The organism is Deinococcus metallilatus, assembly GCF_004758605.1.
GTDB classification, from domain to species: Bacteria; Deinococcota; Deinococci; order Deinococcales; family Deinococcaceae; genus Deinococcus; species Deinococcus metallilatus.
On record NZ_CP038512.1, the window covers coordinates 164,039 to 220,000 of the forward strand.

General features: G+C 68.1%; 48 protein-coding genes and 1 tRNA gene (2 of these 49 only partly in view). 21 read left to right on the forward strand and 28 right to left on the reverse strand.

The window, feature by feature from the left end; genetic code table 11:
* A protein-coding gene (locus tag E5F05_RS06695) for a 2-oxoglutarate dehydrogenase E1 component (RefSeq protein ID WP_129117853.1) crosses the window boundary here: on the reverse strand, positions 1-1,648 show its 5' portion. It extends 1,196 nt beyond the left edge of the window; the window shows 1,648 of its 2,844 coding nt (coding positions 1-1,648); its start codon is at positions 1,646-1,648; its stop codon lies off the left edge, out of view.
* 352 nt (positions 1,649-2,000) lie between these two features.
* Here E5F05_RS06695 and E5F05_RS06700 point away from each other — a divergent pair, with 352 nt between their 5' ends.
* Both E5F05_RS06700 and E5F05_RS06705 read left to right on the forward strand, forming a co-directional pair.
* Entirely contained in the window at positions 2,001-3,215 is a 1,215-nt protein-coding gene (locus E5F05_RS06700; RefSeq protein WP_129117854.1) for a BON domain-containing protein, read from the forward strand.
* Between the two features lie 164 nt (positions 3,216-3,379).
* Positions 3,380-3,655: a hypothetical protein gene (locus E5F05_RS06705; RefSeq protein ID WP_129117855.1), complete on the forward strand. Its 276-nt coding sequence runs from the start codon at positions 3,380-3,382 to the stop codon at positions 3,653-3,655.
* Between the two features lie 272 nt (positions 3,656-3,927).
* Here E5F05_RS06705 and E5F05_RS06710 read toward each other — a convergent pair whose 3' ends face one another.
* From E5F05_RS06710 to E5F05_RS06730, 5 genes are all read right to left on the reverse strand, one after another.
* Positions 3,928-5,160 carry a hypothetical protein gene (locus E5F05_RS06710; RefSeq protein WP_129117961.1) on the reverse strand — a complete coding sequence of 411 codons (1,233 nt, stop codon included), beginning with the start codon at positions 5,158-5,160 and terminating at the stop codon, positions 3,928-3,930.
* Positions 5,161-5,390: 230 nt separating this feature from the next.
* Complete coding sequence (locus tag E5F05_RS06715; RefSeq protein WP_129117856.1) at positions 5,391-5,579, reverse strand: hypothetical protein; 189 nt, start codon at positions 5,577-5,579, stop codon at positions 5,391-5,393.
* A 44-nt stretch (positions 5,580-5,623) separates the two neighbouring features.
* Positions 5,624-6,100, reverse strand: a complete 477-nt coding sequence (locus E5F05_RS06720) for a hypothetical protein (RefSeq protein ID WP_129117857.1) — start codon at positions 6,098-6,100, stop codon at positions 5,624-5,626.
* Positions 6,097-6,633 (reverse strand): hypothetical protein, encoded by a 537-nt coding sequence (locus tag E5F05_RS06725; RefSeq protein WP_129117858.1) that lies wholly within the window; start codon positions 6,631-6,633, stop codon positions 6,097-6,099. The genes E5F05_RS06720 and E5F05_RS06725 overlap by 4 nt, the downstream gene beginning before the upstream one ends.
* On the reverse strand, positions 6,630-6,902 hold the full coding sequence (locus E5F05_RS06730; protein WP_129117859.1) for a helix-turn-helix transcriptional regulator: 273 nt from the start codon (positions 6,900-6,902) through the stop codon (positions 6,630-6,632). Before E5F05_RS06730 ends, E5F05_RS06725 begins: the two co-directional genes overlap by 4 nt.
* A gap of 113 nt (positions 6,903-7,015) precedes the next feature.
* Here E5F05_RS06730 and E5F05_RS06735 point away from each other — a divergent pair, with 113 nt between their 5' ends.
* From E5F05_RS06735 to E5F05_RS06780, 10 genes are all read left to right on the forward strand, one after another.
* The gene (locus E5F05_RS06735; protein WP_129117860.1) at positions 7,016-8,551 is read left to right on the forward strand and encodes a phytoene desaturase family protein; all 1,536 of its coding nucleotides are present in this window, start codon (positions 7,016-7,018) and stop codon (positions 8,549-8,551) included.
* Between the two features lie 55 nt (positions 8,552-8,606).
* Positions 8,607-9,614, forward strand: coding sequence for a carotenoid biosynthesis protein (locus E5F05_RS06740; protein ID WP_129117861.1), 1,008 nt, complete (start codon positions 8,607-8,609; stop codon positions 9,612-9,614).
* Entirely contained in the window at positions 9,611-10,270 is a 660-nt protein-coding gene (locus E5F05_RS06745) for a lysophospholipid acyltransferase family protein (RefSeq protein ID WP_129117862.1), read from the forward strand. The genes E5F05_RS06740 and E5F05_RS06745 overlap by 4 nt, the downstream gene beginning before the upstream one ends.
* Positions 10,267-11,361: a glycosyltransferase family 2 protein gene (locus E5F05_RS06750; protein ID WP_129117863.1), complete on the forward strand. Its 1,095-nt coding sequence runs from the start codon at positions 10,267-10,269 to the stop codon at positions 11,359-11,361. Before E5F05_RS06745 ends, E5F05_RS06750 begins: the two co-directional genes overlap by 4 nt.
* Entirely contained in the window at positions 11,358-12,779 is a 1,422-nt protein-coding gene (locus tag E5F05_RS06755) for a phytoene desaturase family protein (protein ID WP_129117864.1), read from the forward strand. Before E5F05_RS06750 ends, E5F05_RS06755 begins: the two co-directional genes overlap by 4 nt.
* Before the next feature lie 295 nt (positions 12,780-13,074).
* Positions 13,075-13,563, forward strand: coding sequence for a hypothetical protein (locus E5F05_RS06760; protein ID WP_129117865.1), 489 nt, complete (start codon positions 13,075-13,077; stop codon positions 13,561-13,563).
* Positions 13,564-13,582: 19 nt separating this feature from the next.
* Positions 13,583-14,062, forward strand: coding sequence for an HIT family protein (locus E5F05_RS06765; protein WP_129117866.1), 480 nt, complete (start codon positions 13,583-13,585; stop codon positions 14,060-14,062).
* 71 nt (positions 14,063-14,133) lie between these two features.
* Positions 14,134-15,348: a radical SAM family heme chaperone HemW gene (gene hemW / locus E5F05_RS06770; RefSeq protein ID WP_129117867.1), complete on the forward strand. Its 1,215-nt coding sequence runs from the start codon at positions 14,134-14,136 to the stop codon at positions 15,346-15,348.
* 87 nt (positions 15,349-15,435) lie between these two features.
* On the forward strand, positions 15,436-16,839 hold the full coding sequence (gene lpdA, locus E5F05_RS06775) for a dihydrolipoyl dehydrogenase (protein WP_129117868.1): 1,404 nt from the start codon (positions 15,436-15,438) through the stop codon (positions 16,837-16,839).
* An 83-nt stretch (positions 16,840-16,922) separates the two neighbouring features.
* Positions 16,923-16,999: transfer RNA gene (locus tag E5F05_RS06780), tRNA-Arg, on the forward strand.
* A 593-nt stretch (positions 17,000-17,592) separates the two neighbouring features.
* On the opposite strand, the gene E5F05_RS06785 is transcribed toward E5F05_RS06780, so the two are convergent.
* The 5 genes from E5F05_RS06785 to E5F05_RS06805 all read right to left on the reverse strand — a co-directional run bounded on the left by E5F05_RS06785 (position 17,593) and on the right by E5F05_RS06805 (position 25,028).
* Positions 17,593-19,767, reverse strand: a complete 2,175-nt coding sequence (locus E5F05_RS06785; protein WP_129117869.1) for a S8 family peptidase — start codon at positions 19,765-19,767, stop codon at positions 17,593-17,595.
* On the reverse strand, positions 19,767-21,377 hold the full coding sequence (locus E5F05_RS06790) for a carboxypeptidase-like regulatory domain-containing protein (protein ID WP_164973373.1): 1,611 nt from the start codon (positions 21,375-21,377) through the stop codon (positions 19,767-19,769). Before E5F05_RS06790 ends, E5F05_RS06785 begins: the two co-directional genes overlap by 1 nt.
* A gap of 216 nt (positions 21,378-21,593) precedes the next feature.
* Positions 21,594-22,820, reverse strand: coding sequence for a M16 family metallopeptidase (locus E5F05_RS06795; protein WP_129117871.1), 1,227 nt, complete (start codon positions 22,818-22,820; stop codon positions 21,594-21,596).
* The gene (locus E5F05_RS06800) at positions 22,817-24,079 is read right to left on the reverse strand and encodes a M16 family metallopeptidase (RefSeq protein ID WP_129117872.1); all 1,263 of its coding nucleotides are present in this window, start codon (positions 24,077-24,079) and stop codon (positions 22,817-22,819) included. The genes E5F05_RS06795 and E5F05_RS06800 overlap by 4 nt, the downstream gene beginning before the upstream one ends.
* A gap of 43 nt (positions 24,080-24,122) precedes the next feature.
* Positions 24,123-25,028 carry an RluA family pseudouridine synthase gene (locus tag E5F05_RS06805; protein ID WP_129117873.1) on the reverse strand — a complete coding sequence of 302 codons (906 nt, stop codon included), beginning with the start codon at positions 25,026-25,028 and terminating at the stop codon, positions 24,123-24,125.
* A gap of 72 nt (positions 25,029-25,100) precedes the next feature.
* Here E5F05_RS06805 and E5F05_RS06810 point away from each other — a divergent pair, with 72 nt between their 5' ends.
* Positions 25,101-25,619: a M23 family metallopeptidase gene (locus E5F05_RS06810; RefSeq protein ID WP_129117874.1), complete on the forward strand. Its 519-nt coding sequence runs from the start codon at positions 25,101-25,103 to the stop codon at positions 25,617-25,619.
* Here the strand turns inward: E5F05_RS06810 and E5F05_RS06815 are convergent.
* Positions 25,585-26,223 (reverse strand): histidine phosphatase family protein, encoded by a 639-nt coding sequence (locus tag E5F05_RS06815; protein WP_129117875.1) that lies wholly within the window; start codon positions 26,221-26,223, stop codon positions 25,585-25,587. The genes E5F05_RS06810 and E5F05_RS06815 overlap by 35 nt on opposite strands.
* Positions 26,224-26,308: 85 nt before the next feature.
* A complete protein-coding gene (locus E5F05_RS06820) occupies positions 26,309-26,524 on the reverse strand; it encodes a hypothetical protein (RefSeq protein ID WP_184117633.1) in 216 nt (71 codons plus the stop codon).
* Between the two features lie 84 nt (positions 26,525-26,608).
* Between E5F05_RS06820 and E5F05_RS06825 the strand changes: the two genes are divergently transcribed.
* From E5F05_RS06825 to E5F05_RS06840, 4 genes are read left to right on the forward strand one after another with little or no spacing between them, the layout of a single operon-like run.
* Positions 26,609-27,280 carry a TnsA endonuclease N-terminal domain-containing protein gene (locus E5F05_RS06825; RefSeq protein ID WP_129117876.1) on the forward strand — a complete coding sequence of 224 codons (672 nt, stop codon included), beginning with the start codon at positions 26,609-26,611 and terminating at the stop codon, positions 27,278-27,280.
* The gene (locus E5F05_RS06830; protein ID WP_241687071.1) at positions 27,277-29,253 is read left to right on the forward strand and encodes a Mu transposase C-terminal domain-containing protein; all 1,977 of its coding nucleotides are present in this window, start codon (positions 27,277-27,279) and stop codon (positions 29,251-29,253) included. The genes E5F05_RS06825 and E5F05_RS06830 overlap by 4 nt, the downstream gene beginning before the upstream one ends.
* 60 nt (positions 29,254-29,313) lie before the next feature.
* On the forward strand, positions 29,314-30,321 hold the full coding sequence (locus E5F05_RS06835) for a TniB family NTP-binding protein (protein ID WP_241687072.1): 1,008 nt from the start codon (positions 29,314-29,316) through the stop codon (positions 30,319-30,321).
* A gap of 28 nt (positions 30,322-30,349) precedes the next feature.
* The gene (locus tag E5F05_RS06840; RefSeq protein WP_164973374.1) at positions 30,350-31,774 is read left to right on the forward strand and encodes a TniQ family protein; all 1,425 of its coding nucleotides are present in this window, start codon (positions 30,350-30,352) and stop codon (positions 31,772-31,774) included.
* Positions 31,775-31,846: 72 nt separating this feature from the next.
* Here the strand turns inward: E5F05_RS06840 and E5F05_RS06845 are convergent, their stop codons facing one another.
* Positions 31,847-32,476, reverse strand: coding sequence for a hypothetical protein (locus tag E5F05_RS06845; RefSeq protein ID WP_129117879.1), 630 nt, complete (start codon positions 32,474-32,476; stop codon positions 31,847-31,849).
* Between the two features lie 183 nt (positions 32,477-32,659).
* Between E5F05_RS06845 and E5F05_RS22095 the strand changes: the two genes are divergently transcribed.
* Positions 32,660-32,803: a helix-turn-helix domain-containing protein gene (locus E5F05_RS22095; protein ID WP_241687073.1), complete on the forward strand. Its 144-nt coding sequence runs from the start codon at positions 32,660-32,662 to the stop codon at positions 32,801-32,803.
* A 598-nt stretch (positions 32,804-33,401) separates the two neighbouring features.
* Positions 33,402-34,667: a DUF6575 domain-containing protein gene (locus tag E5F05_RS06855; protein WP_306461354.1), complete on the forward strand. Its 1,266-nt coding sequence runs from the start codon at positions 33,402-33,404 to the stop codon at positions 34,665-34,667.
* A 184-nt stretch (positions 34,668-34,851) separates the two neighbouring features.
* Here the strand turns inward: E5F05_RS06855 and E5F05_RS06860 are convergent, their stop codons facing one another.
* The 6 genes from E5F05_RS06860 to E5F05_RS06885 are packed head-to-tail and all read right to left on the reverse strand — an operon-like array spanning position 34,852 to position 44,012.
* The gene (locus tag E5F05_RS06860) at positions 34,852-36,861 is read right to left on the reverse strand and encodes an AIPR family protein (protein WP_129117882.1); all 2,010 of its coding nucleotides are present in this window, start codon (positions 36,859-36,861) and stop codon (positions 34,852-34,854) included.
* Positions 36,858-37,850, reverse strand: a complete 993-nt coding sequence (locus tag E5F05_RS06865; RefSeq protein ID WP_129117883.1) for a PD-(D/E)XK motif protein — start codon at positions 37,848-37,850, stop codon at positions 36,858-36,860. The genes E5F05_RS06860 and E5F05_RS06865 overlap by 4 nt, the downstream gene beginning before the upstream one ends.
* The gene (locus tag E5F05_RS06870; RefSeq protein WP_129117884.1) at positions 37,847-40,435 is read right to left on the reverse strand and encodes a Z1 domain-containing protein; all 2,589 of its coding nucleotides are present in this window, start codon (positions 40,433-40,435) and stop codon (positions 37,847-37,849) included. Before E5F05_RS06870 ends, E5F05_RS06865 begins: the two co-directional genes overlap by 4 nt.
* Positions 40,428-41,594, reverse strand: a complete 1,167-nt coding sequence (locus E5F05_RS06875; RefSeq protein ID WP_129117885.1) for an ATP-binding protein — start codon at positions 41,592-41,594, stop codon at positions 40,428-40,430. Before E5F05_RS06875 ends, E5F05_RS06870 begins: the two co-directional genes overlap by 8 nt.
* The gene (gene dcm / locus E5F05_RS06880; protein WP_164973375.1) at positions 41,591-43,651 is read right to left on the reverse strand and encodes a DNA (cytosine-5-)-methyltransferase; all 2,061 of its coding nucleotides are present in this window, start codon (positions 43,649-43,651) and stop codon (positions 41,591-41,593) included. Before dcm ends, E5F05_RS06875 begins: the two co-directional genes overlap by 4 nt.
* 49 nt (positions 43,652-43,700) lie before the next feature.
* Positions 43,701-44,012, reverse strand: a complete 312-nt coding sequence (locus E5F05_RS06885; protein ID WP_129117887.1) for a hypothetical protein — start codon at positions 44,010-44,012, stop codon at positions 43,701-43,703.
* 142 nt (positions 44,013-44,154) lie between these two features.
* Here E5F05_RS06885 and E5F05_RS06890 point away from each other — a divergent pair, with 142 nt between their 5' ends.
* Positions 44,155-44,892, forward strand: a complete 738-nt coding sequence (locus E5F05_RS06890) for a hypothetical protein (RefSeq protein ID WP_129117888.1) — start codon at positions 44,155-44,157, stop codon at positions 44,890-44,892.
* Positions 44,893-45,448: 556 nt separating this feature from the next.
* On the opposite strand, the gene E5F05_RS06895 is transcribed toward E5F05_RS06890, so the two are convergent.
* The 7 genes from E5F05_RS06895 to E5F05_RS06925 form a co-directional block, all read right to left on the reverse strand.
* Complete coding sequence (locus E5F05_RS06895) at positions 45,449-47,635, reverse strand: DEAD/DEAH box helicase (RefSeq protein WP_129117889.1); 2,187 nt, start codon at positions 47,633-47,635, stop codon at positions 45,449-45,451.
* Positions 47,632-48,984, reverse strand: coding sequence for an ATP-binding protein (locus tag E5F05_RS06900; protein ID WP_129117890.1), 1,353 nt, complete (start codon positions 48,982-48,984; stop codon positions 47,632-47,634). The genes E5F05_RS06895 and E5F05_RS06900 overlap by 4 nt, the downstream gene beginning before the upstream one ends.
* Before the next feature lie 9 nt (positions 48,985-48,993).
* Positions 48,994-51,216, reverse strand: coding sequence for a TerB N-terminal domain-containing protein (locus E5F05_RS06905; protein ID WP_129117891.1), 2,223 nt, complete (start codon positions 51,214-51,216; stop codon positions 48,994-48,996).
* A 10-nt stretch (positions 51,217-51,226) separates the two neighbouring features.
* A complete protein-coding gene (locus E5F05_RS06910) occupies positions 51,227-51,865 on the reverse strand; it encodes a hypothetical protein (protein ID WP_129117892.1) in 639 nt (212 codons plus the stop codon).
* Entirely contained in the window at positions 51,862-52,098 is a 237-nt protein-coding gene (locus tag E5F05_RS06915) for a hypothetical protein (RefSeq protein ID WP_129117893.1), read from the reverse strand. The genes E5F05_RS06910 and E5F05_RS06915 overlap by 4 nt, the downstream gene beginning before the upstream one ends.
* Positions 52,099-52,118: 20 nt before the next feature.
* Entirely contained in the window at positions 52,119-52,733 is a 615-nt protein-coding gene (locus E5F05_RS06920; protein WP_241687074.1) for a LexA family protein, read from the reverse strand.
* A 142-nt stretch (positions 52,734-52,875) separates the two neighbouring features.
* Positions 52,876-54,630, reverse strand: coding sequence for a hypothetical protein (locus E5F05_RS06925; RefSeq protein ID WP_129117894.1), 1,755 nt, complete (start codon positions 54,628-54,630; stop codon positions 52,876-52,878).
* A gap of 251 nt (positions 54,631-54,881) precedes the next feature.
* On the opposite strand from E5F05_RS06925, the gene E5F05_RS06930 reads away from it, so the two are divergent.
* Positions 54,882-55,349 carry a hypothetical protein gene (locus tag E5F05_RS06930; RefSeq protein WP_129117895.1) on the forward strand — a complete coding sequence of 156 codons (468 nt, stop codon included), beginning with the start codon at positions 54,882-54,884 and terminating at the stop codon, positions 55,347-55,349.
* Between the two features lie 332 nt (positions 55,350-55,681).
* On the opposite strand, the gene E5F05_RS21590 is transcribed toward E5F05_RS06930, so the two are convergent.
* A protein-coding gene (locus E5F05_RS21590; protein WP_241687075.1) for a nucleoside deaminase crosses the window boundary here: on the reverse strand, positions 55,682-55,962 show its end. It continues 397 nt past the right edge of the window; 281 of the gene's 678 nt are visible here — the last part of the coding sequence; its start codon lies off the right edge, out of view; its stop codon occupies positions 55,682-55,684.

Sequence of the window (55,962 nt, forward strand, 5' to 3'; positions counted from 1 at the left end):
CCAGCTCGGTGAGTTCGGCCTGGGGCACCGCCGTGGGCGTCTCCTCGGTCCAGTGGGTGTGGACGTACTTGCTCCAGTCGGCGGCCAGCGCGCTCTGCTCCCGGTTCTCGATCTCCTCGACCACCGCGTCCCCCGCGTCGAGCTTGTCGCGGTAGCGTTCGACCAGCGCGTCCGCCTCGCCCGGCTTCAGCACGCCCGCCTGTTCGAGCTGCTGCGCGTACAGGGCGCGGGTGCCGGGATGCCCCTTGATCTCGCGGTACATGATCGGCTGGGTCATGGTGGGGTCGTCGGCCTCGTTGTGGCCGTGGCGGCGGAAGGAGATCAGGTCGATGAACACGTCCTTGCCGAAGGTCTGGCGGTATTCCAGCGCCAGGTCGCCGCAGAACGCCACCGCTTCCGGATCGTCGCCGTTCACGTGCAGCACCGGCGCGTTGGCGATCTTGGCGACATCGGTGCAGTAGCGGCTGGAACGGGTGTCACGCGGGTCGCTGACCGTGAAGCCGATCTGGTTGTTGATCACGATGCGGACGGCCCCGCCCGTCGTGAAGCCGCGCAGGCGCGAGAGGTTCAGCGTCTCCATCACCACGCCCTGCCCGCTGACGGCGGCGTCCCCGTGGATGGTGATGGGCAGCACCTGCTTGCGCCCCGTGTCGCCCCGGCGGTCCTGGCGGGCACGCACGCTGCCGTGGACGACCGGCGAGACGATCTCCAGATGCGAGGGGTTGAAGGCCAGCGCGAGGTGCATCGGCCCGCCGGGCGTGCGCACGTCGCTGGAAAAGCCCATGTGGTACTTCACGTCGCCCGCAATGTCGGGGTTGTCGCTGAGCTTCTTCTTGCCCTCGAACTCCGCGAAGAGGTCGGAGGGCTTCTTGCCGAAGATGTTCACCAGCACGTTCAGGCGGCCCCGGTGGGCCATCCCGATGACCGTTTCCTTCACGCCGAATTTCCCGGCCTGCTGGATGATGCGGTCGAGGAGCGGGATGAAGCTCTCGCTCCCCTCCAGCGAAAATCTCTTCTGGCCCACGTACTTGATGTGCAGGTAACGCTCCAGCCCCTCGGCGGCGTTCAGCTTCTGGAGAAAGCGGCGGCGTTCTTCCGGGCTGTAGGGGCCGCGCCCGCGCGTCGGCTCGATGCGTTCCTGAAACCACTTGCGCTCATTGGCTGGGAGATAGTTGAACTCGAAGCCGATGGAGCCGCAGTACGTCTCCTGGAGTTCCGCGATCACGTCGCGCAGGGTGCCGCTGAAGGCCCCTTCCTGCACATATTCGTTCAGGTCCGCTTCCGAGAGGCCGTAGAACTGCGGCGTGAGTTCGGGCACGACCGGGAGGCCGCGCATCCTGAGCGGGTTGGTCCGGGCGCTGATGTGGCCGTACACCCGGTAGGCGGTGATCAGCGCGCCCGCCGCCTGCTGCGCGCCGCTGACGCCCTGGGGCACCGGGACGACCATTCCGCCCCGGCGCTGGGTGCCGAGCTGGTAAAACGCCTGCTGCACCGCCGAATGGGCCGTCTCGCGCGCCTCTCCGCGCAACTCGTCGAAGTAGGCGCGCCACTGGGGGTCCACGTTTCCAGGGTCGGCCAGGTACGCCTCATACAGCCCCTCGATAAAGGCCGCGTTCCCGCCGGACATGATGGTCTGCGACTGCGTCATAACGCCCTCCAGCATACCCCTCGTCTGAAAAACAGACTGGGCGGCCGCGCGCCTCCGCCATGTTCCCGCCTGGGGCACAGCGCCGGACCGAAAACCCCCGAACGAGCCTCTTCTCATCTGCGGGCCGCCTCATCCGAGGTTCCCTGGCCCTGACGGCGGCGCCCCCACAGACGGTTCCTGTGATGGTCGCGTCACCCAATCTTCATGAGCGGTGCTGACCTCGGCCCTTAAATCAACTGTCATCCCAGTCAGGTGTCTAGACGGATATGACTAGGGAGGCAAGACCAGTGGAGGAGCTGCGACACCCGGAGGGTCCGGGTGGCAGTTTTCCCACGCTGACTTGGAGGAGCACATGACCCGTAATCGTGATGACCGTTACGATGACCGCGATATGTACCGCGACGACCGCCGGGGCGGCATGGACCCCGGAGGCGACCTGTACCGGGGCCGCGACGATGACCGCTACGGCGGCTCCGGCATGGGCCAGGGCTACGGCGGCGGTATGGGCCAGGGGCAGGGCTACGGCATGGATCAGGGGCGCGGCTCCTACGGCGGTGGTATGGGCCAGGGCTACGGCGGCGACCGCTACGGTGACCGTTCGGGCATGGGTCAGGGGTACGGCGGTCAAGGCTATGGCCAAGGCTACGGCGGCTCCTACGACCGGGACCGCAGCGGCGGGATGGGCTACGGCGGCGGAATGGGCGGCCAGGGCTACGGCTCGGACCGCTGGTCCTCCAGCCAGGGGCAGAGCTACGGCCAGGGCCAGATGTCCGGTCAGTATGGCGGCCAGTACGGCCAGTATGGCGGCGACCGTGACCGGGGGATGTCCAGTGGTCAGAGCTACGGCTACGGCAGCCAGGGGTACGGCGGCCAGAGTTACGGCAACCAGGGCCGCGGCATGGGCGGCATGTCGGGGGACCAGTACGGCGGCCAGTATGGGGGCGGCCAGTACGGAGGCGGCCGGTCCCAGGGTGGAATGCAGGGCGGGATGGGCTACAGCTCCGGGATGGGCGGCGGCTCCAGTTACGGCCAGGGCCAGAGCTACGGGCAGGGACAGGGCTATGGGCAGGGCCAGGGCTACGGCCAGTCGGGCATGGAGAGCCACCGGGGCAAGGGACCCAAGGGCTACCAGCGCAGCGACGACCGCATCCGGGAACAGGTGAACGACGCGCTGGAAGACGAACACGGCGTGGACGCCAGCGACATCGAGGTGCAGGTGCAGAATGGGGAAGTGACCCTGACCGGCACGGTGAACGACCGCAACCAGAAGCGCATGGCCGAAGATTGCGTGGAGCGGGTGCGCGGCGTGAAGGATGTCCACAACCAGCTCCGCGTGCAACAGCAGGGCAGCCAGAGCAGCTCGGGCCAGTCCCAGTCCGGAATGAGCCAGTCCGGCAGCACCGGCGGGACGGGCAGCACGGGCAGTACCAGCGGCACGACCGGGACGGGGAGTACCGGCAGCACTGGCAGCACGACCGGGACCACGGGCAGCACGGGGAGTACCAGCGGTTCGAGCGGCACCAGCGGCTCAGGCAGCCACAGCAACAATCAGAGCGGCAACCGCTGAGGACCGGGGCGCCCGAAGCCTGACACGGGTTCTGGCGCCTGATCACGCAAAGGCAGCAGCATCAAGGCACTGAACACGGGTTCCCGTCCCCGTGTTCAGTCTTCCGTCCCCAGCATCCCCGAAACCCCACCACCCCTGAAAACAGTCCCGCTGAAGGAGGCCCTATGACTTCTGACGATGATCGCCCGACTGACCGCAAAGCCGCAGAAAACGCCCAGGGCGGCCTGCCCCCCGACGCGGGCAACCAGATGTGGGACCGCTCCGAGTGGACCGGCGAGTCCGAGAGCGGCATGACCAACACACCTGACGTGACCGACAGCCCCCGCCGACCGACCGACCGGGTGGACCGGGGCATCCCCAAGCCCCCCGGCGAGACGAACGACGGCACCTCGACCGGCACGACCTTCGGCACTACGGCGATGGACGACAAGGGGATGTGACCGGCTATCACCGCCGGTGCGGCGGAGCAGCAGACCCCACTGATCGGTGGGGTTTTCTGCTGCTCTTTGAGGGCGGGTGCCAGCCTCTCCCCAGGCTGCCTGTCCACCTCAGGCCGACTTGCTCTGATGCCAGAACAGGTGGGCAGGATAGCCCCGGTGCTCGACAGGCTGAACCCTACGAGGTCATAAAGGGCCAGCCGCGACCAGCGATTCCCTCCAGGGGCCCGGCGGGGGCGGAACGAACGTTGAACCCTGAGCGCCGGGGCCTGCCCTCAGACCGGGGTGGGGGTCGGGGTGGCCGGCTGTGCCGGTTGACGCAGTCGGCGGCGCACACCGTCGGCGTACTCGGCAAGGTCAGCCAGCAGGTCGCGGACCTCGCCGCGCAGCAGGTATTGCCCGCCGGGCAGGGGCGTCAGGGCCAGGAACGGCGCGCGGGTCAGGGTATCCAGAATGCTGTGCAGTTCGGCGGTGTTCACGCCGCTGCCCAGGCGTTCGGCGAGGCGCGCGGCACTGACGATGCTGTGGGCAGGCTGCGAGGCCAGCGTGAGCAGCACGAAGGAAAACGCGCCGCGCTGGGCGAGGTGCGCGCCCACCAGTTCCGAGATGCTGGCCGCCGACGCCAGGTCGAGGTTTCCGGCCTTCCAGTACCCGCGCAGGTCGATGGGGGAGAGCGGGGCGAGCCGGGCGTGTTCGATCAGCGCGGCCAGCGCCTCACGAGTCAGGCGGTGCAGGTTCTGGGGGTGTTCGGCCTCGGTGGTAATCAGGGCGGCGTAATCGGCGCCTTCGCGCCAGGCGGGCGTCCGCAGCGCGTCCCCGTTCAGCGCGAGCTGGACCGTGTACCCGTGCGCGCCCAGTTCGGCAGCCAGCCGCGCGACCCCCGGCGCCGGGAAGGTCAGCCGGTAGCCGGTCAGCCGGGACAGTTCGGCGAGCTGGTCTTCGAGCCGGGTCGGAATGGGGGCGGCCGCCTGGGCCTCGGAGCGCGGGGAGGCCGGGCGCTGGGAGTCGGGGGCCACCGGCACCAGGGGCGTCGGCGCCGCCTGCACGGGGGCCAGCGGGGGGCGGGTTTCGGCAGCGGGTGTGACGGTGGCGCGCACCGTGGCGGGCGTCTCGGCGGCTCCCGGCTGCGGGCGGGGCTGTTCCAGCCGCACCTCGCGCACATGCGGGGTCGCCGTCACGACCACGCGCCGGGCTTCCGGGGTCGGCTCGCTGGCCAGCCGCGAGGACGGCAAGGGCGCCGGGTGGGGCTTGACAATCGCCTCCACCTGGTAGCGGCCCGGCGCAAGATGCGTGATCATCAGCACGTCGTTCACGCCCAGGTTGCCGTCGTGGTACAGGTCGCGCAGGCCCCACACGCGCCCCGCCGCGCGGTCCACCTGCACCGTGTACTCGCGGCCCCGGTCCCCCACGAACTGCGCGGGACCACTTTCGGGAAAGGTGCCGTCCAGGTACTTCAGCAGGCGCAGGCTGCCTTCTTGCAGGCAGGGGCGGGTGATGATGTAACGCATTTGGTTCATGCGGGGGTTCCTCCATTGAGAGCGCCCCGCAGACACGGGGACGCGGTCAGGCAAAGTCAGTTGCTCTCTCAACCATACCAGACTTACCGGCACGTCAAGCCCAGAAGTGTCGCCCCACACGTCCAAAAAGCTTCATGACTTGTGAGAATTCGTACATGGTCTGCGGAAGAGGTCGGGCGGCCGCCCAGGCGACGCGGTTCCCGGGGTCAGGATTTCTTTGGCTAGGGTTTCTTCCGCCACCCGGAGGCGCGCGCCGCGTCTACCAGGAACCACACGGCGACGGCGGCCCACAGCAGGGCCGGGAGCCAGTTCTCCGCCCGCGCGTAACGGAAGGCCGCGACCCCGGACAGCACGGCCAGCAGCAGGCTCAGCAGAAACACGACATTGGGGGGGACGCGGCGACCGAACATGGTCCTAGCGTACCCCCACAGGGTCAAGCGGTCTGTCTGCCCGCTTATTCCTCCAGCGGGTCCGGTTCGGTCCAGGCGAGGATGGCGGTGGGCAGGGCGGGGATGAAGATGATGGCTCCCAGGTAGAGGCTCATCCAGGCAAACGAAGTGGAGGGCGTCGGCAGGTGGTGTTTGAATGCCAGCAGGAAATAGACCACGGCGAGCAGGAACAGGGCACCCAGCAGGCGGTAGGCCGTGATGTGTGCCTGCGCGAGCCGCTGCCACTGCCGCTCGTCCATCTGGTGATCGCGGCCTTCCGGCAGGCCCAGGCGGGAAGGCTTCATGAGCTGGATGCCGCCTCTGAAGAGCAGCAGCATGCTCACCAGCGCGAGGGGAATCAGGAGGCCGTCCGGCAGGCCGAAGGCACTGTCCAGGCCCACGGTCAGGAGAAACAGCGTGTACCCTCCCACGGCCATCAATACGAGGCGGCGGCGGGTGGCGAGCGGCGCGAGCGGACGGGGCTGGGGCAGAGTCGCGTTCATGCGGAACCTCCGTGGGCGTGCGGGTCAGGCAGCGGAAGGGCGTTGGCGAGGTCCTCGCCGGGCGAGTCGGGTTCCGTCCAGGCGAGGATGGCGGCGGGCATTACCCCCACCAGAAACGAGACGCCGGTGGCGATCAGTTGCCAGCTGTCCGGGCCTGTGGGAAGAGGCCAGCCGCGCTCGCTGGCGAGAGAAAGGTAGATGGTCCCGAACACGAACAGCAGGCTCACCACCCAGTAGGCCTGCGTTCTGGCCTGCATCACGACCTCGCGCTGCCGTTCGTCCAGCCGCCTGTCGTCGGTGCCGGGCAGCCCCAGGACCCGGGGAACATACAGGTGATACCCGGAGCCGAAGCTCAGGAGCAGGCTCAGGTAGGCCAGACTCCTCAGGGTTTCGTCGGGCGTCCGCAGTGTGCCCACGCGGAGGGCCAGCACCATCAGGATGGCGTACCCGAGAAAGCTGATGGCGGTCAGGACAACCACGCGGCGACGGGCGCGCAGAGGTGCCAGTGGTCGGGGGCGGCTGGCAGCGTTCATGCTGAACCTCCGTAGACTTTCTCGCTGAGCGGCGTGAAGGGCGTGCGGGAGAAGATCGCCTCGATGGGCAGGCCGAAGAACTCGCTGAGGCGGAAGGCGAGGTCGAGGCTGGGGTGGTACTCGCCGCGTTCCAGATACCCGATGGTCTGGTAGTTCACGCCCACCGCGGCGGCGAGGTCCTGGCGGCTGAGGCCCCGCTCGGCCCGCAGCACCGCCAGCCGGTTGTACAGGGGCGGTGGGGAGGGGCGACCGGAGGCCTTCGCAACCATGCGTCGTATTGTTGTATTTCTACAACATTATGTCAAGTTTTTCTATCGGCCGGTGCCTTCGCCTGGAGCATTCCTGACCGTTCTCTCCCGCCCGGCGTGCCAGGATGCAGGTCATGCCGGACTTCGACGTTGTGGTGATGGGCGCGGGGCACAACGCGCTGGTGACCGCCGCCTACGCCGCGCGGGCCGGGCTGAAGGTCGGCGTGTTCGAGCGGCGGCACGTGGTTGGCGGCGCGGTGAGCACCGAGGAACTGGTCCCCGGCTACCGCTTCGACTACGGTGGCAGCGCCCACATCCTGATCCGCATGACGCCGGTGGTGCGCGAACTGGAACTGACCCGCCACGGCCTGCACTACCTCGAAGTGGACCCGATGTTTCACGCCTCGGACGGGGAAACGCCCTGGTTCATGTGGCGCGACGCCGAACGGACGGCGCGCGAACTGGAGGCCCTCTTTCCCGGTCAGGGGGAGGCTTACCGCCGGTTTCTGGACGACTGGACGCCCTTTGCCCGCAGCGTGGCCGACCTGTTCAACTCGGCCCCCGGCCCGCTGGACCTGGGGAAAATGGTGGTCAGGAGCGGCCAGGGGCGTGACTGGCAGGCGCAGCTTTCCCGCATCCTGCGCCCTTACGGCGACGTGGCCCGCGAGTATTTTTCAGAGGAACGGGTGCGGGCGCCGCTGGTCTGGATGGCGGCGCAGAGCGGCCCACCCCCCTCCGATCCCCTCAGTGCTCCCTTTCTGCTGTGGCATCCCCTCTACCACGCAGGCGGCGTGGCGCGGCCCAAGGGTGGGAGCGGCGGGTTGACGAAGGCCCTGCGCCGCGCTGTGGAGGCCGAGGGGGGCCAGGTCTTTGTCAATGCGCCCGTGAAACGCATCCTGGTCAGGGACGGGAAGGCGCAGGGGATCGAGCTGGAGGGCGGGGAGAGGTACACGGCCCGCGCGGTCGTCTCGGGGACGCACCTCCTTACCACGGCGCAGGCGTTGCCGCCCGAATACGTGCCGGAAGCGGCGCGGAACGTGCGGGTGGGCAACGGCTTCGGCATGGTGCTGCGGCTGGCCCTCAGCGAGCGGGTGCGGTATCGCCAGCACACCGAACCGGAGAGCCGGGTGGGCCTGGGCTTGCTGATCAAAAACGAGCGGCAACTGCTGAAGGGCTACGGCGAATATCTGGCGGGCGAACCCACCACCGACCCGCCGCTGATCGCGATGAGCTTTTCGGCGGTGGACGACAGCCTGGCGCCGCCCGGGGGCGAAGTGCTGTGGCTGTGGGCGCAGTATTACCCCTACGAGCTGGCGTCGGGCACCTGGGAGGGGCGCCAGGCGGAAGCGCGCGAGACTATCCTGCGTGCCTTCGAGCATTACGCGCCGGGCACGCGGGACACCATCGTGGGCGAACTGGTGCAGACGCCGCAGTGGCTGGAGAGGGAGCTGGGCCTGTACCGGGGCAACGTGATGCACCTGGAGATGAGCTTCGACCAGATGTTCGCCTTCCGTCCCTGGCTGGGGGCCAGCCAGTACCGCTGGCCGGGCCTGAGGGGGCTGTACCTGACGGGCGCGAGCACCCATCCCGGCGGCGGCATCATGGGAGCCTCGGGGCGGAATGCGGCGCGGGTGCTGGTCAAGGACCTCACGCGGCGGGGGTGGCGGTGAGGCCGCGGTGGGTGGACGGGAGCTTTGCCGGACGTTCCCCTGGGCGGTCTGGCCCATGACGCCCGCGCTCCTGCGCTGGAGCCTCGCCCTGGCGGCCCTGGGGCTGGCCTTTCTGGGGGCACTGCTGGTGCTGAAGGGGACGGCCCTGGGCGGGGCCTTCATCGCGCTGGGCCTGCCGCTCTCCGGCGTGCTGGCGCTGGCGGGAGACACGCTGGGAGGCGACTTCGCGGGGGCGCTGCGGCGGCGGACGGCTGTTCTCGCCGGGCAGATGCGGCCCTGGATGGGGTGGACCGTCCTCTATGCCGTGCTGAAAATCCCGGTGCCCCTCTGGCCCCAGCGCTTCCCGCTGCTGGCGCTGCTGAGTACCGGGGCGCTGTTCCTCGCCGCCCTCGCCTACGTCTGGGAGCGGGTCGGCGCGCGGCGGGCGCTGGGGCTGGCGGCGCTGGCTTTCGGCGTGGGCCTGGGGGTGGAAGTGCTGGGGAGCCGGACGGGGTGGCCGTTCGGGGCGTATTCCTACACCGCCGCGCCTGCCCCGACCCTGCTCGGCGTGCCGCTGATCGTGCCGCTGGGCTGGTTCGCGCTGACGCTGTCCGCTGCGCTGCTGGCCGGGGGGCGGGCCTGGCTGGCCGGTCTGCTGCTGGCCGCGTGGGACGTGGGCCTGGAGCCGCTGATGACCGCCGAGGGCTACTGGCGCTGGAACGACCCCGCGCCGCTGTGGGCGGGTGCCCCGGTGCAGAACTTCCTGGGCTGGTGGGCCGTGGGGACGGGATTGAGCTGGGCCTTCGTGGGGGTAGCACCGGGGCTTTTTGGGCGGCGGGGCTGGAACTGGCCGATGCAGGTGAGGGGAGAGGGCCGCGTGCGCGTGAAGGTCGGCCTCGTCCGTGTCGAACCCGCCCCCCGCCCCGACCTTTCCCGCCTCACTTTCGCCGTCGTGTACCCCATCGAGACGTTCTTTCTGCCCGGCGGCCTGGTGCTGGTGGGCCGGGAGCGGGAGGCGGCGGTGACGCTCGCGGCGATGCTGGGGGCACTGGCGCTGGCGCGAGCGGTGCGGGGGAAGAAGTGAGCGGCGCTGACCCGGTCGGGGTGCTGCTGCGGGCGAGCATTCGTCACAGCATCCGTACCCATCTGGGAGGCGTGTGGGTGCGCGGGCCGCTGCCGCACGGGGGCGCGGTGCTGGCCGCCAACCACCATTCCTGGTGGGACGGCTACGTGCTGGGGGAGGTGGCCGCGACCCTGGGGGCCGATTTCCGGGTGCTGATGACGGCGCGGCAACTGGCCCGTTTCCCCTTCCTGCGGCGCGTGGGCGTGCTGGGGGTGGAGGAGGTGCGGCCTGCGGTGCGGGCGGCGCGGGCGGGCGCGTGGGTGGTGGTGTTTCCGGAGGGGGCCATCCGGCCCGCCGGGGTCCTGCGGCAGGTGAAGCCCGGCGCGGCCTGGATCGCGCGCACGGCGGGCGTGCCGCTGGTGCCGGTGGCGCTGCGGGTGGTGCTGCGGGGCGGGCAATACCCGGAGGCTTATCTGCGGTTCGGGCGGGCGGTGGGTGCACCTGACCTCGTGGCGGCCCTCTCGCGGGAACTCGCCGCGCTGGAGGCCGACCTTGCGGGGAGCGACCCCGAACAGCCTCTCGCCGGATACCTCCGCCTCACGGCAGGCCGCGCCAGCGATCACGAACGCCTGGACTGGCCCAGCCGCGCGCTGGCCCGGCTGACGGGGGACCGGTGAGCCGTCTTTTCCGCGTCTACCGGCTCGCGGTGGGCGGGTTCTTCGCGTACAAGGCGGCCGCCCTGCTCGTGAACGCGCTGACCTTTCCCCGGCTGCGGCCCCGGCCCACGCCCGCGGGCCCGCGCGTTTCCCTGCTGGTCCCTGCCCGCGACGAGGCGCACAACCTCCCCCACACGCTCCCCGGCCTGCTCGCCCAGCGTGCGCACGAGGTGCTGGTGCTGGACGACGGCAGCAGCGACGGGACGGCGCAGGTCGCCCGGGCACTGGGCGCGGGGGTGATTCCCGGACAACCGCTGCCCGGCGACTGGCACGGCAAACCCTGGGCCTGCCAGCAACTCGCGTGGATGGCGAAGGGTGATGTCCTGATCTTCACCGACGCGGACGTGTTCTGGCACCCGGGGGCACTCGGGGCCGTGCTGCACGAGCTGGCTCGTTCGCGGGCCGACCTGCTGAGCGTGTACCCGCGACAGCACAACGTCACGCCGGGCGAACGGCTCCTCACGCCGCTGGTGGACGCCGTGCTGCTGACCCTGCTGCCCGCGCCGCTCCTGCGCCTGCCGCACGCGAGTGCTGCCGCCGCAAACGGGCAACTGATGGCCTTCCGGCGGGAAGCCTATGAGCGGGTGGGCGGGCATGCCCTGGTGCGCGCCGAACTGCTGGAGGACGTGACCTTTGCGGCTCGCCTCAAGGCACGCGGCGGGCGGCTGGCCCTGGCGCTGGGCGGCCCTTGTGTGGGCGTGCGAATGTACCGGAGTTACCCGGGATCCGTTGCGGGCTTCGGGAAGAATGCGGCGGCGTTTCATGGTCGCTCGCGGGCACTGCTGGTCGCCTCTGCCGCGTGGCATCTGGCGGCGTACACGCTGCCGTGGCTGCTGCCCGCCCGCCTCTCCGGGGTGACGTGGCTGCGGGCGGCAGGCCTGCTGGAGCGAACGGCAGTGAATCTGGTCACGGGCCGCCGCACGCCCGCCGACCTCGCGGAGGGGCTGCTGGGACCGGTCACGCCGCTGCTGGCACTGCCCGTGTACCTGCGCGCCCTGCGCCCCCGGGTGAGCTGGAAGGGCCGGGACTACGCGCAGGCGGGAGCGGAATGACCCGTTCCCCCCGCCACGTCGCCGTCATCGGGGCGGGCTTCGCGGGCCTGGCGGCGGCCCTGCGGCTGGCGCAGGCGGGCGCCCACGTGACCGTGCTCGACAGCCTGGAACGGGCAGGCGGCAAGGCGGCCCTGGGCGAAGCGGACTTTTCCAGCGGCCCGACGGTCGTGACCATGCCGCAGGTGTTCCGCGCCCTCCACGCGCGGGTGGGTTTGCCGCCACCCGGGCTGGAAGCCGCCCGTCCGACCACCACCTATCACGGTCCCGGGGGCCGCACCTTCGCCCCCGAGGCGCTGCACGTCGCGGGGAGCCTGGACGCGACGCTCGCGCAACTCTCGCTCCGGGAGGGCCGCGACTACGTCCGATTGCTGGCCGCCTCGCGCCGCATGTACCTGGACGCGGCCCCGACCTTCCTGTTCGGGCCGCCGCCTGACCGTCTGGCCCTGGCCCGCTACGCCCTCACGCGCGGAGGGCGGGCGGCCCCCTGGTCCAGCCTCGCGCGCCTGGTCCAGAGCGGCCCCTTCCTGACGCCGTTCTGGCTGCGCTTCGCGACCTATCTGGGCGCCGATCCGTACCGCGCGCCCGCCGTGCTGCACAACGTCGCCTGGGTGGAACTGGGCTACGGGGTCTGGCACCTGGCGGGGGGAATGGCCGCCCTCGCCGAACAGTTGCGCGAACAGGCGGAGGCGCTGGGCGTGCGCTTCGAGTTCGGGACGCGGGTGCAGCACCTCGTCACGCATGGGCGCCGGGTGCTGGGCGCGCACACGGACCGGGGGGCCTTCGCCGCCGACGCCTGGGTGAGTGCCGCGGATCACGCCCTCACCCGCCGCTGGCTGGGCCTGCCGCCCGCCCCCGGAGCGCGGGGCATCAGCGGTTTTGCGCTGCAACTCCGCTTGCGGGAGGACCGGGGCCACGCCCACCACATTTTCTGGCCTGCCGAGTACGCCCGCGAGTGGCGGGACATCCGGGCGGGGCGGTTGCCGGACGACCCCACCCTGTACCTCCACCTGGGCGGCGACCTGGCTTTCCTGCTGGTGAACGCGCCGCCTGATCCCACGGTGCCCGGCGACCCACGCGGGTACGGCGCATTCCTGTTGCGGCAGCTTCAGAACCGCCTCCCGCTGGAGGTGACCGGCTGGCGGCCCCTCACACCCGCCGACTACGCGCGGACCGGCGTGGCGGGCGCGATCTACGGCCGTGCCCCGCATGGGCTGACCGGCAGCCTGCGCCCCGGCTGGACCCACCCCTCCGCGCGGAATCTGGTCCAGGTGGGCGGCACCGTCCACCCCGGCGGCGGCGTGCCGCTCTCGCTGCTGAGCGGCTGGAACGGCGCCGGACAACTGCTGAAGCTCCCCTATGACGATCTGGATGGGTTCCGGGTCCCGGAAGCGGGGGAGACGTGGGACGAGCTTGGGTGAGGGGAGGGGAACAGGCGCCCCACCGGTTCCAAGGGCACAACTCGGAACCGGGCATCATTCATGCCTGCCCGGAACGTTCCGTGTTGTTCGCCTCTCAAGGCGCAGGGTCGCGGGAGCCGACGCCGTCCGGCCAACCCGATTTCTCTCCCCCCACGCTTGACCCGAAGCTCCCAAGTGCATAAGTTGACTTCTTCTGCATTCCACGCTATATTCTCTTTATCACCGCCCAAGAGGCGGCTTTTTTATTGCCGCCACAGAGCAGCCTCTGCCTTGCCTGCCCCTTATCCTGACCCGCATGGAACACAAGCGCACCTGGACGGACGTGTACGGCTCGGCCCACGCGAGTTTCGAGGGCCGGGCGGGCGGGCACCGCTGGCTGCTCGCCGCTCCGCCCGAACTCGCGGCGGGTATCCCTTCGCAACTCGCCGCGTTGGACGGCAAGGGCCGGGTCGACCTGCTCGTTCACGACGGCCTGACGCCGCTGCTCGCCGCCCTGCGTGAACTGGAACCGCGCGGCGTGCTGATCGTCGCCCCGCGTGCCCTCGCCTCCGGCCCCGCCGTGACCGTCCCCGAACGCCGGGTGGAGGACGCGGGCGGCGCCGGGTACCGCGAGGGGGGCGAGTTCCCGGCCTGGCAGGGGGCCCTGGGGGTGGCGGGCGAACCGGGCGAGAATGGGGCCGCGAGTGCTGCCGCTTCCCTGGCGGTGCCAGTCGTGGTCACGGCCCCGGACCACGTGCAGGTCACGCTGGAAGCCTGGATGGACCTGACGCCACACGGGCGGTAGGGCTGCTGAAAGGAACAACATGTATAACCACGCCCCTGAGCCTTACGACTGCCCGTTTTGCGATGTCGTTCGCGGAACACCGCGTCCTCTGCCCTACACGCAGCCTGAAGACATCGTGCTGCAAAACGAACTCGTCACCGCCTTTATTTCCTCCTGCTGGTGGCCCAATAACCCCGGACACGTGGTGATCGTGCCGAACGAGCACTTCGAGAACCTGTACGAGCTTCCCGTGCATTACGGGGCAGCCATTCATGACGTGTCCCGTGTGATCGCTCTGACACTCAAGACGGTCTACAGTTGCGAAGGCGTTTCGACCCGCCAGCACAACGAGCCTGGTGGCGGCCAGGACGTGTGGCACTATCACCTCCAAGTCTTCCCACGCTACGTGGATGACAACCTTTATATGTTGACGCCAGAGCGGCGCACGACGACACCCGAGGAGCGGCGGCCTTACGCCGAGCGACTGCGGACCTCCCTCGCCAACCAGCAACGCCTGTGAAGGCTGCATGACGACAGGCAAACGCGACTTCCACCGCCTCCCGCCCCCCGTTTCCCACGTACCCTACCCCTGTGCCCGCCCTCGACCCGACCGTCCGCCACCTTTACGTCCATGTTCCGTTCTGTCCGACCATCTGCCCGTACTGCGATTTTCACGTCCTGACGCGCCGGGCGGGATTGGTCGAAAAGTACCTGGAACGGGTGGAGGAGGAAGCCGCGCGGCTTGCGGGCGAGTACGCGGTGGACCTCGACACGGTGTATATCGGCGGCGGGACACCCAGCTTTCTGCGCGACCCGGAAATCACGGCTCTCTCGGAGAGCATCCGCCGTCACCTGGGCTGGGGCCGCCTGGAAAACACGCTGGAGATCAACCCCGGTACCGTTAGCGCGGACCGGGCGGCCCTGTGGCGTGACCTGGGCTTCGACCGAGCGTCGGTGGGCGTACAGAGCCTCGACGACGCCACGCTGAAGTTCCTGGGCCGACAGCACGACGCGCGGCAGGCCCGCGAGGCCGTGACGACCCTGGTGGACCGGGGCTTTCGCGTGAGCGGCGACCTGATCACCGCCGTGCCCGGCCAGCCCCTCGAAAGCGATATTCGCGGGCTGGTGGACCTGGGCGTGGGCCACGTCAGCGCCTATACCCTCACCATCGAGCCGGGCACCGAGTTCGCCCGCCGGGGCGTGACTGTGGAGGAGGACGACGAGCGCGCGGGCTTCGAGCGCACCGAGGAACTTCTCACCGCCCTCGGTTTCACCCGCTACGAGGTCAGCAACTACGCGCGTCCCGGTCAGGAATCCCGCCACAACCTCGCCTACTGGCTGGGCCGCACGTATCTGGGGCTGGGGCCGGGGGCGGCGGGACACTATCCAGCGGGCTTGCAAAGCTCTGCGGGGCAGCTCTACGAGTCCGCAGGAGGGGGCGGAGAGCAGATGGCAGATGGACTTGACCTCCACTCACCACTGACCACTGACCACTCCCCCCTCACCCTCCGCCGCACCAACCCCCACCTCCACGACTGGCTGACGGGCAAGGAGGGCGAAGTGCAGCCGATAGACGCCGAGGAGTACGTCACCGACGCACTCTTTATGGGCCTGCGCCTGCGCGAAGGCTTGAACCTCGCGGACCTGACGCGGCGCAGCGGGCTGAACGTCCGCGAGCGGTACGCGCGGCCTCTCGCCGCCAACGTGCGCCGGGGCCTGCTGACCCTGGAGGGCGACCAACTCCGCGCCACGCCGACGGGCTGGTGGCTGCTCAACCGGGTGGTGGCGGAGTTTCTGGAGGCTTGACTCACCATTGCGAGTGGTCAATGGACCCTGTCCAACTCCCGGCAGGCGTGATTGGTGGGACTTTCGGACGCGCGTTAGACTGCCCGCATGACGAAACAGATGGACTTTGACCTCCTCGTGATCGGGGCCGGGCCGGGCGGCTACCACGCCGCGATTCGCGCCGCGCAACTGGGCCTCAAGGTGGCCTGCGCCGAGCGCGAAGCCCTGGGCGGCGTGTGCCTGAACGTGGGCTGCATTCCCACCAAGGCGCTCCTGCACGCGGGCGAGATGATGGCTGCCGCCCACGAGGCTGCCGACTTCGGCCTGAGCTTCGGGGAGCAGAAGCTGAACGTGCAAAAGCTCAACGGCTGGAAGGACGGCATCGTCAAGAAGCTGACCGGCGGCGTGGGCGCTCTCTTCAAGGCCAACAAGGTCACGCATCTGGTCGGCCAGGCCAGCTTCGTCGATCCCCACACGGTCAAGGTGGGCGACAAGACCTACACCGCCTCGAACATCATCATCGCGACCGGCTCGGAACCCGCGCGGCTGCCGGGGCTGGAGGTGGACCAGCAGAACATCGTGGACTCCACCGGCGCCCTCGTTGTGCCCGACCCCATCCCGGCGCGGATGCTGTGCGTGGGCGGCGGCGTGATCGGCTTCGAGTTCGCGCACGTGTACAACAACCTCGGCGCCAAGGTGAAGGTGATCGAGTTCCTGCCCAGCATCATCCCCGGTGCCGACGCCGACGCGGTGAAGGAATTCAGCAAGGCGATGAAGAAGCAGGGCATCGAGATCGAGACGCAGACCAAGGCCAACAAGGCCGAGAAGAAGGCGGACGGCATCCACGTCGAACTGGAGAGCGTCAAGACCGGCGAGAAGCGCACCGAGGTCTTCGACCGCGTGCTGGTCGCAGTGGGCCGCCGTCCCCGCACCGACGGCCTGAACGCGCAGGCGGCGGGCGTGACCGTCACCGACCGCGGCTTCATCCCTGCCGACCGCGAGCAGCGCACCAACGTGCCCCACATCTACGCGATTGGCGACGTGGCCGGAAACCCGATGCTGGCCCACAAGGCGATGAAGGAAGGGCTGGTCGCTGCCGAGGTGGTCGCCGGGAAGCCCGCCGCGCAGGACGCCGTCGCCATCCCCGGCGTCGTCTACACCAGCCCCGAACTCGCCTGGGTCGGCCTCACCGAGCAGGAGGCCAAGGACAAGGGCTATCAGGTCAAGACCGGCAACTTCCCCTTCAGCGCCTCGGGCCGCGCGATGACCCTCCAGCAGACCGACGGCTTCGTGAAGATGGTGGTCGAAAAGGACACCGATCTGGTGCTGGGCGTCCACATCGTCGGCCCCCACGCCTCGGACATGCTGGGCGAGGCCAGCCTGGCGCTGGAGATGGCCGCCACCGCCGCCGACATCGCCCTGACCATCCACGCGCACCCCACCCTCGGGGAGTCCGTGCTGGAGGCCGCCGAGGCGGTCCACAAGCAGGCGATTCACATCATGAACCGCTGAGCGGACGGGACCAGCGGCAGGGGAGGCCGTATGTTTTCCCGGCCTCCTCGCCCTGCTATACTGCCCGCCGCATCGGCTGACCTGCACTCGTAGCTCAGCTGGATAGAGCGGCCCCCTCCTAAGGGGCAGGTCCCGCGTTCGAATCGCGGCGAGTGCACCAGAAAAAACCCCGCGCCAAGCGGGGTTTTCTGTTTAAGGAAGAGAGAGTGGAGAGGCCTCTTTTGCTGGCGTGACAAACCCGGCGAAACGGCCCCTACGCCTTGCGCCGCCCCTCGATCGGGTCACTCAGGTCGAGCGCCCACTCCTCATGCTCGTCCTTATAGACGTGGCGGTAGCTGTCCGCGGTGAAGCTCGGGCGCGGGTGCTCGGGTTTCGCTGTTGCCCGCTGGGCGCCCCCGTCAGGGCGCGGACGCTGGCGAGGCTCAACCCTTTGCCCCTGGTGGCGCACGTCTGGCTCTGCCGAAGCGGGGAAAGATGGTTTCCCGCAGGGCCTCGGGGCTGTCGGGTCGTCGTCCACGTGCAGCGCGCGGCGTCGAGATGGCCTCAGCGCGTCCCGCTCCCTGAGTGGGGGCGTGGCGCAGGACGGTCTTGACCGGATGGCGGTGCCCCACGGAGAAGCCACCCGCTGCGGGCCTCCCCCGGCACCGGAAGGGAACATTCGCACCCTCACCCTGCGCCGCGTTCTCCCGGCGCAAGGGATGAGCCCACGAGAAAGAGCGGAAGCCGCGGCCTCCGCTCCTCTCCCGGTCGGGTTTACTTGATGGTGACGAGGCTGGTGTAGAAAGCCCCCAGGCCCTCGGTCGCCGTCGTGTTGCTGAAGCGGATGTAGTAGGTTCCGGCGGTGGTCGCCTTGACGCTCGCCACGCTGTCCCCGCCGCCCTTGCTGATCGCGCCCGCCACGGCCTTGCCCGCCGCGACAACGGCGCCGCTGGCATCCAGCAGATCCACCTGCACGTTCGTCTTGGAGCCGATGCTGGCCGCCAGCCCCTGCACCGTCAGGGTCTGCCCCGCGCCCACGCTGAGCTTCAGGTAATCCACGTCCGGCCCCTTCACCGGATCGGCGTACACGAGGTTCGCGCTGTCGAAGGCGCCGCCGAGCAGCAGGCTCTCCGCGAAGGCCGCGTTGGGGATGGTCGTCAGGTCGGTGGCGGTTTGCAGGCTGTTGTTGCGGTACAGCGCCTTGTTCACGACGCTGTACTCGTAGAAGTCCACCTGATGCGCGTAGCTGAGGTTCAGGTTCTTGCCTGCCGTGACGGTGATTTCACCCATGATGTTGTCGCGGGTGCCGCCGTACTCGTTCACGCTGGGTCCGGCCACGCTGACGCGGTAGCGGCCCGGCTCGACGCCGAAGAAGCGGGCCACGCCGGAGAACGCGGTCTTGGCGCTGGGTTCCAGTTGGCTGTTGCCGGTGCGCCCGAGGTAGTCCATCCCCTTGTTCTGGCCTTCGAGCGGCGTGAGGATCACGTCGGTGCCGCTGATCGGGGACCCCTCGCTGATGTCCACGACCTCCACCTGCACGCTGCCGCCGTCGGCGGGAACCTTGCCAGCCTGGAGGGCGGCCAGCGCCGACTTCACGTTCAGCCGGTTGTAGCCCTTGACGCAGGGATACAGGTCGGGATTCATCGGGTCGCCGGTGCTGGCCAGCAGTTTCTTGACCTGGTAGGGCGTCAGGTCGGGCTTGAGCTGGAGCAGCAGCGCCGCCGCCCCTGACACCACCGGACTCGCCATGCTGGTGCCGTTGAAGAGGCCGTAGCTGGACTCGCGGGCGGGCGAGGACAGGGCCTCGTTGATGTAGGTGGTCAGGCCGTAATCGCCGGGCGCGAAGAGGTCCACCCGCAGGCCGCAGTTGCTGAAGGAGGCCTTGCGGTCGTCGCCCGCGCTCGCGCCGACGTTGATCGCGCCGGTGTAAGCGCCGGGGCCGTTGAACAGGTTCGAGTAGTCGTTGCCCGCCGCGCCGACCACCACCACGTTCTTGCCCAGGGCGTAGTCCACCGCGTCCTTGACGAGCTGCGTGTACCCGCCGCCACCCCAGGAGTTGTTCAGCACCCGCGCCCCGTGGTCCACCGCGTACACCATGCCCTTGGCCACGTTGAAGGAGCCGGTGAACCCTTTGGGCGTGAAGATGCGGACCGGCATCAGGATCGCGTCGGGGGCCACACCCGCGCCGCCCACCGGGTTGCCCATGCGCTCGGCGATGGTGCCCGCCGTGCCGCTGCCGTGCGAGCCGCTGGTGAGGGGCATGTCGGGCGTCAGCTCCTTGCCGGTGCTGGTGTCGATCCCCGTCACGATCTTGCCGTCGGCCTTGAGGTCCTCGTGCAGGCGGTCGAAGTCATCGTCCACCACGCCGACGATCACGCCCTTGCCGGTGGAGATCCCGCGCACCTGATCGGCCTGAATCTGCTTGATCCACCACTGCTTTTCGCTCAGCGGATCGCTGCTGTCGGCCTGCGCCGTGAGGCCCTGGCCGCTCAGGTGCTGGCCGTCCGGCAGCACCGGCAGCTTGCCCTGGTAACCGTTGGCCTCGGCGTAGCGCAGGCCGCTGACCGGGCGGAGGGTCAGGGCCGCCGCCGCGCGGTTCACGCTGAGGGTGTCCGGCAGCACCAGCAGCGCGACCCGGAGCTGGGGAAGGTCATCCGCGACCCGCGCGCCGAGGTGGGCGGCCAGCCGGTCCACAAAGGCGCGGTCCTGGTAGGCGACCACCAGTTCCTGGGTGGTGTCGCCCTCGCTGCCGGTCTTGGCCAGCCCGGCCACGTCGGGGAGCGTCTGGCCGAGGACGCTGCTGAGCCGGGTCACGCCGCTGAGCTGCTGCTGGAGGGCGGTGGTGTCCGGCGCGGTGCCGGTGGCCGTGTCCGGCTGGGGGGCGGTACGGCCGCAGGCCGCGAGCAGCAGGGCGGCGCTCAGGCTGGTGAGGGTGAGGCGTTTTTTCATCACTTGTCTCCCGTCGTGAAGTTGCTGACCTCGCCCTGGCACACCGGGCCGCCGAAGTTGCACCCGGTCGGGGCCGCGTAGAAGGCCGAGAAGTAGTCGTGGGCGATGCTGATGGCGTTCCCGTCCTTGCTGAAGGCCGCCGCCGAGATGTCCAGCGTGTAGGCGTGGTTGCTCTCCAGGGCGGGCAGCAGCGCCTTGCCGTTGGCGTTGAAGGCGATGGAGTAGCTGTTGTCCGTGTTCTTCAGCGCGGGCGCGCTGCCGTCGTCACTGAACATGTTGTCCTTGGTGTCGCCGGTACACAGCAGGTTGCCCCAGAAGCAGTCGCTGCTCTGCTGCGGGTAGTCGTTGACCATCACGTAGAACTTGCGGTAGTCCCCGACCTTCTTCGACACGTCCCAGGACAGGGTGGGGGTGCGCGACGCGCCGCGGCTGTTGTTGGCGGGCTTGAGGTTGGTCAGGGTGAAGCTGTCCAGCGGGGTGGTGCTGACCACGTCGCTGCGGACGCTCTGGGTGCTGCTGTAGACCTCGAACTGGTAGTAGACCTTCTTGCCGACTTCCAGGCTGCCGCTGCCGTCGCGCGCGGTCTTATCGCTGCCGTTCACCGTCTTGAGCAGGCGGAAAGTGTTGCCGTCGTCGCTGGTCCACACCCGCACGCCGAGGGGCGTTCCCCCCAGGCCGCTGGTGTAGTTCCAGCTCAGGTCCACGAACAGCGTGCTGATGTCATCGGGCGCGCCGGTGGGCTGGATCGGGCTGTAGAACCCGCTCCGCTGCGCGAGCGTCACGGCCATCGCCTTGGGGTCACCGACGCTGGTCAGCGTGGCGTCGTTCGGCTTGTCGTCGTTCACGACGATGGGAATGCGCCGCTCGATGCGGTTGTCGTTGCTGTCGTAGACGACGATGTACAGCTCGGTCGGGCCGCGCACGCCCCGCAGGTTGGCACCCGTCAGCGTCGCGGTCGTCTTGAGCTCAGTGTTCTTGGGATCGTTGTTCACCAGCACGCGCGTCCCGAAGGCGCCGCTCCCCGGCACGCCGCCCAGGCCCGCGTAGATGAGGTTGGGGCTGGTGGCGGGGTTGCCCGCCGTGCTGGCCGTGATCTGCACCGGCACGCCCGCACTCGCGTTGAACTGCGCGGCCTTCGCCGGGTCGTTGCTGAAGTCCACCGCGTCCGCACCCTGGAGGTACTTCACGTCCAGCTTGGGCACGGCGATGGGCAGCGTGGTGGCGAAGGCCAGGCGCTCGATGGCGTTCAGCGGCGGGTTCGTGCCGCTCACCACCCGCAGGCCCTCGATTCGCGAAGCCGCGTAGCCGTCCTTCTTGAAGCTGAGGTTGTAGACGCCCGGATCGAGCTTGAGGGTGAACTTGCCCTCCGCATTCGTCGCGCCGCTGGCGATCACGCTGCCGCTGGCATTCTCCACCGTGACGGCGCTGCCCGCGACCAGTTTCCCGGCCTGGGCGTTGGCGAGGTACCCGGCGACCGTGCTGCTGCCCGTGCCGATCATGCTGGTATCGCTGGCAGGCGGCGGCGTGGGGCCGTTCCCGTTCGAGGGACCGCACGCCGAGAGCAGCAGGCCAGTCAACAGGGCGAGGGACAAACTGCGGTGTGATTTCATGTGAACTCCTTGAACGCCGGATGTGATCGCCAACACCACGGCCGTGCCGTGAGGCTGGAGAAAAGAGGCTGTTCGGCACAAAAAATCCGGGCCGTTTTTCCGGTGAGAGGCATGATAACTATCCCTCTGCGCCGCTGCAAGGTTTCCCCACCGTTTCATTAGGGGTTTCTCATGGTGGCTGAAGGTTGACCGGGCCTGTTCTCGGCCCGTCCGCCTTTAGCGCAGGTTGGCAAGAGGACCGAGCGCCACGACCGTCGGCCGCGTGAGCGGGCAAAGCTCCAGCACCTCGCGCACGTCCCTCAGGGTGACGCGGGCGGCGCGGTCCACCAGTTCGGCGGTGGACAGGGCCTGCCCCAGCGCCAGGGCCTCCATGCCCAGCGCAAACAGGCGGCCCTGCGGGGTTTCCGCGCGCAGCAGGGTGCCCACCGCCAGTTTGCGGGCGGCGCGGCGGACGGCCGCCTCGGTCAGTGCGCCGGGGGCCGTCTCCAGCACGGCGCGGTAGGCGTCCAGCACCGCCTGGGCGCGTCCGGGGTCGCAGGAAAAGCCGCCCTCGAAGGTTCCCCCGTCCCGGTAGTCCAGGTGGGCCAGGTCGGCGCTGTCACTCAAACCGGTGTCGAGCAGCGCCCAGTACAGCAGGCCATTCTCGCCGCCGATCAGTTCGGCCAGCACCACGGCGGCCTCGCGCAGCGGATGGGTGGCGGGTAGGCCGGGCAGGGCCAGCGCGACCTGCGCCCGCGTCAGGCGGTCGTCGTGCAGGGTGCGGACGGTGCCGGGGGCCAGGGGGCGGGCGGGCGCAGCTCCGGCTGGCGGCGTCCCGGCGGGCCAGCCCTTCAGTTCCTCCTGGGCCCAGGCCAGCACCCGGCCGGGATCGAAGGCCCCGACGACCGCCAGGGTCACCCGGTCCGCACCGTAGCGTTCGCGCCAGTGGCGTTCCAACGCTTCGCGGCTGAGGGCGCCGACCGTCTCCGGCGTTCCCAGCACCGCGTGCCCCAGCGGATGCTTGCCCCAGTAGTCGGCCCGCAGTTCGTCCATCACCCGCACGGCGGGCTGCTCGGCGTACATCGCGATCTCTTCGAGGATCACGCCGCGCTCGGGTTCGATGTCGCCGGGGCGCAGGGCGGGGCGCAGCAGCTCGGTCAGGGTGTCCAGCAACTCGGGCGTCTGCTCGGGGAGGGTCGCCGCGTGGTAGACGGTCGCCTCCTCGCTGGTAAAGGCGTTCGCGTGGCCGCCCAGTTCGTCCAGGCGCTCGTTCAGCGTGGCGGCGTCCAGCCCCTCCGACCCCTTGAACATCAGGTGTTCGAGAAAGTGCGAGGCGCCCATCTCCTCCGGGCGCTCGTCGCGTGCCCCGGTCGCCACGAAGTACCCGGCGGCGACGGTCTGTGCCCCCGCCTCGGGTTCGAGCAGGAGGGTCAGGCCGTTCGGGAGGGTGTGCCGCACTGTCATGCGGGCACCTCCCCGGGGCCGAGGGTCACGACGGTCGCCTGCGCGGCGGGGTCGTAGCCTGCCAGGAAGGCATTCACACGTTCCAGCGTGAGGGCCGCGATCTGGGCGCGGAGGTCCGCCACGCTCCGCACCCGTCCGAACACCGCCAGGTCGCGCGTGAGGCCACTCGCGCGGGCGCGCGGGCTCTCGGCCCCGAACACGACGCTGGCGGTCAGGCCGCGGCGGGCGCGCTCGAACTCGGCTTCGGTCAGGCCCTGCGGCAGCCGGGCGAGTTCGGCCAGCAGCACCGCCAGCGTCTCGGGCGCGCGCTCGGGCGTGCTGCCCGCGTAGGCGGCCAGAAAGCCCCGGCCGCCCAGCAGGACGGGTGACGCGCTGACGCTGTAGGCCAGGCCGCGTTCCTCCCGGACGGCGTGAAAGAGGCGGCTGGCACTCCCCCCCGCCAGTGCGGTGAGGGCCACCTGCCAGGCCAGCCAGTCGGCACTGCGCGGCGGGGCGCCCGGCGCGGTCACGCTGAGGTGCGTCTGCTCGGCCTCCGCATGGGGGACATGCACGCGCAGGCCGGGGCGGAAGTCGGCAGGCACCGTCACGGCCTCGCCCGGGCGCCACCCGGCAAAGGCCCGTTCCAGCAGGGCGCGGACCTCGGCGGGGTCGGCGTCGGCCACCAGGCCCACCACGCTGCCGCGCGTGCCGTAACGGGCCAGGAAGGCGCGCAGGCCGTCCACGCTGAGATTCGAGAGGCCTTCCGGCGTGCCGCTGGCCGGATGCGCGTAGCCCGCGAAGGGGGAGGCCGGGTCGCGGGGAAAGGCCAGCCGCCGCGCTTCCGTCGCCAGCAGGTCGGGCGGGCTGTCCTCCAGCCCCTCCAGGTCCTGCCGCGCGAGGTCCGCGAGGACCGGCAGCTCCTCCGGCGGGAGGGCGGGGCGCAGCAGCAGGTCCGCGACCAGGCCGAGCGCGGCGGGGAGGTCCGCCGTCAGGCCGCTCACGCCAAAGCGGGTGGCTTCCGGGCCGACGCCCCCGCCGCGTCGCACGCCCAGGTCGTCCAGCGCGTCCTGGTAGGCGCGGGCATCCCGGCCCCCCGCCCCCTTGTAGAGCCACTCCTCCAGCACGCCCGCCGAGCCTTCCTGGCCCAGCGGGTCATGGGCGCCGCCCACCGGCACCCGCAGGTCCAGCGCGAAGCCCGGCCCCTTGCGTTGCTCGAACGCGGCGGTGAGGCCTCCTTCCAGAGTCCACACGTGCGTTCCGGGCGCGGCCACAATCGTCACCGGGGGATTGTAGCGCCGCCGGGCGGGGAAACCGGGTGACAGGTCAGGTTCCGTCCGCGCGGCGCAGTTCGGCGGGCGGAGGCGCCTCCAGGCTCAGGCGCTCGCCGCTCAGCGGGTGCAGGAAGGTCAGCCGCTCGGCATGCAGCCAGTACCCGCCGTCGCCCGGCAGCCCCGGCAGGTCAGCTCTGGGCAGGCCGCCCGGGGCGTACAGCGGATCACCCAGCAGCGGATGCCCGATGGCGGCGAGGTGAATGCGAATCTGGTGTGGGCGCCCGGTGTGGATGTCCACCGCGAAGAGGGTCTGGCCCGCGCGACGTTCCAGCACGGAAGCGTGGCTGGAAGCGGCCTTGCCTGGCGCGCTCGCCGCGAACACACTGCCCAGGCGCGGGTGCGGCACCGGGCCGATGGGCGTGGTGATGACGTAGTCCTCCCGTGATGGGAGGCCGACCGCCAGCGCCCGGTAGCGTTTCTGGACCGCCTGCTCCCGCCAGGCCCGCGCCAGGATCGCCCCGGCTTCGTGCGTCCGCGCAAACAGCACCAGGCCGGAGGTCCCGCGTCCCAGACGGTGCAGCGGGCGGGCCTCCGGAAAGTCGGCGCGCACGCGGGCGAGCAGGGTGTGGTTCAGGAAACCGCCGCCCGGCAGGGTAGGCAACCCCGAAGGCTTGGCGACCGCCAGCAGCGCCGGGTCCTGATGGATCAGGGCGTAGTGCAGCGGCACAGCCTCCTCTTGCCAGGGAGGCCGCCGCCATTCCAGCACCTGACCTGGCCGCAGCCCCTCCGGACCGTGGGCGGGCAGGCCGTCCAGGCTGACTTCGCCGCGCTCCAGCCTTGAGAGCCAGTCGCCTTCGCTGGAGTGGGGGTAGTGGCGTGTCAGGTAGGCCAGCACCGTCAGCCCACGTGCCCGGGTGCCCAGTTCCTCCCGATAGGTGTAGCCGCCATTCAGGGCCATCGCCGCAGCCTAGCGGGTGGCACGGGAGCAGATAGCCTTCAACCTCTCATCCCCGCGCTCCATGCTGAACGAATGCGCCGTCTGCTCCGCCTGCTGCCGGTTCTCGCGCTGCTCGTGGGCGCGGCGTACCTGCTGTGGCCCGCGGTGCGGAAGGCCCAGCGGTACGCCGCTCTGCTGGCCGCGCCTGCGCCCACCGCGCGGAGTCTGCCCACCCCTCTGCCCGACCGGCACTTCGCGGACACCTGGGGCGGGGCGCGCAGCGGGGAAAGGCGGCACGAGGGGGTGGACATCTTTGCGCCGCGCGGTACCCCCATTCACGCCACCACAAGCGGCATCGTGCTGAACGTGGGCGAGAACCGCCTGGGCGGACGCACAGTGATGATTCTCGGTCCCGGTGGGCAGCGGCATTACTACGCGCACCTCGACCGCTACGCCGACTTGCAGGCAGGCGAGTGGATCGAGGCCGGAACGGTGGTGGGCTACGTGGGCGACAGCGGCAACGCCAGGGGGACGCCGACCCACCTGCACTACGGCATCTACACGGCTTCCGGCGCCATCAACCCTTACCCACTGCTGCGGCAGGAGGAGTGAGGTGTGGTGTCAGATTCACGCCGGTCAGCAGAGCGGTGTGACTGGCGCGTGAAAGCTGGACGGTCGCAAATCCCGTGTCCCCGAAGGCGAACCAGCCCCGGTGCGCCCCGGTCAGCTCGCGCAGCACGCTGTTCAGAAAGCCGCCGTGCGACACCACCAGCACGTTCGCAGCCCCGGCCTGCCAGACGCTCTCCAGGGCGAGCAGCGCCCGCGCCCGGATCGCCGCCTGACTCTCGCCCCCCTCGGCGGTGAAGGGGTCGAGATCATGCCGGAAGGCGGGGATGGGAAAACGGCGCAGGGCCTCCTCGCGCGGCAGGCCCGCCAGGGGGCCGTTGTCCCATTCCCGCCACAGATCGTCCGGCCGCAGAGGAACATCGAGCGCCGCCGTCACGATCTCGGCCGTCTCGTGCGCGCGGGCCAGCGTGGAACAGAAGGCCAGCTCGAAGCCGGGCGGGTGGGCCTGCCAGTGCCCGGCGAGTGCCTTCGCCTGCGCGCGGCCCATGTCCGTCAGCGGCGAGTCGTAGCGGCCCTCATGCACGTCCTCGTCGTCGGCGCGGCTGCGTCCATGACGGAGGAGGGTGAGGTGGAGTTCGTGGGCGGTCACTGGGGTTCTTTCTGGTACGCGGTGCGCGGTGGGCGGGAAGCAGGGAAGGCCAAAAACTGCGGACTGTGGACCGCATTCCGCCGCCTCATCCGGTCCTCGCCGCCAGAATCACGCGCTCACCCGCACTCACGGCCACCTCCGTGCAGATCAACTCCGGGTGTGCCCACAGCGCCTCCCGCTCCGGGTCGCCCGCGTGCAGGGCCGTGGGCAGCCGCCCCGGCGGGCTGAAGTTGTCCAGCACCAGCAGGCCGCCGGGGCGCAGTGTCGCTAACCATGGTATCCGCAACTTACCCGGCACCATTCAGCGTTCTCGACCATACTACCTGCAACTGATATACTTCACTATTTGCAACTCCAGGTCTGATGTACCACAATACATGCAACTGTGAAACGGCAATCTGAGGCGCCCGGAACGAAGCCCGTCCGCAGGATCGGCAAGAGCCACCGCGCCATCACAGGTACCCTGGCGTCTTCCAAGGCGGAGGGCGGCGCCGAGTACGAGTCCGCACTCGAACGGGACCACTACCTCGGCTTGGAGTTCGACCCCGAGGTGGTGCAGGTCGTGCCTCAGCCGGTCACCATCTCCTACCTCGATGAGCAGGGCAAGAGGCGGCGCTACGTCCCGGACACCCTCGTGCGTTACCAGGGCGCCCGGCCCCCCGGGCTCTTCGAGGTCAAGTACGTCCAGGAAGTCCGGGAGAAGCGAGGGCACTTCGCCGTGAAGTTCCAGGCAGCCCGGGACTATGCCCGTAGACAGGGCTGGACCTTCACCCTGGTCACCGAGCGCACCGTGCGGGCGCCTCACCTCAAGAACGCCCAGTTCCTGCGCCCGTACCTGCGCCGCGACTTCCCCGCTCCCGTGGAACAGGAGGTGCTCGCTGCCCTTCTGGGCCTGGGCGAGGTCACGCCCCAGGCCCTCCTGGAGACCTTCCCAGCAGAGCGTAGAGTGGACCTGATCCCGGTCCTCTGGAAACTCATCGCGGCCCGGCGGATTGAGGCAGACTTGAGCGTGCCCTTCCACATGACCAGCCCCATCCGTCCCCGGCGGCAGGCATGAGCGGCGGCGTCCTCCCCCAGGCGGGCGAGTGGGTCGAGCACCGGGGTCGCCGTGCCCGCATCGTCCGCATCCCCAACCTGCGGGAAGCCCAGTTGCGGGATGAGCGCGGCGAACTGTTCACCGCCCCCATCCACGAACTGACCCCGGAGCGGCATGAGGAGGTCGCAGGGGAGGCAGGGCGGGCCCTCGACTCGGAGGGCTACGCCACCGCTCTGCGCGACGCCGAGTTCCGCCACTCGGTCATCGAACCCCTGCTGCGACTCGGCCCCACCCGGACCCGCGCCCAGGTCGAGGCCGTCGCCCGGGACCACGGCTGCGATCCCGCCACCGTGTACCGCTGGCTCAAGAAGTACGAGGCCACTGAGTCCGTGCGCGGGCTGATGCGGCGGGTGCGGTCCGACCGGGGTGGGGGTCGCCTCCCCGATGCCCTGGAGAAGCTGATGGACTCGCTGATCGAGCAGGACTACCTCACCGAGCAGCGCCCCACGATGCAGAACGTCTACGAGAGGCTGAAGTCCGAGGTGGACCGCGCCAACAGGACCCGGGCTGAGGGCGAGCCGGAACTGCGGCTCCCGGGCTTCCAGACCTTCCGCCGCCGCATCTACCGCATCGAGGAACGCAGGCGGGTGAGCAGGCGGTTCGGGGGCCGCGCCGCCCGCGTCCTCGACCCGGTCCTCGGCCACTACCCCGGCGCGACCTACCCGCTGGCGGTCGTCCAGATTGACCACACCCCGCTCGACATCCAGCTGGTCGATACCGTCCACCGGCTCCCCATCGGCAGACCCTGGATCACGCTGGTCATGGACGTGTTCTCCCGGGTGGTGCTGGGCTTCTACATCTCCTTCGACAACCCCAACGCCTTCGCGGCAGGGGCAGCCCTCACCCACGCCATCCTCCCCAAGGACCTGTGGCTCGCCCGCCACGAGGAGGCCCTGGACCGCATCCTCGGTCTGCTCCGCGCCGAGATGGGTGAGGCGGTCGTGGGGGACCACACCTCGAAGTTGGACTGGCCCTGCTACGGCAGGCCCGTCCTCGTGAAGATGGACAACGCCCGCGAGTTCCGGGGCCACATGATCGAGCGGGCCCTGAGGGAACACGTCTCCGACCGTGAGTTCCGCCCGGTCCTCCGCCCCCAGTACGGCGGTCACATCGAGAGGCTCCTGGGCACCCTGCTCCGGGAGATCCACACCCTCCCCGGCACCACGTTCAGCAACCCGAGGGCGCGCGGTGACTACGACGCCGAGGAGGAGGCCACCATCACCCTGGAAGCCTTCGAGACCTGGCTGACCGCCTACATCCTGGGGGTCTACCACCGCCGTGTCCACAGTGAACTCGACATGACACCACTCGCCGCCTGGGAGGCCGGGCTGCTGCACGGCTCGGACGACCACCCCCCGACCGGTCTGCCCGAGCGCATCATGGGCGACCGTGCTGACCGTCTGAGGATGGACTTCCTCCCCTTCTTCGAGGCCACAGTGCAACGCACCGGCATCCGCCACGGCGGGCTGATCTACATGAGTGACGTGCTGCGCCGGTACATCGGTGCCCGCCACCCTGACCACCCCACGCGCGCCCGGAAGTTCCTCGTGAGCTATGACCCCCGGGACGTCTCGGCGGTCTACTTCCTCGACCCCGACCTGGACCGCTACTTCGAGGTGCGCTGCCGTCAACCCAACTTCCCCTCCATGAGCATCTGGGAGCTGCGGGCCACCAGGGTGTTCGCCAGGAAGCATCGCATCAAGCTGGAGGACGAGCGGGCCGTCATGAACACCTTCCGCCTCATGCGGCGGCTCGTCCAGGGTGAGGAAGAGCAGACCAAGAGCGTGCGTGCCGAGGCCGAGAAGCAGCGGCAGCGGGCCAGGGTGGACAGGCCCGCCGGGGCCGAGAAGGCGGAGCCTCCCTCGAAGGACAGGTCCGCCCTCAACCCCTTCAAGAAGGCCCGCGAGATCAAGCCCTTCGATGACATCGAATGACCCGGACACCCCTTGTCCCCGGTCACCGTCCCCGGTAGGATGCAAGGGGGGGCATGTCAGGTGACACAAGACAGGCAGTTGATCGAGGCGGCACAGAGGCTGTTGAGGGCACCGGATGAGCAACGGCTCGCGTTCATCGCGGAGGACCGCTGGATCGGTTACTCGGCGGCGAAGAACGCCCTCAGCGAGATGGAGTTGTTGTTCGAGGAGCCCTCTCTCACCCGGCCCTCGAACCTGCTCCTGACGGCTGATACCCACAACGGCAAGACCACGCTGGTCAAGCGTTTCGCAGGTCTGCATCCCCTGGTCGACGACCCGGACGCAGCGCGGGCGGTCCGCCCGGTGATCCGGTTCGACGCTCCCGCCACCCCGAATGAGGACCGCTTCTACAACCGCCTGCTCAGGGAACTGAACGCGGTCTTCAAGATCACCGACAAGCCCGACAAGAAGTTCTTCCAGATCAAGGACCTGTTGCTGAAGGTGGGGATGAGGGTGCTGATCCTCGACGAGATCAACAACAGCCTCGCGGGGACGGGCACCCAGCGGCAGCAACTCCTGAACGCGATCAAGGAGCTGGGGAACGAGTTGCAGCGGCCCATCATCCTGACGGGCAACTTCGACGCCCTGGCCGTCCTGCGCGACGACAAGCAGATCCAGAACCGTTTCCCGCCCCTGGTCCTTCCCAAGTGGCAGCTTGACGACGAGTTCCTGCAACTGCTCGCCTCCTTCGAGGCCACCCTGCCCCTGAGGAAGCGGTCAGACCTCGCCTCGGAACAGCTCGCGCCCCTGCTGCTGGTCATGACGGGCGGGGTCATCGGTGAACTGAGCAAGCTCCTCAGGCGGGCGGCGAGACAGGCCATCCTCTCGCAGAAGGAGCGCATCACCCGCAAGGCGCTGCTGGAACTGCCCTGGATACCGCCCGACCAGCGTGACCAGGCGGCGAGTGCCGCCGAGGCTGGGCTGCAGCACCGCCTCAACTACGGGGCCCTGCTGGCAGACCTGAAGTATGGGGAGACAGAAGAGGACGAGGAGGACGGACCCGGACAGGACGGCGGGCAGGCGGTCTGAGGTGCAGGGGGAGGGGGGCCTGCTCCCGGTGCGTCCCCGGCCCTTCGCGGACGAACTGTTCTCCTCGTGGTTCATGCGGCTGGCTCACGCGAACACCCAGCGGCTGCCCTACTTCTCGTTCCACATGACCGGCCACCACAACTTCTGGACCCGCGACCCTGACCGCTCCCTGCGGGCAGAGGTCGCCCGCGCCCTGTCCGGGGCGACGGGGCTCCCCCTGGACACCATCGTGGCCCTGACCCTGCGGCCTCTCGTGGGGCGCGTCATCCCCACGTTGCCGCCCAGGTCCCAGGTGCGCTGGGTCACGCCGCTGAACAAGCGCGGCTACCTGTGTGAGCGCCCCGGGCTGTCGTTCTGCCCAGCCTGTCTGCGGGAAGGGCTGTACCTCCGCCAGACCTGGCGGCTCTCCTTCGTCGGTCTCTGCCAACACCACGGGTGCCTGCTGCTCGACGCCTGCCCGGCCTGCGACGCGCCCTACGCCCCACAGCGCAACGACCTGGGGCACGGGCAGGACTGGAGCGTACAGCCCGAGCCGCCCTTCGGCTGTTGCGCGACCTGCGGGGCGGACCTGAGGCGGGGAGACGCTTCCCCCGGGGATGCCCCCCTCCTCGCGTTGCAGGGGTGGATGCTCCAGGGCGCCGACACGGGCGTCCTGCCGTGGCCGGGACAGGGGGACGTGCCCGTCCTGGAGGGCTTCGACGTGCTCCACCAGTTGCTGACGGTGGCCCTCACCAGGGGGATGCAGGTCCACCTCACCGGGGCATGCGGTCTCCTGGGGTTGAAGCAGCCATCTGCGCGCCCCAACCGGACCTTCGAGGACCACATCCTCCCAGACCGCCGCACGTTGCTTCAGCACCTGGATTTCCTGCTGCAGGGGTGGCCGGACCAGTTCGTGCGGACCTGCCAGGCGGCGGGACTCCCGAAGAGTCCGCTGGTCCACCACCTCCACCCGGTCCCGGCGTGGTACGGGGCCGTCGCCGACCGGCTGAGTCGGCAGGGCGGGCGTCCACCGCCGCAACTCGGGTCCCTCGCGGCGCACCTCGACCTCGCGGGCCTCACCCGTGAGCGGGACGGGGCCCCCACGCCCAGTGAGCGGCGCCGCTGGACCATCCTCTGGCACTACCACCAGGGTCCCGAGGTGGCGACGGTCGCCCGGCGGCTGGGTGTGTCGTGGGACCTCGTGCGCCGGACGGTGACCCGCTACAACGCCCAGGGCCCCGAGGGGATACGGGAGGTCAAGCGGGGGCGACCCAGCCCCAGGAAGAGACTGCTCACCGCCGAGCAGGAGGAAGAACTGCGTCTCGCCCTCACCACCACGCCCATGAGCTACGCCGAGATGGCGGACTGGGTGGAAGCACGGGTCGGGAGACGACCGAACACAACCACCCTGTGGATCTACCGGCGGGGGGTGGACAGCCACTCGCGGGAGGGGCGGCGGGCGACATCGGGTTGACGGACCGGGGACCGTCGCGTCAGCCTCACCACACTTGGGAGCGGCACAGGAAGGGGGCGACGCCCCCTCCCTTCACTTCGTCGGGAAGGTCATCTTCTGGTAGAAGACGATGGCGGGCTTCTTGAGGTCGATGGTCACACGCTGCCAGTCCAGCCTCGTATCAGCCTGCGCCTTGGCGTAGATGTCGATCATACGTGCCGTCTTTGGGACCTGAACACTGCGGGGCGTGTTCTTGTAGAACAGGGGCTGAAGGGGACCACCATCGACCGTCACACCGAGCGTGGTCGGCGTGACAGGGGAACCCGCCGCATCGAAACTGAGTCGATAAGTCTTGGGGTCGAACACGACGTTCGACGGGTGGCTGGTATCGCTGTAGTACTTGTTCTCTAGGACGATCCTACCAGTGTCCCTGTAGCCCTCTCGAAATATGTTCGAGAAAGCCGTCAGCTTGGGCGCGCTTACCGTCAAGACCTGTGCTGCCCGATCCGGTCTGAACGAGTAACCGCAGAATGCAACTGGACTCGCTGGGGTGGTGTCATCGAAGAACTCCGCAGTCACGGTCTCCGGCTCGGCTGGGAAGACGGCCTGAGTCCGGTAGATCACCCTGTTCACGCCCGCCAATATCAAGCTCTTGCAGTCGGCGGCGGGGGCCGCCTGCGCAGTCGCCGAGAAGAAAAGAGCGATGACAAGCCATTTTTTCATGGGCACAGCACCTCCTGAGGTATGCCCATAACGTAACATGGCTTTAAGTGATATGGCTTTAATTGAATGGCCCATGTGTAGGGCGGTTGCCAGCCTGGGGTGGTGGCAAAAACAGGCGGCGCCCCGACGGAATCCAGACTGACTTTCGGGCGACGGCTGCGTGAGGAGAGGAACCGCAAGGGGATGACCCTGGAGGACTTAGCTGAGGCTTCCGGGCTCACGTGGTCGTACATCGCTCAAATTGAAGTGGGGCGCCGGAATGTCGGTGTGGATAACATGCACCGGTTAGCAGCGGGGGTCGGGGTGCCGCTCAGGGAGTTGCTCTAAGCCAGCAGGGCGTACCTGCTCTCCAGGCTGTGGTCATTAACCCCTTTGGTACGTAATTTGAACTGAGTCTACCATAGAAGACACGGTTAGCCGGACAATAACTAAATAATTATACGTCGTTATGCTTATGGCATAATCATCGGAGTTATGATAGTAGGTGGATCAGAGCGCCAGATGTGTACAGACCGCGTTGAGGACCAGCCTCACCCGGCTCGCATTCGCTCAACCCAGGGTCGGATGCCTGGTATGGTCTGTGGGTGACCTTTCCTGAGTACTTCCCCCCCCAGTGCCCGCCAGCAGACGCCCAGAGCCTTGAGGGGGAGTACTACCGGTTCGCCACGGAACGCCCTGGTGATCCATCACACCCGTTGAACTTTCAGGACCACATAACTTTAGGAAAGACCTTCCCTCCACGTCTGCAGTGTGACGCTTGTGCACTGTCGGGTTATAGAAGTTTGGCCGAGCTGGAGGCTGCACGAGTTCAGTTGATGAAGACTTACCCCAGGGGGCAATGGGATGAGTACCCGGTGGTTGTGCTTGACTTGATGATCGATGACGGGGTCTACAAAGTATCCCCTTCGCGGACAAGCAACACACATTGCAACTTCTGGCCCTACATGGGCAGGGATATTTCATACAGGAGGAGGGTGGTCTGAACACTTCCAGTATTCCGTACATTGGAAGGTACGAGATGATCGAGGTGTACGACTACTTCGATAGACCTCTGTTGTTCAGTATTCGCAATGCAACCGGCAGTCTGTTTGTTATTTCGTTTGCCACTGCTCGTGGGGATGAAGAAAAGTGGATGGTGGTTGAGATCTCCCCGAGCAGGCTCGTCAGCTTTCATGCAGGCCAGCTAAATGTAAGAGGTGTATTTGAGTTTCCTGAGAATGGGCAGATACTCCTGCTTCGGGTTCCCAAAAGCGATGGTGACATGATTGTTGAGAGCATGTCGTCAGATAACGAAACGATCCGTGAATTTCTCGCACATCCCGAAGTTTATATCAATCTGGACTCTGAAACTATAGAAGAGGCGAATGAAAGGGTGAGAAGTTCGCTCGGCAGTTCTGCTCGTCCGTTCGCCAACCTTCGTCTGGAACGGCAGGGTGGCGGTCGCTCCACGATTGACTCACGTATCATGGGAAGTATTCTTATTCACTGGCAGGACACAGTAAGTAACATTGGGATGAATATTGCGGGCATGGATAACGAAAAGGGACGGATACCATTCGAGATTCATGAAGCAACCACCTTCGATTATGCGGCGGGCTGGAATGGTTCAGTGGGGGTTACACTCGTGACCCCCGAGCGCAATCGGCGCATAATCAATCCCCTGCTTGAGCAGAGTCTTGAAGTTCTCAGACAACTTCTAGAATCACAGAGCGTTCTGAATTATTATCAAATCGGTGCTAATGATCAGGTGGTGAGTCTCTCCAAGAGGACTCTGCTTAAGTTTAAAGCACTTCTTGGGTCCCTCAGGGCGTCTGAGTCAAGTTTTACCATGTCCTATGAAACCCAACCCGGCCACACTGTTATCACAGGACTTAACCTGGGACAGGTTTACGCAAAAATTGAGCAGATTGAGGGTTATGCAGACTCGGATGAACGCCTCTATGCTACAAGAGGCATAATAAAGGTCTTGAATACAACAACCGGCAGAATGGAAATAGTGGAAAATGAAACAGACTCCCGATATATTGCCTATCTGGATGACAGAGAGTTTTTTAAAACCCACTCTCTAAGTGTTCCGGGGGAATACGTTGTTTTTATCAATGAAAGCACATCTGTCAATCGTAATACTGGCGAGGAGGTCAAAAACTACCGTGTCCTTGACATACAACCCATAGTTAAAGCAACGGAGTAAAAACTCAAGATATGCCCATCCTCGAAAAAGCTTGGACCGGAGTGCTGAGCTTCCCGCCTGTTCCGACAGGTTTATTCCGAAGAGAGTTGGCGTTGCAAGGAGGTCAGACGAGTGGGCTGGGTCAGAAGACCAGACTGTTCTGGATCTGACTTAAAGTTTCTTCCAGACCCTGACGGCAGGGGGATCAGGACGCCTCTGCTGTGGCCTCGTCCATGCTCACCGCGCCGAGATCCGGTCTGAAGCCCCGGCTAATGGCCTCCCGCATCACGGCGGCCAGGTAGGTCTTCTTCTGCTGGGCCTTCCCGCTCTGGACGATCCTGCGGGCATCAAGGATCTTCTGCCGCAGCTGGGCGTTACGGGTACCCTGCACCCAGATCAGCGCCGCCTGCCAGTCCTGTCTGCTGAACTCCCGCGTCCCCGTGCCGGTGCCACGCCGCGCGACCTCCCCGGGCAGGCGGATCTTGCGCACCTCATCCCAGCAGGCCGCCCGCTTGGGCCGTTCGCTCTCGTGAGGCACGTTCTCAGGGTGAGTTCGCATGGCCCGTGAGATCAGCGGGGTCACCTGCTGGATCACGCGGATGAGATGGTCGGGCAGCACGCCCGTGCGGGCGATCTGCAGAAGGTCGATCTCCCCACCGTGCTGTTCCGCAAGCCAGGCCAGCAGATACTGCCCCAGCGGGGGTTTCATGGTCCCCTCGGCGGCGATGGACCCCTCGGCCTCGCGCCGGATGACGGCCAGACCCACCAGCTGGTCGAAGTCCTGCACGGTGGCCTCAGGCAGGGGACCCTCCGGGTTCCTCGCCTTCAGGTCATCCTTGAAGACCTTCAATGCCTTCTCTCGGCCCAGGGCAGCCCGGTACGGCTGGCCACCCCACGAGAGGAGCAGCTGGGCCGCGTAACCCTTGTCGATGACCTGATCCCTGGGGTAGAGCTTCTCGTTCTTCCGGTCCAGCGCCAGGAGCCCTGCGTGCTGCCCACGGACGCGCTCGTAGAACCACCCCGTCTGCACCGCACCGCTGGCGTACCGTCTCTCGCGCGAGATGACCTCCAGGCTCCGCTCGTAGGGGTCACCTGAGAGGAGGTCGCTCATGGTGATCCTGCTCTGGCTGTTCGCCGTCAGGGCGATCTGCTGGGCCAGCCGGTCACCCTGCTCGTCATCCTGCCTGATGATGGTGATCTTCGCCTGCACGCGCAACTCACTGAGGTCAGCCGGGTGTCGGCGGTCCTTCCAGACCTCGTGAAGGGTCGCCGTGGTCTGCCCGCCGTTCACGATCTGGAGATCGTCCAGGGTCTGCATCAGCGTGAAGTCGCCGGTGTAACTGGCGCCACGGGCCACTGCCGAGATGCCGTTGTTGAGAGCGATGAACCGCTCCGGCTCCTCGCGGGCGGACCTCATCATGTCGCGGTTCACCTTCATCTTGCTGCGAAGGTAGATGCGGACGTTGCGCCGGAGCAGCTCATCCCGCCGACGGTCGTAGAGCCGTGCGAGCAGTTCGCCGGGCAGCACCGTGAGGATGACCTCGGGCTCCCCGTCCGGGAAGCGGCTGGCGACCAGACAGGGCAGACCGCCCTGCCCGTGGTCGCGGAAGTCCAGCTGCTCGGTGGGATCATCCTCGGAGACCCGGCGCAGCCACTCGATATCGTGGACATAGCTGGAGACCAGGACGCCGGGCAGCGTCTGGCTGGCGATGGTACCCCTGACATGTCCCGCCGTGAACAGGTGCAGGACAACCTCGGGGTCCAACTCGGCCAGCAGGGCGCGGCAGCGTTCCGCCATCTCGCCGATCCCGGGGTCCTCCTCACCGGACAGACGATGGCCGTCCCTGAGGTGCGCGATGGTGTTCAGCATCCTGCCCATGAACTCGCTGACATCCCGCTTCTGGAACACGTAGGGCAGGTTCTCCTCGACCACGGCCTGTTTTGGGGTGAGCACCCCGGCAAGGTGGATGCGGTCGTGCTGATCCACACCCCAGGCGTGGGCGATCATGCCCGGCTGACCCCGACCTCCCGCCACGGAGAAGTCAATCCAGGTGAGTTCGGGGCACTGGCCCAGTTCCTCAAGCTCTGCGGCACCGTCCTCCAGCAGCACCTGCTCGAAGGAAGAACCGTCCCTGTCCGCCTGCCCCTCGAACTGCCTGATCATCTCCACCGCGAAGGCCTTCAGGTGCGGCGTGTCCTCCCTGCTGTGGGTCATCCGTGTTCCTCTCCATCTGCCGGTGCGAGAAGCGCCCTGAGCGCATCCAGGTCCCCCGGTGGTGCGGTCGAGCGCGAAAGATCGATGCGGTAACTGGCGTTGACGAGGGCCATCGGCACGGCGGCCCTTATCAGGCGCGGAAAGTCGGGGTGGTCCGCGTCGTGAACCCGCCACATCAGCAGGGTCATGGGCTGCTCCTCGACCTCCTGAAGCCCGGCGGGCGTCACACCCGTCTGAGCCAGTCTCGCCAGAAACATCAGCGCGTGCCCCGAGGCCGCTGCCGAGGCCTGGAGCCGGTTCACCAGCATTGCCAGGCTCTCCCCGTGCCCCTCGGAGATGACGCCCTCCAGCAGCCGCACCGCGCGTCGCCCCGGCGGGTCCAGCTGCTCGATGCTGCTGATGCTGATGAGGCCATCGCCCTCGCGCGTGGCCTTCACATCCATGGCGAGCCGGTCGGTGATCACGTCCTGCGGTGTCCCGGAGGGGCCGGACCAGCTGCCCAGCGCGTCCGCCCAACCGAGGGCGGGCACCAGCAGCTGCTCCAGGGCCATCAGTTCCGTGAACAGCCCCCTGACGGTGCGGGCATCGAGCGGGCGGCCTCCACGCCTGAGAAAGCTGGCCCAGAGCCGCAGACGGGAGAGCAGGACCCGCACCGCCTCCTGTGGCTGCGTGGTGCCCTCAAGGTGGTCATGCACGTCATCGGCCAGGTGGGTGTAGAGGTCCCGGTAGCCCTCGTCCGCCGGGGTGATACGCAGGAAATGCTGACCGGGCTGTTGCTCGCTCATCACCTGCGAAACACGAAGTCCCTCCCAGCTGTCCACCACCCGGCGCAGATCGACGTCCACCGGCAGGCGCAGGGCAATCTCCCCGGCACCTGCCTCCCCGCCGCGCAGGCACATCAGGCTGGCCTGCCCTCCCAGGTGAAGGGCCGCCCGCATCACCAGACTGTCACCGGCCTCCATGCGGGGCCACATCTCGCTGGGCCTCACAGGACCCCCATCTCCTGCCGCTGCGCGACGGAGTTGAGGACGTAGAGGTGCTTCCGCAGACCCGCATCCTCGGGAAAGGACAGGGCGACACCGCTGGTCCGCAGGCCGTCATCCCCGGGGGTGCGGATCGGGTAGATGATCAGCAGCCCCTCCTCCTTCGGGCGGCTCGCCCTGATCTCCCTGCGGGTGGTGCCCTCCCCGGCGCCCCGGGCGATGCGCTCGTCCGCCGGGTCACTGATGGCCCCGAAGTTGAGCACTCCGGGTTCCTCGGTCCTCTGAGGGGTACGTCTCACCCGGGTGATGTCCAGTCCACCGTACCGCTCGGTCTCCCCGGACTTCAGCCCCGCCAGCGCCACCGTCCATCTCAGCAGTCTCTGCGGGGTCGCCGTCTGGGCACTGCGGATGTAGGAGAGCGCACGGGTCACCCTTCCGGGCAGGCCGACGGAGCTGGGCAACTCGCGGAACCCCTCCAGCGCCGGTCGGATGACCTCCCACGACACGCCGTCCCACGCCAGGGTGCCCCCCTCCTCACGCTGCGGTCGCCCCAGCCCGGCGACCAGATCCTGCAGCAGCATGTCGTTGTGTCCGGCATCTTCCAGCGCCGTCCGCGTAACCTCCAGGGTCTTTCCACCGAGGGCGTCACGCAACGTGACGGCATGCCTGAGCTTGTTCCTGCCCGTGATCGTCATGCCCGGCGATGTGCGGACCCGGAGACCGAATTCCAGGGGAGTCGCACCGAGCGAGGCCATGTCCTCCAGTTCCGTCCTGAGTTCCTCGTCCGACTCCATCACTTCGGTGAAAGCACGCAGCAGGTCGGGCTCGGTGTACAGGCGGCACAGGTCCTCATACCCGACCCGGTAGCCGAACCACCTGCACATCTGCATCAGGGTGTCGTGCTGCCGCGTGGAACGGATGTGGTAGCTGGTGGTCAGCCCCTCCAGCGTCAGGCCACGGCTCAGCTTCATTCCCCCGATGGCGATGACGGTGAGCGCGCCGCTGCTGGCCCGTCGGTAGTCCAGGGCGGCCTTGGTCACGCCGTTGATGGACTCCACCTTCAGGTCCTCCATGACGCCGAGGATGTCGTCCTCCAGTTCCTCCCAGGTCACCGCCATGGCCGGGTCCTGTTTTCCCCCGATGTCCCTCCAGCTCTTCCCGAACGCCTCCCTGACCCTGGCCTCCCCGGTCGGGAAGGCCCAGCCCTCCTGAAGGCGGTCCACCTCGTCCTGCACCTGTCTCTCGATCTGCAGGTGCGATCCGGCCCGCACCGTGGCGTGGATCAGCATGGTCTCGTGCTGCCTCGGCTTTCCCTCCCGCCGTCGGCGTACCCGGCGCGCCGCACTGACCAGAATGAACTCCCGGATCGCCCCGCACAGGCTGCGGGGGAGGTCGCCCGCCACCTGACCCCTCACGAGCCAGCCCTCCGCGTCGGTGACCTCGCAGATCCTGCGGGAACGGTCGTCCTCGGCGAGGAAGCGGCGGGCACCGAAATAGATCGGCGGGGGCGTCAGCAACGCGATGAAGTCGCACGGAAACAGGTCCTGCCCGTGCGTGTCGCTGACCCCATCCGGATCGATCATGACGTTGGCGTAGGGGGTGGCGGTGTAGGCCACGTAACTGCTGCGGCTCACGCTGCCCAGCAGTTCCCGGATGGCCCCGTTGATGGCGGTGGGAGTCTCGCCGGGTTCGTTGGTGTCGATGGAGGCGTCGTCGGCCTCGTCGTCGATCAGCAGCAGGGGTCCGGCCTCGGCCTTCCCGGTGTCGGTCAGCCAGCCCCTGACGTTCCCGATCATGGTGGCGTGCTTCTTGATGACCGCGATACAGACAGCATCGCCCGAGATGTTGTCGTGTCCGGCCCTGCGGGTGTCGAAGTCACCCCCCGCCCTGCCGCTCACGTGATCCTGGCTGGTGAGGGAGACCATGGTCAGACCCGGAACCTGTTCGATCAGGCCGACACCGATGGTCCGGCGGGCGGAGGAGGTCCGGCTGCTCTCCACCCCGGTGACGCCGAGGTCCACCCGTTCCTGGGTCTGATGCCGCAGGTCGTTGGTGCGGCCACCCAGAACAACAATGTTGCGGTACCCCGCGTCGATGGCCGCACAGATCAGTGTGACATAGCTGGTCGTCTTGCCCGACTGCACGTCACCCACGACCATGCCGCGTCTGCTCCACGGGCCGGACACCGAGGGGTTGCCGCAGCGGCCCAGGATGGTGCGGGTGGTGCGTGAGAGTCTCACCCGCGCCTCCACCGTCCAGTCCTCACGTTCGAGCAGCTTCAGGTACCGCCTGACAAGCGGGGTGTCCGTGCTCGGCAGCCAGACCGCCGGGTTGTCTTCTCCTGCCATAGGGTCTTCCGGTGGGACCACGAAGATGCCGTCCAGGGCGATGTCCTGGGTCTCTTCCACCCGTCGGATGACCTCGTCCAGCATGGAGGCGTCCAGCCCCATCTCCTGAAGGTGGATCTCGGCCTGCTGCCGCATGTACCTCGAACTCGCGGCCCTGCCCGTCCTGGCCCTGAAGGTCTCCAGCACCTCGACCGTGGCGAGCACCACCTGGTCGGCCCGGCTCACTCCACCCTGTTCAGTCATTTCGATGTTCCCCCTCAAGTGTCACGAGCAGCTGCTCGACGGCATGCACATCCAGCGACGACGCAAGAACCTTCTGTACCAGCGGATGATCCCTCAGGATGTGGCCCCTGCCGTCCCAGAGATCGCCTCCGGGCCTGACCCGCCGCCCGCCCACATCCGACCTGACAGCCCGCTGTCGACCCGCCCGGAGGAGAACCTCATCGAGGAGCTTCCGGAACCGGGGCCTGAGCCGCTGGGGCAGGGTGCAGCCGGACTTCGGGAGGGTCACCCTCCACTCCTCGTCGAGTTCGGGGCCGATCTCCACCAGCAGCCGCACCCGATCCCGTGCCACCGCGTTGCGCCTGCCGGGATTCAACCCCAGCCAGCCGCCGGAGGTGATGGCCCGCCCCGAGCGGTGAACGTGGAAACCGGCATGCTCGCGCCGACCCAGCGGCCCCTCGATCAGGGGATCATCGGTGTGGGTGGGCAGGATGAACGCCGTCACCCTGACACGCCCGGCATCCATGGTCCGGGTGCTGAGACGGCTCACCCCGGGCAGGTCGTCGCTGCACAGCCGCCAGGGGGTCAGCGGTCGCCCCTGCAGCCGGATCACCAGCCCCCGCCCGAGATGTTCGGCAAAGGTGGTGCGGAGGTGGCCGGACAGGGCCATGAGTGCCGCCGACGCCTCACCCTCGGTGTGCGGCAGGACCGGCCCTGCGATCTCGACCCGTGAGCCGCGTCTCAGCCCCGCCCGCCGTTCCACCTCAATTACCCAGCGGCCCTGCTGTTCCATGCGGCGCAGGTCCATGGTGGCCGCCGCTCCCTCTCCGTCACCGGGGGCGCTGATCACGGTGAACCGTCCCACCCCGGAGAGATACAGAGCCGCCGCCTTCATGCCGGTGCCGAAGCGGCCCAGGTCCATCGCCGTCCGCTCCGTCCCCCATCCGGTGGACACCCGCATCGCCTCGGTCAGCGCCTCCTCCGTCATCCCGCGCCCGTCATCCTCGATGACGAGCACGCCCCCATCCGAGATGTCGAGGTGAATCCGGATGGTCTGCGCCCCGCCGCCGATGGCGTTGTCAATCAGATCTGCCACCGCCGCGTGCGGGGTGTAGCCGCCTCCAGCAAGGGCCACCAGCGTGCCCGCCGGATGCGGCGGGATCTCGACCTCGCGCGTCACCCCCCGGCCAGCCCTTCGAGATGGCGCCTCAGGTGCTCCCCGATGGCCCGCGCCATCAGCGGGGGGACGGCGTTGCCGACCTGGCGGAAGACCTGGGTCAGCGGGCCGGTGAAGAGGTAGGTGTCCGGGAAGCTCTGCAGCCGGGCCGCCTCACGCGGGGTAATCGAGCGGGGTTGCTCGGGGTGGATGAAACCGTTCCCGTCACGCTGCAGGTGGGCCACGATGGTACGCGAGGGACGGTTGCCCGAGAGTTTGTAGAATTTGTCCGGAAAGCTGTCCGTGCCGTAGATCCCGAGTTCCGGGCACCGCTGTACCAGGCTGCGGTAGGACTCCCCGGGCCTCAGTTCCCTGTACCGCCTCAGGTCCTCGGGGTTATTGAACCGGGCGACATGCCCGGTCAGCAGACCTCCCCTCAACCCGGCAATGTTGATGCCACACCCCGCGTCGAGAGGGGGAAGGTCGCAGATGCTGTCCATCACCGTGCGTGCCGGGGGCAGGGTGGCATCGGTGCTCAGGCTGTCCACACGGTGCTGCACGGTCGGTGCCCGGTGGGTCGGCGGCGGTGGCCCCTCCGGGGCCGGACCACCCCGGACGCCCACGATGATCCGCCGGATGCGGTCCTGCGGAACACCGTAGGCGGCGGCGTTGAGGAGCCAGGTACAGGTGTCGTACCCGGCAGCCTGCATGGCGGCTTCCGCCGCCTGGACGAAGGTCGTTCCATCCTCGTAGCGCACCTCACCCATGCCGGGCACGTTCTCCATGACGATGGCCCGGGGTTCCAGCACCTCAAGGAGGTCCACCAGTTCCTGAAAGAGGTGGTTGCGCTCATCCTCGGTGGGCTTGGGCGCCCCGTGCGCCGCCTTGGCACGCAGACCCGCCCGGGAGAAGCCCTGGCAGGGCGGTCCACTCACCAGCACGTCGATCTGCTGTGTGCCGACGATGCGGCGGATCAGTTCGGCCTCGTCCCGGAAGCCCCGGATGTCGCGGCATAGCATGGCGTCGCCGTCCACCTCGGGATGGTTCAACCTGTAGGTCCGCATCGCGTCCCCGTCGGCGTCCACCGCGAGCACCGTCCGGTACCCTGCCTGCCGGAAACCTTCCGAAAGGCCGCCCGCTCCACAGAACATATCGACCAGGTTCAGGTGCTGCCGGGCCTCAGCCTCCTGGTGGGCCTTTTCCCTGCCCGTGCGGCAGAGCAGACGGAGCGGGCAGATGTCGCACAGGGGCTTTTTGTCAAGACAGATCCGCTGTCCATGATGGACGGCGTTCACGTGGAAACTGCCGCGCAGGAAGGGCGGCAGGGCCTCCTGCACGAGCAGCTGTACTGCCTTCTGATCCAGCCCCCCGAGGTCGAGCCCGAGCGGGTCGAGCAGACCCGTCCTCTGCAACAGCCGGGCGGTGTGAGAGTCCACCGGGAAGACGTCGCGTCCGAAGCTGTAGAGCATCACGCACAGGGCACTCTTCCTCATGATGCCCGGAATGAGTTCCAGTTCGGTGAGGAGCTTCCGGTCGGGGAGCCGTCCCAGCACGTCCGCCACGCGATCAAGTCCGTGCCGGTCCTCAAGGTGCTGCAGCGCCCGGATCACCTGTCCGGCGCGCAGGCGCTGAAGGCCCAGGGGACGCAGCTTCTCCTCCAGCAGGTTTCGGTCCGCGCCGAGCAGGGCCCGCAACCCACCCGGCGTGGCGAGCAGGTCCTCCATGACCCGGGCAGCAGATGTGATCTTGCCCCTCCGGGAGAGGATCATGAAGAGCACCTCCGCGATCGGGTCGGGGTAGTTACCCAGGCTCCGGGTGCGGTAGAGGGCCTCCATGGCGGAGGTCAGGGTGATGGCAGCCTCCTCGGTCAGGAGGCGCCTCCGGCGGGCCTCCTCAGCGTCAGCCGCGAGGCCACCGGCAATCAGCCCCTGTTCGGTGTGCTGCCGCCACCGACGGCGGTCGTAGCCGATGACCGTGCCCTTGAAGCCGTCATGGAGTCCCCTGCCACCGGGGGAAGGAAGGGGATTCCAGGCACGTTCGGGCAGACACGAGCGAGGATGTTCCGGGATGGCAAGGATCACGTTCCTCAGTTTTGCACGGAGCGCCATGCAGAACTGGCACATCTGCGGTTCAGTTCTGCTGGTCTCCGCTGTGCTGGACGTGCAGGATCTCCTGGTCATCTGGGTCAAGGAGGTCCAACCGGAACCGATTGATGTTGGTGGGCAGGTCAGCCTCACCGTCGGTGATGACGAGGAGGTGTCCCGCTGGCAGCGCGGCGGTCAGCATGGCGAGACCACCGCCCGTACTGCTCTCGTGGAAGGTCAGGGCCTCTGTGAGGGTCCGCCAATCCTTCGCACCTAGATGTTGGGCCTGTGCATCAAGGGTTCTGCCGTCCAGTTCCTGGGCACGGCGGATGATGGCATGGGCCAGATCATCGGGCATGATTCATGCTACCGGAGGCAGAGTTGGGGGCGCCGGTTGCTCCACCCCTTGACAACCTCGGGTCAACCCCGGGTTCTGCCCATGTCCCACACCATCATCCTGTAGGTGGAGGCGCCGGACCATACAGTGAGGAGGGGGCGATGTGAACGAGGAACAGCGGCACGCGCTGAACAGCAGGTACGCGGCAGACCTTACGGAACTGCCGGATGGGCGCTGGCAGGCCTCGTTCCCGGATTTTCCCGGTCCCACGATTACCAGACCATCGCGGGAGGACCTGGAGACAGCGTTGCCCGAGCGTCTGCGCGACCGCATCACACGCCTGATCGTGGATCGGGAAGCGCTCCCCACCGCAACGTCTCCGGCTGAGCATGCCATCCTCGTACAGCCTGCCTTTCCCGGTTGGGTTGAGGAACCGAGTGAAAAGTACGCCGACTTCACGAAGGCCGAGTTTGACCGGGTGCTGGCAAGTGCCAGGCTGGCAGAGGATCGCGCACGACAGAACGGAACCTACGCACTCGCTGCGCTTCCGGTCCTGACCTTCCTGCGGCCTGCTACGCCGGACAGATTGAGCTTCATCCTCTACGGCCTGTGCCTGTTCACAATCCTGGCCCTGCTGGTCCTGACCGCGCTCGCTGTGAGCAACCGCAGACTCCGGGTCGGGCTGGAACCCGAGGCCCTGCTGCGTAACCGGGAATTTGTCTACGATGGCTTCCTCTCCTACCGCGAGTACCTCCACCGTGTCCAGGGAATCTGGATCAACGCGATCACGTCCCTGCGTGCTGTAAGGGACACGCGCTTCAGACTGGTTGGACTGCAGCAGGCGGGCCTGATCTTCCTGGCTCTGATGGTGAGTGTGGTGATCATCCGGTCCCTGACTTAAGCTGGGTGGATGAACGACGAGGAACGGGAGGGCGGCCCCCCTCCCAAGGACGAGGAACTAGGCCACGAGACGGGGCGCACGCCGGTACGCGAGGACAAGGGCGACAACCGCCGTGGTGAGACACCTGATCGAGAGCGGCCAGACTCCGACCGCAATCCCCTGAGGCCTGATAGAACTCGACGCGGCTGAGCCGGTCATTTCCAGTACAGGAGGAGGCCACCCCATACATGCGTGGGGTGACCTCCTTCTGAAGGAAGTCCTCAGCGACGTACATCTATCCCTCCGCCACCTCCGCCCGCGTCAGTGCCCAGCAGGGTCCCCCCACGAGGTCTAGGCGCCCCGAGGTCAAACAGACCAGCGGGGTGTACAGGTGCTGCTGTGAGACGCGGTGCGCCCCGCAGGATACGGTCTCGGAGCTGTCCGAGCACGTCGGGCAGGACTTCAGTGATGACGCTCCTGCCCCCACCAGCAGGCTGAACACGGCGGCGAGGTGGCTGTGGACTTCCTGGTAGGTAACCGCGAAGGGGTGGAGTTCGCAGGGGTGAGGGCCGAGAGGCTATACCGCCAGGCTCCGCAGGTCTTTCAACGCAGTGGGGATGTCCAGACTGTCGACCGCGTGAGCGTCCGCGAGCAGGCCACGGGGGACCAAGGCGTCGAACTTGCCGAGCCCGCCGAGATGCGATCCGGCGAGGAAGGCTTGACGCAGGCGGCCCCGCACCTCCTCTTCGGAAGGTAGGGCCGCGACCCGATGGGCGAGTTCTGCCCTGGGGCTGCCCACAACGATGGAGTACGGGGTGTCCCCCTGGGCCCTGCCCGAGGTCAGATGGGCCAGCACCGCCTGGACCGTCCCATGCACGCGGGTGCCCCGCCAGGGCAGAAACAGCACGCTCCCCTCGCTGAGGTCATGGACCAGCCCATCCAGCAGTCCTGACGTGCGTGCCAGGTGGCGGGCCTCCTCCAGCCTTGAGCGTGCCACGGGTTGCAGGTAAGCGTAGTCGTCCCCCGAGGCCAGAACCTCCCGCATCCGCTGCACCACTCGGTCGTGGACTTCCCCTCCACCCCCCGACCAGGCGGTGGTGTTCCTGCCGCGCTCCCGGCGGACGAATACGTGGCGGCGTTCCCCATCCACGTCCATCACGCGCCAGGCCCGCCCGATCAGGGAGATCACCGAGCCCACCTCCGGGGCACTGCCCACGGTCCCGATCTCGCTGGCCCCATTGAACACCGCGTATTCGGGCACGTCGGGGAACACCGCGAAGAAGTGCCAGTCGTTCACCAACCGTTCCCCGGCCAGCCCGAGGATCAGCCCTCCCTCGTCGGTGCGCTGGAGGTGGTCGGAGGTCAGCAGGTGGTGCAGCAGCGCCCTGTACTGTTCCTGCGTGACATGCCGGAAGGGGCTGAGGGTGAGGACCCGCGCCGCGAGGTCTCGCGGGGCCAGTTCCTCGTACTGCCCCAGGGCGCCGAGCGTCTGGTGGACGAGCAGGCTGAAAGGCAGGCGCGGCTGGCCCGTCGGCTCGACCCACCGCTCTTCCAGGTACAGTTGCACCGTGGCGATGGCCTGCAACAAGGTCCAGGGCAGACGTCGATGGGGTGGGTCCTTATCGCTATGCCCGCGTTCGAGGGTATAGAAGACCATCTCACCCGGCCCACCCCGTCGGCCCGTGCGCCCCAGGCGCTGCACGAAGCTCGACACGCTGGGCGGCGGGTCCACCTGCAACACCCGTTCAAGCTGTCCCAGGTCGATGCCGAGTTCGAGGGTCACGGTCGCCACGGTGCAGGCGGGGCGGCCCTCCTCGCGCATCGCCCGCTCGGCATCCTCACGGTAGGCGGCGGCGACGCTGCCGTGGTGGACGTGGTAGATGTCGGGCGTCCCCCGCGTCTCAGCGAGGCCGCGCAGCGCCACGACGGTGTCCTCGACCCCCTGGCGGCTGTTGCGGAACACCAACGTCTTGCGACCCAGGGTGCGCTCGTAGAGGTGCCGGTAGAGGTCGGGGGCCTCGTCCAGGGGACTGAAATTCTGGTCCCCCTCGGCCTCGTGCAGAGGAAAGTGTTCCAGCGCGAGGTGCAGCCTCCGTCTCGCCCCCGCGTCGTTCACCACCCGTACCGCGCGCCGGGTGGTCCCCGCGAGCCACGCCTGCGCCAGGCCGAGGTCCCCCAGGGTGGCGGAGAGCCCCACCCGGCGCGGGGGCACCCGGGTGACCCGTTCCAGGCGTTCCAGCAGGCACAGCACCTGACGGCCACGCTCGTCCCCCATGAAGGCATGCACCTCGTCGATGACCACGAACCGAAGGTCGTGGAAGAGCCGGTTCAGGATCGTTCCCCGCCGCAGGAACAGGCCCTCCAGTGACTCGGGCGTGATCTGAAGCACGCCACGGGCCTGCTCGACTGTCTGTTTCTTACGACTGCTGCTCACGTCCCCATGCCATGCCCCCACGGGGATGCCGGATTCTTCCAGTAACCCATCCAGCCGGTAGAACTGGTCGTTGATCAGGGCCTTGAGCGGGCCGATGTACAGAACGCCGATGCTCGCGGGCGGGTCCTCGTGCAGCGAGGTGAGGATGGGCAGGAAGGCAGCCTCGGTCTTCCCACTCGCGGTGCCGCTGGCGATGAGGACGTGATCGTCCGAGTCCAGCAGCGCCGAGCACGCCTCCCCCTGCACCGCCCGGATCTCGGTCCAGCCCTGGCGCCAGATGTACTCTTGGATGAACGGCGCGAGGCGCGCGAAGGGGTCGGCTGGCGTCACAGGTCGAAGGCGGCGAACTCGGCGCTCTCGGGCACCGGCATCTCTTCCTCGTGGCGTGCCTGGGCGAGCACGTCGGTCTTCGACGGCACGAAGTCCGGGCCTCTCACCAGGCCGAGGAAGGTCTGATCCGGGTTCTGCCGCAGGAGGTTGAGGACGCTGACGAAGTCGCGGGTCACGTCGCGCGGGGTGAGGAAGGCGTTCGCGCCCAAACGACCCAGCACCTCGTTCATGAACTCCACCAGCTCGTCATCGGTGATACTCGGGGTGTAGCCGTGGTGCAGGGCATGCAGGCGACGCAGGGTGGTCAGCAGGGTGAACACTTCCTCGTTCGTCAGCGTCTCCAGGCGCAGCACGGGTCCAGCGTAGTCCTGGAGGCCCTCGCGGGCGAAGCGGCTCTGTTCCAGACGGGTACGCAGCGCGTCGTAGGAGTAGAGCCCACGCCGGGTGTCCTCGACCATCTGGGGCGTCGCGCCGACGAGGAGTTGCAGGTAGGACGCGCGGCCCTGCAGGGTGTCGTTCAGCATCGTCAGCAGCTTCTCGTAGTTCGCGCTACGCGAGACACCCTGGACGATCTTGTAGAGGTTGACCGCCTCGTCGATCACGACGACCAGCCCCGCGTACCCGAGGGCTCTGACGAACTGGGCGAGCAGCTTCACGTAGTCGTACCAGGTGTCGTCGTCGATGATCACCCGCACGCCTAGGGCCTCGCGCGCCTCGGTCTTCGTGCTGTATTCGCCGCGCAGCCACTTCAGCGCCGCGTTCTTCAACTCGTCGTTCCCCACCTGGTAGCCGCGCCAGTAGGCACTGATCACGCTGGCGAAGTCGAAGCCGTGCACCAAGCCTTCTAGTTCGCCCACCGCCTCATGAATACGCGCCTCGACGGCGCTCCCGAAGCCGGGGTCGGTGGGGGCGGTGCCGCCCGCGACGACCTGTCCCTGCACGCCGCTGATCCACTTTTCCAGCATGGCAGGCAGCGCGCCCCCATCGGGGCGGACGCGGGTGGAGAGGTTGCGGGTGAGTTCGCGGTAGGTGGCCAGGCCCTGTCCACGCCCGCCGGTCAGGCGCCGCTCGGGGCTGAGGTCCACGTCGGCGACGACGAAACCCCGGTTCATCGCGTAATTTCGCAGCAGTTGCAGCAGGAACGACTTTCCCGCCCCGTAGCGCCCAGAGATGATCCTGAACCCGGCGCCGCCCTCGGCGACGTTCGCCAGGTCACCCAGCAGAGCCTCGATCTCGGCCTTGCGGCCCACGACGATGTGCTCGATGCCGACTCGGGGCACGACACCCGCACTGAGGGAGTTGAGGACGGCGGTGCTGACTCGCCTGGGGATGGGTGGGGGGTTGGTCATGGGGATGGGTTACTCCGGGTGGACGAGCCCACTGGCGTGCAGTACGCGCCGCACGTCGTCGCGGTAGGCATCTTCAAGGGTGAGGGGGTCGCCGTAAGGGTCGACGAGGATGTCGCCGACGGTGTCGAGGGCGTGGCTGTTGAGGTCCTCCAAGACGGCGGAGCCGAGGGCATGGCGGGCGGTGGTGAAGACTTCCAGTTCCCCGAGCGTGAGGTCGGTCTGCAACAGTTGCGCCAGTACTTCGAGGTGCAGGGGGGACAGGAGGCCCGCGAGTGCCCCCCAGGGACCGTCCAGGGGCGGTGTGAGGGCGGCGGGCTCAGGCGTGCCCAGCAGGAAGGCCAGTTCGTTGCGGTAATCGTCCACGGCAACCAGCCGACCGTCCTGCTGCTGGAGCAGCACGTCCCCCAGCCGTGGTTGCGCCGCCTCGTTCACCTCGTCGACCAGGGTGCTGGTGAAGACCCCCGGGGGGAGTCGCAGGTCTCCCTCGGGGGCCTCCCAGCCCTGGTTACGCAGTTGCCGCAACAGGTCACGCGCGGCGTCCGTGATCCCGGCCAGCACCTCGGCGATGCTGTCCACCTCGGTGAGTTCACCCTCAGCCACCTGAGCTGGTAGTGGGGGACGATGGACAGCCGCGAGGGGAGCAGCAGGCAGGGCAGGGGTCGCGGGCACAGCCGGTGAGATGGACGGTTCGAGGTCTGTTGAAGCCTCCCCGGGCTCAGTCTCTTCCAGCAGGCGTCCCCGGACCTGCTCGGACTCCTGCTGCAGGGTCGCCAGGCGCCCGAGGTCGAGTTGTACCCGGGGGCGTTCAGGGGCCGGGGGCGTCTGGACAGGACTGGGCGGCTGAAGGGTGGCGAGTGCGGGAGCCAGGTGAACATCGAGGTACGCGGCGAGGTTGGCAGGGAGCTTCACGTCGCGCAGCAAGCTGCGGAAGCCGACCTGCTTGCGCGCGAGGTTCTCGGCGTGCCGGACAGCCTGGGTGAGGAGCTTGGAGAGGCGCCCGTCCTGACGGTACTGCCGGATCGTAGCGACCGTGTACTGGAAGTCCGGCCCCTCGAACACGGCACCTGAGAATGCCCGGCGTTCCACCGTATGGGTTGCCTTTGTTTTCAGACGCTCGAAGACTGACTCCCCGGTCGTCTCTCGGTAGAAGCTGTCGGTCAGGACCACCGCACGGCGCAGCAGGGTGTCCAGCGCGGCTTTGTCCTCGGCGTCGCGGTAGAACTTGTTCTGCTCGGGGCGATAGGAGATGAGGTGCTGGAAGACACCCTCCGGGACTTCCCCCCCGCCGCCGCGTTCCAACCAGTAATGAACCGCCAGGTCGCCGTGCGCGTGGACCCAGGCCTCGTCGAGCCAGGCGCGGGTCACCTCGTCGTCGAGATCGTAGTAGCGGATGAAGTCAGCGAGCCAGTCCACCAGGTGGTGGTCGAGTTGGGGATGGTCCACCCGGTAGCTGCGCCACAGGCGCTGGAGGTGAGCGAACGCCGCCTCGGGGCGGTTGAAGCCAACGCCGTGCAATGTCTCGTAGACGTGCAGGAAGATGTAACTGAGGTCGGTGGGAAGCGGCTCACCAGCGCGAAAACGCGCCCGCCAGAAGAGGTACCAGTCGGTCTGCGCTCGGTCCAGGCTGGCGTAGGTGACCCAGTACGCTAACAGGGGCACGGGCGTGGCGGCGTCGCGCGACTCGTTGACCCGCTGGCGAGTTTCCCACAGGAACGAGGCCCGGGGAGCGTGCTGCCGTTGCAGCCTCTCCCAGCGCCCCCGAGTTGCAGACGGAAGTGTGGGCTTGACTGGCGGCGATCGGTCGGCCCCGGTGGGCTGACCTCGTGTCTCGCGCAGACCACTGGGGTGGGACGCCGGAGCCGGTGGGGCAGGACGGACAGGGACGCCGCTCGACACGACCGGGGCTGTGCAGGCGGACGAAGGGACCCCCCGGGGGAACACGGGCCCAGCCTGAGCAGCCGGATGTGGGGGCCGGGGCACTTCCACAATCGACCGACCGACAGGTACTGGGCGCGGGGGGATGGAGGTAGCAGACGCCGGGAGGGCCGACCCGTCCGGCTGACCGGGCTCAGGACCGTCCAGGTCAATCACAGCGAAAGAGGGCTCGCCTGTACGCAACTCGGCGGGTTCCTGCATCCCCGGTGACGGGCTCTTGTCTTCTTTCACTTTCTCTCCGAACAACAGCCCCCGTAGGAATTGCTTCAGCCCCATGTCCCTCCCTTCGCTCCCCATTATTCTCTCATCACCCTGCCACCTCTGCCCGCGCAAGTGCCCATAGCGGGTCCTCTACGAGATCGAGTCGCCCCCAGGTGAGGCAAGCCTGGAGGGTGTGCAGGTGGTGCTGTTGGGGGACGCGGTGCGCGGCGTAAGCCCACGGGCGGCGCAGGAGGGCAACGGGCAGTTCCGGAAACAGGTGGTGCTTGAGGAACAGTCCCAGGTCATGCAGCCGGTGCAGCATGACCTGCTCTGACACCGGGTAGGCGCGGAGGACGCTGTCCAGTTCACCCTCACGCATCCCGAACATCTGGATGACGTGCAAGCGCGTGGGCTGAGCCCGCAGGGGGGCCCCGGGTGTGGCGTGTCGCAGGAGCGGCAGCAAAGGGCGGTAACGCTCGGCAACCGGTACGACGCCGAGGTGGGTCAGCCAGGGGGTGTCCCGGCGGCTGTCCAGGGTACAGAGGGGCAGGGTGAAGCCACCGGGCCAGGTCAGGGCCATGCCGTTATCCGTCACTCTGACTCTCTGGAAGACGTGACGCAGATCAAGGAGCATCATGCCCTGACCACCTCTGAGCGGGTGGAACTGCACATGTAGGGTACGGTCCCCCAGGGTCACCCAGAGTTGCCCATGCACGTCGGGCAGGACCTCGGTGATGGCGCTCACGGCCCCACCAGCAGGCTGAATGCAGCGACGAGGTGGCGGTGGACCTCGGCGGCGGAGATGGGCCAGGGACCGCTGAGGTCGTAGGTGGTGTGTCTGGCCCACTGGTCCTCGGCGCGGACGACCACCACGACGCAGGGTCCACAGCGGGCGTGAAGGAGGGCGCGCAGGCGACGCTGCACCCCGGTAGAGGCGGGTGAGGGAGCATGGAGCGTGACGGTGGGGCGGGTGGTCACCTGAAAGCCTCCCTCCTGCTTCACCCCTCGTGGGGCGGATGAGTGCGGCGCGTCCGTCCAGTGCCGATGTGGCCCACCAGGCAGCCCTCGACCCGGACCTCCGAGACCTTGTACGTTAGGGGCGCGTAGGCCGGGTTCTCGCTGTGGAGGGTAACCGTCCCGTTATTGCGCTGCCAGCGTTTGAGGGTGGCCGTGTTTTCCCCCGGCACGACGACCAGGGCGATCTCGCCGCTGTGTGGTTCGTCGAGGCTGGGGTGGATGGCGACGAGATCGCCGGGGAAGATCCCGACACCGATCATGGAGTCGCCCCGCACTTTCAGGAGGAAGTCCCCTTCGCGCAGGTCGAGCACATCCGAGAGCCGGGCAGCGTAGCCCTCGATGTGCTGTTCGGCCAGGGTGGGTTCCCCCGCCGCCACCTCGCCCACGATGGGGAAGGCGATGACCCGTTCAGCATCGCCCGCCTGCGGGACACCGGCACGGGTCATCGCCCACCCCGCGTCGGTGAGGCGGATCAGGGCGGTGTGGCGCTCGGTGGCGTCGTACATCACCAGCCCCCGATCCCGCAGGGCCAGGGCGTACACCCGGGCGTTCTGCCGGGGCAGGGACAGGTTCTGCGCCAGACGACCTGTCGTCACGACCTGCCCCTGCCGCTCTAACCGGGCGACCTCTTCCAGCACGTCCCGCTGCCGCCGCCCTAAAGGTCTCTGCTTCCTCTCAACCATATGTCACCTGACACAAGGATAGGGGCAAGGCGAGGGGTTGTGCAAGGTGGCTCCGTCACCCGTCAAGGAGGGGCGGCAGCACCGGCCCGCACAGCCGCCCGATCACACGCAACAGGCCGTCCGCCAGGGTCTCGGGTGAGACGAACTGGTGGTTGAGGCGGCGCAGCTTCCAGTCCGGCTGCCTCATCGGCCACGTCCGGTGACGAGCCCGGAACAGGAGGAGGGCGTCCAGTTCTTCCTCTGCGGCCAGCCGCCCGTCCGCACGTCGGCCCACCAGGGTGGCGGCATGCTCACCGGGGAGACGCTCCTTCTCGAAGACGTACAGCGCCGTGTCCCGGACGTGGAGTTCTGCGATCAGGCAACCCACGCGCTGTCCGTCCTCCCGGATCAGGTGCTCGAAGCGGGCCTCCCTGCCCGAGGGGTTGTTCAGGGTGAGTTCGGTGGAGGCGATCCCTCGCGCTGCCAGGCGCCTCAAGGCCTCGCGCATCCGCTCGAAGTCCACCGACACGACGGGGGGTTCCGACACGGCCCTGGGACGCCGGGCGTAGAGGACAGCCCTCCTCGGACGGGCATCGGCGTCCGTGCCCGGGGCGGTCGAGAACTCGGTCCCCGGGGATCTGGGGCTGTTGCCCCGCACCTGGGCCTCCAGCATGGTGCCCTCACCCTGTCGGTAGCGGATCAGGTCCCGGTGGCTGAAGAGGGTCCCCGGGGCCACCGCGAGAGCGACCCCGCTGCCGCGTCGTGGTTCACCCCTGCCCAGACCCCACACCTGCTGCCCCACCCCGGCGGGGTCACCTCCCGAGGTCGAGAATAAGGGGAGCGTGGCTGTCACCGTGGTCACGCTCCTCTTCGAGTGGCGGGGCAGGGTGACATGGCGGAAGGGGAGCGCGACGTCGAGGTGCAGGATGCGGTGGACCAGGGTGTGCGGGACACCCCGTGCATTCCTGAAGGTGTGCCCGATGAACTTCATCGTGAAGGACTCTCCCTGGAAGGGAAAGGGGATGACGGGGTGGGCCTCCCCGGAGCGCGGGCCTGCGTGGTCTCGGCCTGCCGCCGCGATGAGCCGCAGGTCCACCTGCTCGGCGGCATGTGCCGCCTGCTGATCGAGGGCGAGCCAGGTCAGCGTGGGCGCGTCGGCTTCGGGGAAACCCTCTGGGAGGTGCAGGTGGTAGAGGGGCGGGACCCACCGGCTCTCCCGTCTCACCTCTTCCAGCACGTGCCCCAACTCACTGGAGAGCACAGTCTGCAGCATGCGTGAGGAACTGCCGTAGCACCAGCGCAGGATCTCGGCCACGGGGACGAGGATGGCATGCGGGTTCCGCACGGGTTTGAGGGTGAAGGGCAGCAGGAACGGGAGGCCGATGCACCTGCTGTCCTTCACCCGTTCCCAGGTGTCCCCGAGCAGGAGTCCCGACCGGGGGAGCATGTCCGCGTCCACTGCCTCCTGCAACGAGGTCACCGCCTGCGCCCTGAAGCTCACGTCACAGGTCGAGGCGCGCAGGTAAGGCCAGTGCGTGCGGAGCAGCCGTCCCTGACGGAAGATCATCCCGACGGTGAGGGCGGGGAGGTCACCCACTCCAAACGGGATGAGTCGCGCGTGTTCGACCTGGAAGGCCTCAGCGGGGGGGAAGCTCCGACCGTGGAATTCGGCGAACGACCTGTTCTCCGAACCACGCAGGGGTACGACGACCGCCAGGAGGGACCGCTGACTCGGGATTGCCGGGTCGATGAAGAAGGGACCGGACCAGACCAGCATCCAGAGCCGGTCGTCCCGGGGGAGCTGCTCGAAGCGGGGCCACACCTGCTTCATGGGGATGAGGTCAACGATACCTGTTCCGGTGACCCGGGGGATGGGCCTGCCCCATCCCCTCCCCAGGCCCAGGAAGCGTGGGGCGCGGCCAGCCACCGCTGCATGGGACTCCGACACCGGGAGGGACGCTGGCTCGGCCCAGGACGCCCTCTTCCCCCGGGCGGCGTCCCAGAAGAGTTCACCCCTGACGGGGTGCTCCGGGGTCGGGAAGGTGGTGGGCTGCTCCCCACCTCCTCCCGGAGGAGACGTGTATGAGCGATACGTTCTACGAGACGGTCATCCATTTCTGGAGCCAGGAGTCGCCGGAAGGGACCGAGTTGTACGATCTCGTGGCTGGTGTGGCACATGGCAATGCCGTCGCGGTCGTCTCCCCTGAGCGCCACCTGACCGCCGAGGAGTACCAGCGGGTTGTCGCGGGGGCAGCCTGGCAGGAGCCCGTTCCTGTCCAGCCCGGCCCTCGCGGGCAGACCCTGTACCGCAGAACCCTGATCGTCCTGACACCGTTCAACCCGGAGGGGCAGATGTTCGACGAGCTGATGTTCGACGCGCGGTCAACCCTCATCGGCCCCACGACCCGGACGTTGAGCCGTGAGCAGGCCGAGCAACATGAGGACTTCGCCGATGTTCAGGAACCCTTCGACGGTTTCTTCAGGCGTAGTGAGGCGACGAAAGACAGCCCTTCTCCCCAGTTGCAGATAATTTGGTTGAGTCGCAAATAGCGTGGCTGGGGACATCCGGGTCGTTCTCCACCGTCACCAGCCGTGCCCCGGCGTCCATGCCTGCCAGCAGCCAGGCCGGAAAGCACAAGGCACCCTCCGCCAGTGGCACCGGGCCGCCCGTCACCTCCACCCGCGCGCCGCCTTCCTCCCACGCCTCGCGCACGGCGGCCTCTGCCTCCGTCTCACCGGGCCGCCGCCCGGCAGGGTCCAGCCGCCCCATTCCAGCCCCACCATCAGCACGCGGCTTTGGTGCTCGACCCAGACGCAGGCGCGGCCCGTCCGGTCGGGGGAAGGCGAGAGGTTCAGAAAGGTCGTGGGTGGGGTGGGGTGGGTTATGCGCCTCCTCCGTCCAGCGCACCCAGGGCTTGGGCCAGAGGTGCCCCATGCGAACGCAACTCGCGCAGGCTGCCCCGCTCGTGCAACTTGCGTGCGGCGGCCAGGTCTTCCCCGTACTCGTGAAAGGCTTGCAGGAATCGGTCCAGGCCGCTGTACCCCTCCTCCAGAAATCCCACCAGCGCCAGCCGCAACGCTGCCCGCTGCACCGCTTCCGGCGCACGCCCCACGCGGATGCCCTTGCGGGACACGTAGGGGTCGTCCGTCAGCAGCCGCGTAC

What these genes read in the sequence shown, in the direction of transcription:
- E5F05_RS06790 (WP_164973373.1), bottom strand. Translation starts at nt 21,377, where the DNA reads ATGAAATCACACCGCAGTTTGTCCCTCGCCCTGTTGACTGGCCTGCTG.
- E5F05_RS06760 (WP_129117865.1), top strand. Translation starts at nt 13,075, where the DNA reads ATGGAACACAAGCGCACCTGGACGGACGTGTACGGCTCGGCCCACGCG.
- E5F05_RS06735 (WP_129117860.1), top strand. Translation starts at nt 7,016, where the DNA reads ATGCCGGACTTCGACGTTGTGGTGATGGGCGCGGGGCACAACGCGCTG.
- E5F05_RS06870 (WP_129117884.1), bottom strand. Translation starts at nt 40,435, where the DNA reads ATGACTGAACAGGGTGGAGTGAGCCGGGCCGACCAGGTGGTGCTCGCC.
- E5F05_RS06725 (WP_129117858.1), bottom strand. Translation starts at nt 6,633, where the DNA reads ATGAACGCTGCCAGCCGCCCCCGACCACTGGCACCTCTGCGCGCCCGT.
- lpdA (WP_129117868.1), top strand. Translation starts at nt 15,436, where the DNA reads ATGACGAAACAGATGGACTTTGACCTCCTCGTGATCGGGGCCGGGCCG.
- E5F05_RS06720 (WP_129117857.1), bottom strand. Translation starts at nt 6,100, where the DNA reads ATGAACGCGACTCTGCCCCAGCCCCGTCCGCTCGCGCCGCTCGCCACC.
- E5F05_RS06705 (WP_129117855.1), top strand. Translation starts at nt 3,380, where the DNA reads ATGACTTCTGACGATGATCGCCCGACTGACCGCAAAGCCGCAGAAAAC.
- E5F05_RS06715 (WP_129117856.1), bottom strand. Translation starts at nt 5,579, where the DNA reads ATGTTCGGTCGCCGCGTCCCCCCCAATGTCGTGTTTCTGCTGAGCCTG.
- E5F05_RS06810 (WP_129117874.1), top strand. Translation starts at nt 25,101, where the DNA reads ATGCGCCGTCTGCTCCGCCTGCTGCCGGTTCTCGCGCTGCTCGTGGGC.
- E5F05_RS06830 (WP_241687071.1), top strand. Translation starts at nt 27,277, where the DNA reads ATGAGCGGCGGCGTCCTCCCCCAGGCGGGCGAGTGGGTCGAGCACCGG.
- E5F05_RS06710 (WP_129117961.1), bottom strand. Translation starts at nt 5,160, where the DNA reads ATGCGTTACATCATCACCCGCCCCTGCCTGCAAGAAGGCAGCCTGCGC.
- E5F05_RS22095 (WP_241687073.1), top strand. Translation starts at nt 32,660, where the DNA reads ATGACCCTGGAGGACTTAGCTGAGGCTTCCGGGCTCACGTGGTCGTAC.
- E5F05_RS06905 (WP_129117891.1), bottom strand. Translation starts at nt 51,216, where the DNA reads ATGGGGAGCGAAGGGAGGGACATGGGGCTGAAGCAATTCCTACGGGGG.
- E5F05_RS06740 (WP_129117861.1), top strand. Translation starts at nt 8,607, where the DNA reads ATGACGCCCGCGCTCCTGCGCTGGAGCCTCGCCCTGGCGGCCCTGGGG.
- E5F05_RS06925 (WP_129117894.1), bottom strand. Translation starts at nt 54,630, where the DNA reads ATGAAGCAGGTGTGGCCCCGCTTCGAGCAGCTCCCCCGGGACGACCGG.
- E5F05_RS06785 (WP_129117869.1), bottom strand. Translation starts at nt 19,767, where the DNA reads ATGAAAAAACGCCTCACCCTCACCAGCCTGAGCGCCGCCCTGCTGCTC.
- E5F05_RS06755 (WP_129117864.1), top strand. Translation starts at nt 11,358, where the DNA reads ATGACCCGTTCCCCCCGCCACGTCGCCGTCATCGGGGCGGGCTTCGCG.
- E5F05_RS06805 (WP_129117873.1), bottom strand. Translation starts at nt 25,028, where the DNA reads ATGGCCCTGAATGGCGGCTACACCTATCGGGAGGAACTGGGCACCCGG.
- E5F05_RS06795 (WP_129117871.1), bottom strand. Translation starts at nt 22,820, where the DNA reads ATGACAGTGCGGCACACCCTCCCGAACGGCCTGACCCTCCTGCTCGAA.
- E5F05_RS06765 (WP_129117866.1), top strand. Translation starts at nt 13,583, where the DNA reads ATGTATAACCACGCCCCTGAGCCTTACGACTGCCCGTTTTGCGATGTC.
- E5F05_RS06700 (WP_129117854.1), top strand. Translation starts at nt 2,001, where the DNA reads ATGACCCGTAATCGTGATGACCGTTACGATGACCGCGATATGTACCGC.
- E5F05_RS06900 (WP_129117890.1), bottom strand. Translation starts at nt 48,984, where the DNA reads ATGACCAACCCCCCACCCATCCCCAGGCGAGTCAGCACCGCCGTCCTC.
- E5F05_RS06845 (WP_129117879.1), bottom strand. Translation starts at nt 32,476, where the DNA reads ATGAAAAAATGGCTTGTCATCGCTCTTTTCTTCTCGGCGACTGCGCAG.
- E5F05_RS06930 (WP_129117895.1), top strand. Translation starts at nt 54,882, where the DNA reads ATGAGCGATACGTTCTACGAGACGGTCATCCATTTCTGGAGCCAGGAG.
- E5F05_RS06820 (WP_184117633.1), bottom strand. Translation starts at nt 26,524, where the DNA reads ATGGTGCCGGGTAAGTTGCGGATACCATGGTTAGCGACACTGCGCCCC.
- E5F05_RS06860 (WP_129117882.1), bottom strand. Translation starts at nt 36,861, where the DNA reads ATGACCCACAGCAGGGAGGACACGCCGCACCTGAAGGCCTTCGCGGTG.
- E5F05_RS06730 (WP_129117859.1), bottom strand. Translation starts at nt 6,902, where the DNA reads ATGGTTGCGAAGGCCTCCGGTCGCCCCTCCCCACCGCCCCTGTACAAC.
- E5F05_RS06885 (WP_129117887.1), bottom strand. Translation starts at nt 44,012, where the DNA reads ATGCCCGATGATCTGGCCCATGCCATCATCCGCCGTGCCCAGGAACTG.